Consider the following 57,671-nt stretch of genomic DNA (forward strand, 5'->3'; position numbering starts at 1 on the left):
AAATGGACAATATTTCGGATTAATACAACAGCCGGTAGTAGGAAGTAGTTCAGATTTGAGCTTGGTAGGATGGGGAGATACAAATAATGTCATAGTTTCAGTTCCGCTGATAAAAGATACCTGGTATTTCTACAGTGTGACTTATGATGGAAATGTTTCAAAAATTTATCGTAATGGCGAATTATTAAAATCTGCAGACGGAATTCAGCGCTTGTCAAAAGGTTATATTTTAAATTTAGGAAAACTAAATACCTCAACGAGTATCAATGCAGATATTGATGAATTAAGATTATATAGTGTTGCCATGACAGACGAACAGGTTTTAGAGGCTTATATTAGTTCGAAAGCAAATGGCATGACTGCTACAGAAACAGCATCTGTTTCAAACTCTGCGGCTCCAAATGTTTCAAAAAAAGCTGTTGCTCCAATTGCAAAAACTTCTGCCCCTGTAGCTGCCCCTGAAACTAGTAAAAACAACGGCAAAACTATTGAAGTTTTTTCTCAAGGGAAACAGATAATGAGTGCCAATGCCTCTAATATTGGTGATTTGCCTGAAGGCACTTATTTGATTAAGGTGATCAATACAAGTCCGAAAAAGTAAAATTTTCATGTTGTTGTGATATTAAAAAAGCCTTTTGAAATTTTCAGAAGGCTTTTGTTTTTAGTTTAGTAAATTGCTAGAACTTAAACAGACTACAATAATTTTTACTTTTTAAAGATGTGTAACTTTCATTTTGCTAAAGCGTTTTCTTTTTAAAAACCAAGTTCTTTAAGGGGAGTATTAAAATGTGGATTATTATCAGGATTTGGACTTAAGCAAATTTCTATTGCAACACTTAAATTATAAATCATTTCATCGTAGGTGTAATGTTGTATTTCATCTTCTCTATACAACTCTAAATCACAATATAATCCTGGCACTATCATCATCAAATAATACAAAATATCTTTGGGCACCTCTTTTTTATTTTTCCAATCCTTTTTTAATTCTTCCAAAATCTCATATAATTCATCTAATAGTATAAGATCTATACCTTCTTTATTGTGATATTTTATTAAAAAGCCATTGTTTTTAAAAAGAAATTGATTGATTCTTTCTGCTGTTATTTCATGCATGTTATTTAGTTTATGGTTGAGATTTGTAGTTGGAATTTCTTTAGAAATAATGCTTAATTTATTTTTTTATAAGGTCTTTAGAACTAAATAATTTAGAGATTTTTTTTCCTTTCAGGTCGTTTATTACATACTTAAAGTCTTCATCTTTACCATGCCATATTATTTCGTTTATGTGCCCTTTTCTAATAGTTTTGTTTGTAGACTCAACTAATTCGCTAAAAATAAAATCTGGACATGTACTGTAAACAGAGTTTATACCAGATATTTTGCCTGTAAGTACGCCTTTTTTAACTATAAGCTCGAGTTCTTCATCATTTAGTAATTTATTGCAATAAGCATTAAATCCAGTTGAGTTATAATCTATATTGTCTTTATTTTGAATGATATTATTAGATCCTTCATTAGAAATAGGCTGAAAGTTCAAAATTCTCCCAATCAAGTAATTGTGATGTTCAACATAATTATCTTCTTGAAAAGGAATTATTTTAATTTTTAAGTCTGATATTCTCATTTTGCTTAGTTAGTGGGGTTCTCCTGAATGCTAAGTTAAAATTATATTTATTGCAAAAGAAAAAGCCTTCCGAATTTCAGAAGGCTTTTTGGTTTTATCTCTTTTTCTGCTGACCGGGAGCGTAAGCTTTTGCACTTTTGTCTCCATTCATTTTTTTGGCTTGTCCTGGCGGTATTTTTTTACCAGAAGGCGCAGGTGCATGGCTGTGGTTATGTGTATGCGTACTGCAGCTAATTACACTTAAGACTAAGAATAAAAGAACAAGTACTATTACAGCAATTCGTGTGATTTTTGATGTTTGCATTTTTAGTTTAAATTTTATTTGAGGTGTTGCAAATATAATCGAAATGATATCTTTTAAGGCGTTCAGACTTAGTTTAAAATGAGTTAAAATAGTTGCATAGAACCTTGCTGTTTTTCGTAAACACCATAAATAAAAATGCTTTCAGGTCCATAACTACCCAGAGTGCAGTAAATGACAATTAGCTCATCATTTTCAGAAATTTCAAATTGGCTTGTGTTGTGTATTTCCGTGCAAGAATAATAAACTCCATTTTCTTCTTTGATTTGAAGATTGTATTTTGAAGATAATGATTCGAGTTCTTCTTTGCTATAGAATTTGAAAGTAGATAAAACCTTCACATTTTCCTTTATAATATAAATTCGTTTAGTGTTTACTTCTACAAAAGCATTGTTCCATATAGCATAATCTGAGGAAGGTAACCAATCAAAATATTGATCAATTACCTGATGCAATTTTAAGCCATCAAAAAAAAAATAATTGAAGAATTTTAAATTATTTTCAAATTCAATATCAATCAGTGTCATTACAATTCTATGTTTTTCGAATACCAATTTTTTGGTATCATTTTGCGATATAAAACTACTTCAAATTTTTCGCAATGAGTACATTTTATATAACGTTCGCCTCCATTAAGGATGTTCTTTTCATCAAAAGCAATATCTACGGCAAAGAAACTTCCTTTTTTGCAATTTGGGCAAGAAATCAGAGAATTGATGTCGTTTCTGAAATTTTCCTCAGCCTTTATCCAAAGCTTTCGCTCTTCCATAATTAAAGATTATTCGGTTTTTTAAAACACCAATTTTTATTGCGCATATTACTTAATTTTTAGCCAACAATACCAAATTCAATATCTTCTATTAATGATGTCCACAATCCGTTGTCGCTTTTTAAAATATTTTCATCTATTTTTAGCAATTCTGTTTCTAAAAATTTTGCATACTTCTTATGGTTTTTATCTTCTCGATAGTTGCCAAACTTTTGTTGCGGAATATCAATTTCCCATAAAGAATCATAAATGTATAGTTGCAAGAGCAAATTTTTAAGCGATTTCGAAATAAAAAGCTGGTCGTCTCTTCTTATTTCTCTCGACTTTAAGTTTAAGATCAGATTGTTATTAGAAATTGTCTTTCCAATTATAATTTCTGATTCTGATAAAGCATAAAGATCGTCAGTAAATTGGAAATCCAAAATACCATTTGGCAATCCGATTTGCGAGATAATTAAAATTTCTTCATCAGTAAGTTTTTGGCTTATTTGAGCGTCAATTCTTCTCTTAATTAGATTAGAATTGAAATGAGATGTTATTTTTTCTAATTGATCAATCATTTTTAAAATAAGTGCTAATAAAATTATCTTCTTTTTTCTGAATCAGTTCCATTTGCAATTGATTAGATTGATATTCTTGTCCCCTGTAAATCCATCTAAAGATGTCTGGATAAAGCGATTCGTCGACAATATTTCTTTTTTCAATAATCTTTTGCTCTTGTAAATCATATATAAAATAGCTGTTGGAATAAGCCTGAATAACTTGAATTTGATTCGGATTAATCAAAAAAGCCCATTCAATGCTTATATCTTCATCAAATTTTATTTTTTTGTTTTCTAAAGTTCGAAGATCGGTCCAAACCAAACTCCTTTTATTGATCAATAAGTGATTTTCTGGATAAAAGAAACTTCCAACCAAACTGTCTTGAAATGTATTTTTGTTTTCTCGAAAATATACTTTTAAGCTAGTTTTGATAAAGTCTAGAGTATTCATCAAAAGGAAATCCTTGTTAGGAATGAATGCAAAATTTTTGGTAGGATGTTTCGTTTCAATTTTTTCATTTATAACACATTGAATTGTGTTTTCTAAAAACAATTCTTTGGTTTTATCAATTCCATCAATTTTCAAACTATAATAAGCAATTTCCTGTCCTCTATTAGGTTCTTCCCAACCCATAGAAACAAATTCTATTTTTTTGTTTAGAATTTTATGAGGTTCTAATTTTTCTATTTTCTTTAGTTGAATCATGGATTTTAAAATTCATTTAAATAATTATTAGCCCCAAGGATTATCTTCAAACAATGGATTAATAGGTAAAGGATGAGGTAATTCTTTTCCAACTGGAGGCATCCATTTCATGGTGTGTTCATTTAAAATGTACATATACGCTGAGCCTACTACTATTTTGGTAAGAGCATCAAAAACAGTATTTGAAACCCAAGTAAATTGTGGTATAAAATCGATGATATAAAAATTGCCATTTTCATCCATAAGAACTGTATTATTTTCGATTAATCCTGCTATTTCATACAATTGAGTGCCAATTAATGTTGAATAATAATAATCAAGATAATCATTTTTGAAATCAATTTCATCTCCTATCTTATAAGTGTTTGGCACGTAATATTCTATTGCTTTAGGATTGTTAAAAAATTTGACATGGATCTTCATCGTTTCTAGTTTGTTTTCAGCATGAAGTGTCAGACCGCCAAATTCACAATAAAAATCTTGAACCTTTGGTGGAAGCATTTTATAAAGAGGAGTATTTTCAATTTCACTCTTTATACTTCTCCCTTCATACCATCCAGCATTGATAAGTGTAGTTTTAAATAATTCTTTTTTGTCCATAAAATTCAATATTGCTTTTCAATCTGTAAAACGCCATATACAAAAATGCTATAATAATCACGATATTCATTAATATCAAAAATTATAAGATAATCGTTATTGCATTCTTTAGAATTATAGAATTGATATCTGTATGAAAAAACTCTGCCTTGATCTTCCAAATTTTGAAATTTATCCACATTATTTTGAGCCAAATCAAGATTTGACAGCTCGCCATTTTGAATTAGCGAACTTAATAAATGGGAGTTTTCTAATGAAATAAAAACCTGATGTTTGATCTCTCCATTTCCGCAATAAAAATTAAAGCTTAATTCAGAATTAGGATTTTCAATAGGAAATGAATGTGTTCCTAATTGTATTTTTTTTATAATTGAAATTTTGGTCATAATTGGCAATAAAGAATAGAAGTGTTAGAGTCTATTACGATTATTTTATTAAAGGGTTATTTCCTTATAATATGTTCCTCTAGATGTTTTTAGTTTTGCTACTATTTCATCAGTCAACAATGGAGATTCCCAAATGCCGAGAATATAATTAACATCTTCTCCCAACATATCTTCTCCCGCTCCTCTTGGTTGGCAATCAAATTGCCAGCGAAGAAATTCAATTCTTAAATATTCTTTTCCATCTAGCTCCATTAAAGTTATATAACCATGACCGTCATAGAGTTTGTGGATTTTTAAAATGCTCCGATAATAGCCTTTAGAATTCGATTGCTCTTCAATTTCGAATCCGTATGTTCGAGATAAAAACATTAATTCGTCCAAAGTGAAATATTCATCAGAAGGAGGAGTCGAATAACCGACTAAGTCTCTTGTATAAGTTTTTTTCTCAGAATATTCTATATCTAATATTTTTATTGAAGGTCTTACCAATTCAGTTTTAATTGAACATATTCCCTCTACATCTGCCTCAAAATTTACAGATTGGATGCAGTAGAAGTTTTCTATTCGTTTCATTTGGAAGATTTGATTGTCATTAGCTATAGAAACAAATATAATTTTTTATTCGAAACTAAAACTAAAAACAAATTGAAACAGCAAAAGTTTGGAAATCCCAACTGAACAAGATTTGTGAATTTTGCTTTTTTTGCTTTGATTCAGAATGGATTTTAAAAACTTTAATTTTTATATTTTCCAATACCTACAGTTTTCAGGAATTAATTCTAAAAACTGAGTTTGGTTTTCTATAAAAATACCTTTCCAACCTTCAATAATTCTGTTTTCTAGAGCTTGATCAAAAAAGTTGCTATAAAGTTCTTTTTTGTCAAAATCAATATACAAATTCGGAAGATAATTATTATAAGTGCTTTTGTCTAAATTGGAGTTTTTAGTTTTAAATGCATTATGTAAACTTTCAAATTCAATTTTCAAAGGTTCTATTTCTTGCAAGTACTTATTGTAGCGGATTTCATTTTCCCAATCGTCTAAAAGCCACCAAGAATTTTCTCCAAAATAAATAGATAGGTTGTTATGTGATTTAAGGATTACAAATATTCCACTCTGAAATCTGTTAAAGTAAGAATCCATCATTTTTATGAATTTGTGTTATGATAAAAAAAAGCTCCAGAAAAATCCAGAGCTTTTAAAAATATATTTTATCGAAAGACTATTCTTCTTTCATTGTATGATAAACGTTCATTACGTCATCATCTTCTTCGATTTTTTCGATTAATTTTTCAACGTCAGCAATTTGAGCTTCAGTTAATTCTTTTGTGATTTGAGGAATACGCTCAAAACCAGAAGATAAAATTTCAAGACCTCTATTCTCTAATTCTTTTTGTAAAGCACCAAAGCTTCCAAAAGGAGCGTAGATTAAGATTCCGTCTTCATCTTCAAAAACCTCTTCAGCACCAAAATCAATTAATTCTAATTCTAATTCCTCAGCATCAAGACCGTTATTGGCAATTCTGAAGTTACAAGTGTGGTCAAACATAAACTCAACAGAACCTTGAGTTCCCATTGTTCCATTGCATTTGTTAAAATAACTGCGAATGTTAGCTACAGTTCTGTTGTTGTTATCAGAAGCAGTTTCAATTAAGATTGCAATTCCGTGAGGAGCGTATCCTTCAAACAAAATTTCTTTATAGTTAGCAGTATCTTTGTTACTTGCATTTTTGATTGCGCGCTCCACATTATCCTTAGGCATGTTTGCAGCTTTCGCATTTTGTATAACGGCTCTTAATCTAGAATTGGCATCTGGGTTTGGCCCACCTTCTTTAACAGCCATTACGATATCTTTACCAATTCTGGTAAATGTTTTGGCCATCGCAGACCAACGTTTCATTTTTCTTCCTTTTCTAAATTCGAACGCTCTTCCCATTTCTAATTTTTAGTTTTGTGATGCAAAAATACGGTTTTCCTAATTTTTACAAAAACAAAACAATTGTTTTTTATAGAATGTTTTTTGAGTTTTTTTAAGTTTCAAGTTTCAGGTTTCAAGTTGGTTTGCCTTGACTTTTACTGCGAAGTTCGCAAAGATTTTATTTAGCCACAGATTATATTGATTAACACAGATAAAAAAAGCTTTAAATGCAATCATTTCAGAATTTATTCAGAACATAGCCCAAGGTTTCAACCTTGGGTACACAAAGATTGAAATACGATACGTCCCCAAGGTTGAAACCTTGGGCTATGTTTTAAAACAAAGTTTGTAAAGCTAGATTTTAAATAAACTAAACTCCAAAAAGAACCAAGCGATTTTTGAAACTTCAAAATCTTTTTACATAATCCTTTCTCAATTTATTCAGAACATAGCCCAAGGTTTCAACCTTGGGTACACAAAGATTGAAATACGATACGTCCCCAAGGTTGAAACCTTGGGCTATGTTTTAAAACAAAGTTCGCAAGCTACATTTTAAATAAACCAAACTACAAAAAGAACAAAGTGATTTTTGAAAAATCTAAAATCTAAAATCACTTACTCCCTCCATTAAATTCGTTAATGATATTTACGGCTTCGTTGAGGTACGGATTTGTTTTAAGATTATCCATTTGATATTGATTAATCGTTTTGTCATTCGGATAAGCGCCTAGAAGAAACTGATTAACACTAGAGTTATAAACGTCAAGCGGATTATTTTCGTCATTAAAAGTATTGATCTCTTTCCAAAGCGCACTTAGTGTTTTTTTCTGATTGAAAACAGAATCTAATGTTAGTGGAATCTCCGCTTTCGGAGTATTTACAAGTTGATCAATTTTAAGATTGATTTTTTTAATATTGTCAAAAAAGTAATTGTCCGATAATCTAGCCGAACTGTTTTTGGCAATTTTATCAATTAAATTTCGCTTGACATAAGTTTTATATTTTAAGAAAGGCTCTATGCTGTCATTTTTCATCGCCGTCGGAAAATCACTTTCTTTTTGATAAATGTCTTCGTAAAATTCAGGAAGCACAACATCTGGTTTTACTCCAATATATTGATGGCTTTTGCCCGTTATTCTGTAAAATTTATTGATTGTAATTTTTAAGAAATCAGTGCTTTTTTCGTCTTCCAGCGGAAGAATTGTCTGCATAGTGGCTTTTCCAAGTGTATTGCTTCCCAACAAAAGTGCCCGGTTGTAATCTTGCATGATAGAAGCAAAAAACTCACTTGCAGAAGCTGTATTACTGTTTACCAATACCACAATCGGTCCTCTGTAGATAACACCTTTAAAAGGATCATTAATTACAGATTTCTCTTTTTTGTTATCAACAACAATCGAAAGCGGACCATAATCAACAAACATTCCTGCCAATTTTATAGCCTCTTCCATAGAACCGCCGCCATTGTCAATAAGATCAATTACAAGTCCTTTTATACTGTCTCTTTGCAGTTTAATAACTTCGCGGCCAACATCATCTGCACAACCTTTTCTGCTGGTGCCGTCAAGGTCTGCATAAAAACTCGGAATTTTTACGTAGCCAATTTTGCTGTCTTTGCCAATAATGAAACTGAAAACGGAATTTTCTTCATCTTTCATCATTTGCTTTTCGATATAAACATCAAAACTTTTGCCTGAATTGCGTTTTAAAGTAAGCGTAATATGCTTATTATTTTCAGATAAAATCATAGATGATATTGATTCTAACGAAGCGCAAGAAACCTGAAGCGTTTCTTTCTGATTAGAAATTGAAATAATCTGATCGCCTTTTTTTATTTGTCCAGTTTGATAAGCAGGTCCGTTTGGATCTACCTCATCAATAATAATTTCATTTTTATCATTCAAATTAACCGTCATACCAAGCGACAAGTGTTCTTTAGATAACGAAGCAACAAAACTTGTTTTAGAATCATCGCTAAAATAAGCCGTATGCGGATCAAAATACGTGCAGAAGAAATTATATAGTTTTTCCTCCTGTTTCGTATTAGAATCTATAAGCGTACTAAAACGACAGATTTCATTTGTAAGGATTCGATTTTTTGAAGCCTGTTCAAGAGACTTAAAATTGGTTTTTAAAGAATCTAAATTTTCGCTCGTTTCAGCAATATCATCTAAGATTTGGTAACGCAGTTTTTTCATCCAAACCTTTTCCATATCTTCTTTTTTTAAATAGAAGGCAAAAGATTTTTTATAAAAACGAATGGTGTCTTTCTTATTGTAATCAATCGGAATGGTCTGAATTTTTTCTAAAACTTTTTTAGTGCGTATAAGTCCATTTACGTATTTGGAATTAATGTCGGTAAGGAAACTGCAGTCTTTTTTTAGGATCAAATTATCCAAATTATAACGATATTTCTGAGCCATTTCTTCATATTCGCTTTTAAAAAAGATATTGCGAGAAGGATCTAGTTCATTTATGAGATTGTCAAAAACAAACACTGAAAGGCTGTCATCAACAGGTTTTGGCCTCAAGTGTTCTTCTTGAATAAGCGCATTTATTTTGTTTAATATTTCACAAGTTTTTGCGCTGTTCTGACCAAAAGATATAGTTGATGTCAGCAAAAAAAGGAGTAGTGAAATCTTTTTCATAAATGGAAATTCATGGTTCATGATTAAAGTTACACTAATTTTTTTACAAATTGTAGTATTTTTTTCAAAAAATCGACGACAAAAAGTATTTAACCGTTAAACGAACAAACCTCAAAAAAAATCGCCAAAAGTAGATTTCTCTAAAAACAAAAAATGCGTTACCAACGTAACGCATTTTCTAATTTATTTCTATAAAAATTATTTCTTGTAGAATGGCAGTTTTACCACTTTCGCAGGAACATCATTTTTTCTGATTCTAATAAAAACATCGCTATCAACCGCGCTGTTGGCAGTTGTAACATATCCTAAACCAATTCCTTTATTCATAGAAGGCGACATTGTTCCAGAAGTTACAATTCCGATTACCGCTCCAGAACCATCAACAATTTCGTAATCGTGTCTTGGCACTGCACGCTCTTGCATTTCAAAAGCAACTAATTTTTTTGTAACACCAGCTTCTTTTTGTTTTTTAAACGCTTCAGAATTAGTAAAATCCTTTGTAAATTTTGTAATCCATCCTAAACCAGCTTCAAGCGGAGAAGTAGTATCGTTAATATCATTTCCGTAAAGGCAGAATCCCATCTCCAAACGTAAAGTGTCACGCGCCGCAAGACCAATAGGTTTAATTCCGTAAGAAGCTCCAGCTTCAAAAACTTTATTCCAAATTGCTTCAGCATCTGCATTTTTGCAGTAAATTTCAAATCCGCCAGAACCTGTATAACCAGTAGCAGAAATAATAACATCACTGAATCCAGCAAAATCCGCAACTTCAAAATGGTAGTATGTAATTGCAGACAAATCAACAGAAGTCAAAGACTGCATAGCTTCAACCGCTTTTGGCCCTTGAATCGCTAATAAAGAATATTCGTCAGAAAGATTCTTCATATCAACTCCCAAATCATTGTGAGAAGAAATCCAGTTCCAGTCTTTTTCAATATTCGAAGCATTTACAACTAGTAAATACTCTTCTTCTTTCATTTTATAAATAATCAAATCGTCCACAATTCCGCCTTCATTATTAGGAAGACAAGAATATTGTGCTCTTCCAATTGTCAAAGTCGACGCATCATTTGAAGTCACTTTCTGAATCAAAGCCAAAGCATTTGGACCCGTAAACAAAAATTCGCCCATGTGCGAAACATCAAAAACTCCTACGCTGTTACGAACTGTTTCGTGTTCAGCATTAACCCCTTCATAAGTAATAGGCATATTATAACCCGCAAAAGGAAGCATTTTCGCTCCTAAACCTTCATGTATGTGCGTAAGCGCAGTATTTTTCATTGTGTTGTTTTATAAAATTGTTTTGCAAATCTATTCAAAAAATATCGAATTTGAATGTCTTAAATTATAAATTTCGCAATAATTAGGAGCTATTTCCTGCTATCCGCTATATCTTTTGTCCGCCGCGGCGGACAAAAAGGATGCCGCTACTATCAGGGCTAGAGAGACAGTTTCAAAAGAAAATTCAGGTTTTCAATTTTTTATGTAATTTTATTGTATAAAATCGTTCAGATGAAATCAACGTATTTAATCAATAAAGAAGAAATTCAGAAATTATACAAACCTATAAATCCTAAAACCCATAAAGGAACACAAGGTCATGCGGTGATTATTGCTGGAAGCTACGGAAAAATTGGTGCAGGAGTTCTAGCTTCAAAATCCTGTCTAAAATCAGGTTGCGGACTCGTAACGACTTTTATTCCCAAATGCGGTTATCAAATACTTCAAATCTCCATTCCAGAAGTAATGACGGTAACCGACGAAAATACCAATTTCATTACCAATATACATCTGCCCATAATTCCGCAAGCCGTCGGAATAGGACCAGGAATAGGAAAGGAGCTCGGAACACAAAAAGCCTTATTTGAATTTCTAAGAATAAATAAAGCGCCTTTAGTGATCGATGCCGATGCTTTAAATATAATTTCAGAAAACTTATCTTGGTTAGAATTAGTTCCAGAAGACACAATTTTAACACCTCATCCAAAAGAACTAGAACGCCTAATCGGAAAATGGAATTCAGAAGCTGAGAAATTCCAGAAAACAATTGCTTTTTCAGAAAAATACAAAGTTATTATCGTCATGAAAGGCGCACCGACATTCATTATAAACAGAACTTCAGTTTACGAAAATACAAGCGGAAATGCTGCACTTGCAACAGCAGGAAGCGGCGACGTCCTAACTGGAATCCTGACAAGTTTTTTAGCGCAAGGCTACGAACCAAAATATGCCTCCAAACTAGGCGTCTACCTCCACGGATTAACAGCAGATTTGGCTCTCCCAAAAACAGGCTACGAATCTTTTACAGCTTCAACTATTATTAAATATCTTGGAAAAGCTTTTCTTGAATTAGATAATTAGAAAATGTGTCAATTAGGCAATTAGAAAATTAGAAAATTTTTCAACTAACCGTTTGTCCTCTGAGCGAAGTCGAAGGATTATAAGTAGCTCGACAAAGAAATTAACTTTTGCAGAAAAACTTTGCGATCCTTCGACTTCGCTCAGGAAGACATAAAACAAGAATAAATCTGCTGAATCTGCAAAATCTGCGTGGAAAAAAATTAAGAATAAAAAATCATCTTAAATCATTTTTAATCTGCGTGAAATAATTTTGCAATTAGAAAAAAAATCTAAATCTATTCTGAAGTTTTGGGACTAAAATCTAAAATCAAAAAAACGTAAGTTTGTATTCTCAAAGATTAGAAACTTAGCAACTCAGTTCCTTAGCATCTTTGAATCTTTAAAAAATGAAAAACAACTTCGATCTCAGAACGGTAAACGTTACCCGTTATATAACCCCACTACGCGAAGGCGGTTCTTTGCCAGCCCTAGCAGAAGCCGATGATGATTTTAAATACGTTTTAAAATTTAGAGGTGCCGGACACGGCGTAAAAGCCCTAATCGCCGAACTTGTAGGTGGACAAATCGCAAAAGCTTTAAAACTACAATTGCCAGAACTAGTTTTCGCCAATCTTGACGAAGCTTTCGGAAGAACGGAAGGTGACGAAGAAATTCAGGATTTATTGCAAGGAAGTCAGGGATTAAACTTGGCGCTTCACTTTTTATCAGGTGCAATCACTTTTGATCCTGCTGTAACAACTGTAGATGCGAAACTGGCTTCACAGATTGTTTGGTTAGATGCGTATATTACTAATGTTGACCGAACTTTTAGAAATACCAACATGCTAATCTGGCATAAAGAATTATGGCTGATTGACCACGGAGCTTGTTTATACTTTCACCATTCTTGGAACAACTGGGAACAGCATGCCAAAAGTCCGTTTGCATTAATAAAGGATCATGTTTTATTGCCTCAGGCTTCACTTTTAGCAGAAGTTGATGCCGAATTTAAAACGATTTTAACGCTAGAAGTATTAGAACAAATTGTAAATACAATTCCGTTAGATTGGTTACAATGGGAAGATGCAGATGAAACTCCAGAAGGATTGCGAAACGTGTATTTGCAGTTTTTAAAGACAAGATTAGAGAATTCAGAAATTTTTGTAAACCAGGCTCAAAATGCAAGATAATCACTTATACGAATATGCTGTGATTCGTGTTGTGCCAAGGGTAGAGCGCGAAGAATTCCTGAATATCGGAATCATTTTGTTTTGTAAAAAAGCTAAATTTATAAAGGTTCTTTTTCATTTGAATAAAGAAAAAATACAAGCCCTTTCTGCCGATTTCGATATCGAACAGCTAGAATGTAATTTAACTTCACTGGTAAAAATTGCCAACGGAGCAAAAGATGGCGGTCCAATTGCAGAATTTGAGATTCCAGAACGATTTAGATGGTTAACAGCTATTAGAAGTTCTGCGATTCAAACTTCCAGACCTCATCCGGGTTTGTGTGAAGATTTAGAGAAAACCATTCAGCGTTTATTTGAAGAATTAGTTCTTTAATAAGTTTCAAAGGGATATAGGAGCAAAGGTTCAGAGGTTTATAAGCTCAAGTAACTGGCCAAAGAAACTACAACTTGAAACTTTAAACAAAACAAAAACTAAAAAACCACGAATTACATTTCTGCAATCCGTGGTTTTAAAACTAAACTAACTCATTCTTTTTCTTGCAGTTCAATTAAAATGAACCACAAACATTACCTCCTAAAGTAGGTCCTGCATTTGCAGAAATATCAGCTTTAACTGCAGTTTTAGCCAATTTTACAATAGAATAAGGAGGTGTAAAAGCCGTTCCGCTTCCTGCTTGATTTCCTGATGTGTTTGTAAAAACGTTATCTGTTGCTGTAACAGCAGTATAACCACTCATTAAATCAATTGGTGTTTTTACACCTTCAAAAACGTTGCTTTCAACAAAAATATTTGCTTCAAAACCTGCTGCAACACATTTGTTACTTACTGTACTGTTAAATAAACTATTAACAATATGCACTTTTCCAAAACGAACTCTAGGCATTCTTTCTTTACAACCTGGAGCCCACCAGCATCTTGCAAAAGTGATTCTCAATTTACCACGGTCAGCAGTTGCACCGTCGCTTGAACCAATTAAGTTAGAATATCTGTGATCGTCTGATCCTCCTGAACCTCCAGCTTTTGGTGGTTTTAAATAGTGGAATTTAGAATAGGTAACAGAAATATAATCTGATTTATTTTTGATGTCGAAGTTTCCGTCAACACCATCTCTAAATTCGCAGTGATCCACCCATACGTTTGTACATTCGTCTAGAATAGCATTATCCCATCCGTCTGTGTCGTAAGCACCTGGACCTTCAAAAATCAAGTTTCTGATGATGATGTTTTTACATCTTTTAATATTGATGATTCCAGAAGCATCTTTTGTTTGGTTAGTAGAAACCAATTTTGCTCCGTTAGCACCATAAATTGTTTTTCCAGTTTGATCTTGAAAAGACAATCTTGTAGTAACAGTGATTGTTCCAGAAACTTTAATCACTTTTACTGAAGAGCTTTCGATAGCCGATTTCAACTGAGCGTAAGTTGTAACTGTAGTTTCAGCAGCAGAACCACCACCAGTTGTACCGCCGTTTTGTGAAGCCCATCCTGGAACCTCAGCACAGTTTCCGATTTTAGCTGTCGGGTTAGTAATTGAAGCATCAATAGCAACTTCGTTTGCTGGTTGAGTGCTTGCTTCTGTGTTCGAAGCGATTTCTTCAGAATTACATGCTGTAAATCCTAAAATCAATGTTGCCGCGAACATTGAAAGTTTTGTTTTTAAGTTCATAATAAATTTGGGTTTTTATAAATGTTTAACAGCGCAAAACTCAATATTATTTGTAGGAAAAAAGTTGAACAAGTTCAAACTTTTGAAAAAAAATATACGAAATGTGTTTTTTTAACAGTTCTAAATTTACAAAAAACCACAAATAGAGTACTTTTACGTAATCGATTACATTGTTTAAGCCCCTAACAAATAATGTATTGATAACCAAACTTATGCCCAAACAAAAAACCACAAGGAATGTACAACCTACTAAGAAAAAACATTGAGCGAAAAATTCCGCTCACAGATGAAGAATGGGAAACCATTTTATCAAAAGCAGAACTTATTAAGCTGAAAAAGAATCAGTTTCTGCAAATTCAAAATTCGAATCACAGTTATGAGGGATTCATTTTGAAAGGATCATTTAAGACCTATATTTTAAATGAAAACGGTACGGAAACCGTTATATTTTTCTCATTCGAAAATGAATGGATGTGTGATCTGGAAAGTTTTTACCATCAAAAACCAACCACCTACAACATTAAAGCCATTGAAGACAGCGAAATTGTGGTTATCACTAAAATGCAGAAAGCGTATTTATTTGCTGTAATTCCGAAACTCATTAAGTTTCATGTTCTAATGATTGAGCGTGCAAATGTTGCCATCCAGCGGAGACTCCTCGATGTTCTCCAAAAAACTTCCAAACAGCGATATCTAGATTTTAAAGAACGATATCCGCAAAAAGTAAGTTCGATAAACAACAAGAATCTCTCATCGTATTTGGGCGTTTCTCATGAGTTTCTATCGAAAATAAAGAGAACAGTTTCTTAATTTCAAAGGGACAGAGAAACAAAGGAGCAAAGGTTAATAAAATCCCGCAATTCCGATAACTATCGAGATTGCGGGATTAAAAAATAGTGTCTTCGTGCCTTAGAAGCAAAAAAAACTTAAATATTTTTCTCCAAATAAATAAACTCCAAAGGAATTTCAGAAACCGTAACATGAACGCCGCTTTCTGGAAAAGCTTCACGTTTGCCTGTATCTGCATAACCGTGACGTTTGTACCAAGCTATAAGTTCTTCACGAACCGAAATAACCGTCATAATAATACTTGATAAACCTAAAAATTTAGCATGATTTTCGGCTTCAGCCAAAAGCTTTTTCCCGATTCCGCTGTTTTGAAGTTCTGGCGAAACGGTCAGCATTCCTAAATACAATTGATGCCCTTTCTCTACCAATAAAACCGAACCAATAATTTTATCATTTTCTGTAAATTTCAGAATTGTGTTTTTTGGATCAAGAAAAATTTCGGTCATTTCTTGTTCATCAGTTCTTTTTCCTTCTAGTAAATGCGCTTCGGTTGTCCAGCCTTTTTTAGACGTTTCGCCTCTGTAAGCCGAGTTGATTAAAATGGTTAATGCTGGAATATCTTCGAGTAATGCTTTTGTTATCATGTTATTTAATAAAAAAAAATGAATTGCCGACAGCTTTAGCTGTAGGGAACAAAGTTATAGTAGAAAATGGCTTTAGCCAAATTTTTTAGTTTTTGGTTAAAGCCATTTCTTATGTTTATTTCGAATGTTCTGTCAAATTGCAACCATTCGTCTTTATGTGAAAATCATTATTCGTAGGTAAAATCTAATCTTCTGATCATTTGTTTGCCACCATATGTGTTTGTGAATGTTTGAGTCATTACTGTCAAATATCCGTTACTGTCATAGTTGTAATCATAATCATATTTATAATCATATTTGGCTACGCCATCAACAGCAGTTTTAATTTTCCATTCTGTCACATGAAGCCAATCTCCGAAATTTTCTCTAAAAATAGGTTCACTGGAATAGATTCCCGCCTTACTATAATCTACAGTAATTTCGAAATTAGTTACTGTAATCCTATCTTCAATAGTCTTAACAAGTTTATTGTCGATATAGGTAATTTTGACATAGTCTTTTTCGTTATCTATTGTCTCCACAAAAATTTTATCACCAACATAATTGTATGTAGTTTTAGTTTCTTTTTTTCCTACACGATCTTCAACACTAGCGTCAGGCGAATCAGAGGTTCTCACTGATTGATTATATGGAAAACTTCCCTCTTGCTTTATTAAACGACCAATTTCGTCATAAGACAGATTTAATATTTTTCCATATTTATCCGTTATTTTAGTGATGTACCCTTTACTATCTAATTGATAAACATCAGTGGGATGAGTCTTAGCAATTAAACCGTCAGAGTCGTTGTAATTGAAATTACTTGTAATAATAAAATTATTAGTGCTACTGCTTTTACTATCTATAGAGCTTAATCTTCCTTTAGAGTTGTATGAAAACTTTATTTCTGTAATGTCACTTTTCAATTCATTCCCAGTAGCATCTTTAGTTATTGTAGCCGCATCGATCTTTAGAATACTTTTTAAGTTATCTTTATTAGGAAAAAGCTTCACAGCTGGTCTAAAGAGTTTTTGATTTGGCAATCTTGGATCGTCAATTTCTGGTGTAGTTGGTGAAGGATCTTGTGGATCGACAACTTCAGGTTTTGTCGGTGCAGGATCCTGTGGACTTGAATCTTCATCGGAAGAGCAGCTAATAAACAGTGTTGATGTAATAAATAGAAGTAGGGCGGTAATTTTTTTCATTCTTGTTTTAATCTATTTTGAGTTATTAGTTATTTAATGATGAGATTATAAAAATGTAAAAATAAGTTACATTTTCAACTTTTTTTTACGTAAACCCGTAAAATTAGATTTTTTGCAAAACCTTTTCTAAAACAATTTTTAATTCTTCTTAGGAGTTTGTTTTTAATGGGAATATACATTTGTTCTGTAAAGAGAGAAGTAAAAAAAGAAGAGATTTTAAATTTCGGTAAGTAAATATTTAAATAAAATTGTTCAAATTTGTATAAAAACCAAAAACAATAAAGCATGAGCAGAATTCATTTGTTCGAATTTGAAGATCAGCATTGGCTTCCAGAATTTATTAGAAATTATATCACTGATTTTTTGCAGTTTCTTTCGAACAAAACTGCGATGTACAAAGGCATAGTTCCCGTAATCGAAAAAGGATTAAAAGAAAGCCAAACCAATCAAATTATTGATCTTGCATCGGGTGGCGGAGGCGGATTAATCTGGCTCAATACCGAATTGCGAAAAAACAATCCCGATTTGAAAATTCTGCTCACGGATTATTTTCCTAATATTCCTGCATTCGAACATACACAAAAACAAGCCGATAATTTCGATTTTGTAAAAACACCAATCAACGCCAAAAACGTTCCCGAAAACTTAAAAGGACTTCGAACGCAATTTCTATCTTTTCATCATTTTAAACCGAAAGATGCGCAGCAGATTCTGCAAAATGCTATTGATACTAACAGTTCGATTGCCATTTTTGAAGGACAGGAGAGAAGTTTTCAGAGTATTATGGCCATGATCTTTTCGCCAATTAGTGTTTTAGCGACAACGCCTTTTATAAGACCGTTTCACATTGGCAGAATTATTTTCACTTATTTTATTCCGATTGTGCCGATTTTGATTCTCTGGGACGGCGTAGTTTCGTCTTTAAGAACGTATTCTGTTGAAGAAATGAATGCTTTGGTTTCTAACTTAAAAAATAAAGAAAACTTTAATTGGGAAATAAAGAAAGTAAAGTCCGGACCAACAAAGATTTTGTATTTGTTGGGCACAAAGAAGTAATCTGCGTTCAAATATAGAATTGAAAAGCGTATCTTACAAAAGTAGCTTTGTTTTTTACAGCAATCTCTTTTCGTTTAAGAATTTTAAATATCTTTGAATTATGAGTACAGCAATAAAACCAAAACATATCGGCAGAAACATAAGCCGTATTAGAGAGCTTAAAGATATGAAACAGGAAGCACTAGCACAGGCTTTGGGTACAAATCAACAGTCTATCTCTATTATTGAAAACAGCGAAACGGTTGACGAACAAAAACTAATTGAGATTGCAAAAGCTCTTGAGGTTTCTGTTGAAGGAATTAAAAACTTTTCGGAAGAAGCGGTTTTAAATATTATTGGTAATACTTATCACGATAATGGTATTGTGAATGCCGGTCTTAATTACGGTTGTACTTTTAATCCTTTAGATAAAGTAGTTGAACTTTACGAACGTTTGGTGCAAGCTGAAAAAGATAAAGTGGAGTATTTGGAGAAGTTATTGAATGGGAAATAATTGTTTTTTGAAGATATATTAAATTAAAAAAGAGACCTTTGGTGAGGTCTCTTTTTTTGTTTAAACACTAATATGGAAATTCACTTTCACCATTTATCCATTCGAAACAATCAAATACATTTTGGACATAATATTCTGCTCGCCTAAATGTATGTTTGCCAATTGTAATAGATTGGGTTGTTCCATCGGCTATTGTGTAAGTTAAATCATCATTAAATAGAGAAGATAGTATTAGTAAATTAGTTTGTAAATCCCTTTCATTTTGCCCTTTTCCTCTCATTCTGTCTTCTATGTGTTGCCATGAATGTCTAATATCTCTAACATTTGGAAACTCAACATCAAATTCCTCTTTAAGTAGATTTAACTTTGTTCTAAAAGATTCAGGGATTAAAGGTGTTTTATTTTCTCTAGTCATAACAAACATAGTATTTGCTATTTTAACAATAGAATCAAGAAAAGAATGAGCATAAATCATTGGCAATTTCTGAAATTGGTCAAAAGGTATATTGTCAATAGGTTTTCTATGCATTTGATCTTCAATACTTATTTCTGAAATATATTTTTTACTATTCAAGTACAAACTTAAAGCTAAAGCTAAATCGTTTAAAAAATTAAGTAAATGCGTTAAAATATCACAATTTATAATTAGGCCTTGGTTGAAATATTGATCTAAAGTATCTTTATTAGTTTCTGATTTAATTAGTTCAAATAACATCTGTTCATCTTGACGAGATATTTTTACTTCATCTGTTCCGTAATGCTTCTTTAAAATGTCTTTTATTTCATCTGTTTTAAGAATTATTGTTTGTGCTGTTAGGGCTGGGGAGATTTTTAGATTTGTATTGAGATAGATATTAAATTCCATAATTTTTTATTTAAGGTTATTTGAATTAAAAAAAACTCATATTTCTTCTGTCTATTTCTCTTTTACAACTTTGAAAAATTGCTGCACCAAGTAAACGTTTTCACGAGGGTGACGTTTGCTATCTGTCATAATGGAATGCTATTATTTCAAGTAAAACTTTTTTATTTTCCCCTTGCTAGCGCGAGCGTCCCGCTCGTGCACGTTCCAATTGGTTTTTGAATTCTTTGTGTTCTCGATCAGGATGCTCGCACTAGCGTGGGGAAGTTTATTTTTTTAAACTGCTTTTAAAATTATTTACTTTCTCCAATTCGGGAATATGTAATGACGAATTGAACGCATTTATAATAGCGTTAACCGTAGCCATATAAAAATCATTGTAAGTTGTTTCCGCGGGTTTAAATACAGCATCAGTAATTTCAAATTTAAAGTTCGCAATTTCTCCAGTCCAAAATGTGTATATAAGTGCGAATGCATCTACGACTTCAGTAATTTCAGTTTTATAAGACTCTGGAAATTCGATTGTATTTTCCAAAAATGTTACCATATGATATCGAGATTCAGAAGGACTTATTCTAATAGCAACATAGGCCCATTTTGATGGGCTAGTGTTCGTTCGTATACAAGTTCCTTGTCCGACAAATGAACTATCAAAAAGTTTTAAGTCTTCTTTAATTTTTGAAAGATACTTTATTGATATTAATAATACTGGCTTCATTTTTTATCAAATTGGGTTTTGAATTTCTGCTAACTCATTTATCTGCGAAGCAAACTTTCGCATGCGTACCTAAAATCGTGCAGTTAATCGAAAGTGCGTTTCGTTTTCTTATTTTCAAATATAAGTATTTTTCATTGCTAATTTATACGGATTTCCGTAGTCGATATACTTATTAGGCTTATGCAAATAAAAAAGCGAGTAAAAAAAATTACTCGCTTTAATCATTTATTATATTTTTTTTACCCCAAGAAACTCTTCAACTCCTCATAAGTTCCAATCTTCACACTAACTTTCTCCTCATTAATAACACTTTCAATTTGTGTTGGAATAGGAAGCGTAATTCCCAGCGCCGGTTCAACCACATCTAAGAATTTAATTGGGTGAGCGGTTTCTAAGAAAATACCAATCGCGTTCGGGTATTTTTCAAGTTCTTTTTTCAAACCTAAATAACCAACAGCGCCGTGAGGTTCTGCGATGTAACCGTCGGTGTTGTAAATTTGTTTCATGGCTTTTAGCGTTTCTTCGTCGGTGTAGCTGTACGAAGAAAAATCTTTTTCAAAAGCCTTTAAATCATTATTGTATAATTCCTGAATTCTAATAAAGTTACTTGGGTTTCCAACGTCCATTGCGTTAGAAATCGTCGCTTTAGAAGGTTTCGGGTCGTATTTTCCGTTTTCTAAGAATCTTGGTACGGTGTCGTTTACGTTTGTCGAAGCAACAAAATGCTCAATTGGCAAACCTAATTTTTTTGCCATAATTCCAGCACAGATATTTCCGAAGTTTCCGCTTGGGCAAGAGAAAACCAATGGTTTGTTTTGGCTCTTGAATGCTTTGTAAGCAAAGAAGAAATAAAACATCTGTGGCAACCAGCGCGCAATATTGATAGAATTCGCCGAAGTCAGGTTTTTGTGCGCTAAAGTTTCATCTAAAAACGCTTTTTTCACCATATCCTGACAATCGTCAAAAACACCATCAACTTCAAGCGCTTTAATATTTTGTCCTAAAGTAGTCAATTGTTTTTCCTGAATATCGCTCACTTTTCCAGACGGATATAAAATGACAACATCAACACCATCAACACCTAAAAATCCGCTTGCAACTGCGCCTCCTGTATCTCCAGAAGTCGCAACTAAAACTGTGTTTTTAGCGTCTTTTTTGTCTTTATTGAAATAACCCAAACAACGTGACATAAATCGCGCTCCAACGTCTTTAAACGCCATTGTCGGTCCGTGGAATAACTCTAGCGAATAGATTCCGTTTTCTACTTTTACAACAGGGAAATCAAAGACTAAAGTATCGGCAATAATTTCTTTTAATTTTTCTGCTTGTATTTCGTCACCAACGAATTGTTTAATCGCTTCATAAGCAATTTCTTCGTGGCTTAAACTTTCGATTTTATCAAAAAATGAAGGATCAAGAGGCGTAATGTTTTCCGGGAAATATAATCCTTTGTCACTCGCCAATCCTTGTATTACAGCTTCCTGAAAAGAAACTTTTGGGGCATTATGGTTTAAACTGTAGTATTTCATTATTTTATTGCTTTAGGCTTTAAGCTGTATGCTTTAGGCTTTTCCTAAAATGTGTTTAGCTTAATGCTTTTTCATTTTTTTGTTTACTATTTTTCCGCAAAGATTTTAAGCTTAATGCCTAAAGCCTATTGCTTACAGCGACTCATCCTAAAGGATGCGGACACCATCGGGGTTAATCTTCGAAACGTGAACTTCATACGGTAAATTCATTTTTTCGTAAACCTCACTCATGGCTTTTGCGATTTGCTCTGCGGTTTCTTTTCCTCGGCTTAAAGCAAAAATCGACGGACCAGAACCTGAAATTCCAGAACCTAAAGCGCCGTTTTCGTAAGCCGTTTGTTTGATTTGGTCGAAACCAGGAATTAAAACACTTCTTAAAGGCTCTACGATTTCGTCATGAAGCGATCTTCCGATTAACTCATAATCTTTGGTGTAAAGACCTGCTACAAGTCCGCCTACATTTCCCCATTGCATGATGGCGCTTTTTAGAGAAACGTTTTGTTTTAAAACGGAACGAGCGTCAGAAGTTTTTAATTCAATTTGAGGATGAACCACCGTTGCGTACAATTCTTCCGGACTATCAATTCTGATAATATCAAGCGGCGCGTAACTTCTTACCAAAGTAAATCCGCCTAAAAGGGCAGGAGCAACGTTGTCGGCATGCGCGTTTCCGCTCGCTAATTTTTCGCCCTGCATCGCAAACTGAACCAAATCTTTACGAGAATAAGGTCTTCCTAATAATTCATTGATTCCGAAAACCGCTCCGGCAGAACTTGCAGCACTGCTTCCGATTCCGCTTCCCGCTTTGATATGTTTATAGATTTCAATTTCAAATCCAAAATCCAATTCGTCCAAAGTTTCCAACATCACCAAAGCCGCCACACCCGAAACGTTTTTCTCTGTTTCAAGAGGCAAATCAGCACCAACGATTTTAGTAATTCGAACTCCTTTTTGATCTGATTTTCGAACAATCATTTCATCACCCGCATTGTCTAAGCAAAGTCCCAAAACGTCAAATCCGCATGAGAGGTTGGCGATAGTTGCTGGGCAAAATAGTTTTATTTCCATTTTTTTTAAGGTTCAAAGTAACAAAGTGACAAAGTGACAAAGGCTTTACTACTTATTATTTTTTAAATTTTAAAGGAACAAACTGATAAAGCAACTAAAGGAAAAACTTTGAACCTTTGTTGCTTTGTCACTTTGTTACTCACTAAACATTACCTATTCTAATAACGTCAGCAAAAATTCCTGAAGCTGTAACAGCTGCACCAGCACCGGCTCCTTTGATCAATAAAGGCTGATCTACATAACGATCGGTGTAGAAAAGCACGATATTATCTTTTCCTTCTAAATTATAGAAAGGATGATCTTTCGGAATAAATTGAAGACCTACGCTTGCTTTTCCGTTTTCGAATTGCGCTACGTATTTCAATCTTGAATCTTTTGCTAAAGCTTCTTTGTAAATGTTCTCAAAATGAGCTGCATGTTTAATTAGCGAAGCAAAGAAATCATCGTTGTTTGTTGTTGCCAGACATTCTGCAGGTAAGAACGATTCGTTTGCAATAGCGTCGATGTCCATTTCGTAACCGCTTTCGCGAATTAGAATCAGGATTTTACGAGCAACGTCGATTCCGCTTAAGTCGATTTTTGGATCTGGTTCTGTGAAACCTTGAACTCCAGCTTCTTTAACCACATCGTGGAAAGAATTATTCTCATCAAAATTGTTGAAAATAAAGTTCAAACTTCCCGATAAAACCGCTTGAATTTTATGCACTTTATCGCCCGAAGCAATCAAGTTTTTTACAGTATCGATAATTGGCAATCCCGCACCAACATTCGTTTCGAATAAAAACGGAGCGTTGTATTGACGTGATAAGTTTTTTAGTTTTTTATAGTTGTCGTAAGCAGAAGAACAGGCAATTTTGTTACAAGTTACAACGGCAATACTTTCTTTTAAGAATTTCTCGTAAGCTTCAGAAACCGTTGCATTTGCTGTAATATCAACGAAAATACTGTTTCGTAAATTCAGTTCTTTTGCTTTTTTGATGAATTCTTCAATGCTTGCTGGTTCACCTTCGCTTAAAGCGGCATCCCAACTTTTTAAAGAAATTCCGTCTTCATCAAAAATCATTTTTCTTGAATTTGATAAAGCAATTACACGAACATTAATCTTTAAAACATCTTTTAAGAATTTTCTTTGGCTGTGAATTTGTTCGATGAATTTCTCACCCACATTTCCAACTCCCATTACAAATAAATTCAGCTGTTTTGTGTTTTCTTCGAAAAAGTTTTCGTGTAAAGTATTCAACGCTTTTTTAACGTCTCTTTCGTTAATTACAGTCGAAATATTTCTTTCAGAAGCACCTTGTGCAATCGCACGAATGTTTACGTTGTTTTTTCCTAAAGTACTGAACATTCTTCCGCTCAAACCTTGGTGATTTTTCATGTTTTCACCAACCAAAGCAATAATACAAAGGTCTTTTTCTACATAACAAGGATCGATTTTGTTTTGTGAAATTTCAATTTCAAAAGCTTTATTGATGGCAGCTTCGGCATTATCAGCATCAGAATTTAAAATTCCAATACAAATTGAATGCTCAGAAGAAGCCTGAGTAATAAAAATTACGTTGATTTTTTCTTGAGACAATACTTCAAACAAACGTGTAGAAGAACCCGCAACTCCAATCATTCCTGGACCTTCAAGCGTTAAAAGTGAAATATTATCGATATGGCTAATTCCTTTTACAACAGTATCTTTTGATAAAACAACATCAGAAATTAAAGTTCCTTCTGCTTCTGGCTCAAAAGTATTTTTGATTAAAATCGGAATGTTTTTTCTTAAAACAGGTTGAATTGTTGGCGGATACAAAACTTTTGCTCCAAAGTGCGACAATTCCATTGCTTCTTGGTACGAGATATTTGCAATTGGCTGCGCTTGTTTTACAATTTTAGGATTCGCAGTAAACATTCCGTTTACGTCCGTCCAAATTTCTAGTTGTTCAGCGTCAACTGCTCCCGCGATAATTGCAGCAGTATAATCAGATCCGCCACGCCCTAAAGTAGAAGTGATTCCGTCAATAGTCTGCGCGATAAATCCAGGCACAATATTGATTTTTACTTTGTTATCGGCAAAATAATCTTTTATCAATTGATTCGAAACTTCGAAGTTAACCGCAGCTTTTCCGAAGTTATTATCAGTTTTAATCAATTCGCGACTGTCTTTATAAATAGCATCTTTGTCAATTTGCTGATACGCTTGAGCAATGATAAATGAAGAAAGTAATTCTCCAAAACTTAAAATAGTATCAGCAGTTCTTGGAGACAATTCGCCTAAAAGAAAACAGCCGTCCAATAAAGTTTCTAAATGATTGATAATTCTTTTTACATGACTTAAAAGACTGCTTTGTTCACTTACAGGAATCAGCTCTTTTAAAGTGTCAAGGTGTTTTTTCTCGATTTCCGCAACAACTTCTCTAAAGCTTTCGTCGTTTGCCGCTGCTTTTGCCGCTGCAGATTGCAATAAATCGGTTACTTTGCTAAGAGCAGAAACTACAACAACTAGTTGGTCTTGTTTTGCTTTTTGGTTAACAATTTCGAGAACGAGTTTTATATTTTGAGCATTGGCTACAGAAGTTCCGCCAAATTTTAATACTTTCATTTTGTTATTTCTTAGGTGCAAAGGTTTTGAGTAACAAAGGTTCAAAGGTTGTCAACTGTGAACTGTAACTTAAAACTGTGACTGCTGTTTTTTTTTCTTTTGATGCAATAGTTTTTATGTATCCAATGACTCTCTTCTTTCAAGAAAAAAGTATAGATAACCTGTGTTTATATGTAAAAATGTATACCCCTATGGGGTAGTAGTTGTTGTAGTAGAAATAGTGGTAGCAGCAATTGCAACTCTTGTTTGAGCTGTAATAATTGTAGATTGATATTTTATGCTGTTACTTTTCATTTTTGATTTTTCAAAAGTACGGCTTTTTATATGAGTTAAAAATTTAAAAAGCTTTTTTGCGAATATTTTAATAATTCAAATCTCTATAATTCAATATTGAGTAATTGCTAAAATTGGATATGTTAAATTGATGTTTTGATATATTTTAGAATACGTTTTTTTGGGATTTAATCTATGCAAGAGATTGAATTTTAATCTGAAAAGAGCTTAAAAACGGGTCTAAACAGGATATTCTGATTTAAAAAGATGTTTAAAGCTGGCAAACAATTTTTATTGAAACTTTAATTATTGTGATAATTTTTTGCTTTTTAATATTGATTTGTTGAATTTTGGCGTTCAAAATTTGAAATCATCATGAGAGAGATCCATTATATAAGTACGGAAACGATCACTTTAGAAACATTGCAAGAAATTTTAGGGCAGAATAAAATTCTAGAATTATCTGAAGAGGCTAAAGTAAATGTTCAAAAATGCCGCGATTATTTAGATAAGAAAATGGCATCACACACAGAGCCAATCTACGGAATCAACACAGGTTTTGGTTCATTATATAGTGTGAAAATCTCAAATGAAAATTTATCTAAACTTCAGGAGAATTTAGTAAAATCGCATTCTTGCGGAACAGGCGAGGAAGTTCCTGCTGAAATAGTGAAGATGATGCTTTTACTAAAAATCCAATCGTTGAGTTATGGGCATTCTGGGATTCAGTTGGTGACATTACAGCGATTAGTTGATTTCTTTAATAATGATATTCTTCCAATAATATATACTCAAGGTTCACTTGGAGCTTCTGGAGATTTGGCACCTCTGGCGCATATGTCTTTGCCTTTAATAGGTGAGGGAGTTGTGCTTTTTGAAGGGAAAAAAGTAGCTTCGGCAGAAGTTTTAAAACATTTTAATTGGGAACCAATTGTTTTACAGTCAAAAGAAGGTTTGGCTTTGTTAAACGGAACTCAGTTTATGAGTGCTTATGGAGCGCATATTTTAATTAAAGCTTACAAATATTCATACTTAGCCGATTTAATCGGAACAATTTCTCTAGAAGGTTTTGATGGAAGAATCGAACCTTTTAACGAATTGATACATTATATTCGTCCGCACAAAGGACAAATTGTAACGGCACAACGAATTACTGAATTCTTAGACGGAAGCGAAATTATTACTCAAGAAAAGAAACACGTTCAGGATCCTTATTCTTTCCGTTGCATGCCGCAGGTTCACGGAGCTTCAAAGGATGCGATTGATTATGTTAGAAAAGTATTCAAAACAGAAATTAATTCGGTTACAGATAATCCGAATATTTTTATTGAAGCAGATCAGATTATTTCGGGAGGAAATTTCCATGGACAGCCTTTAGCTTTAGCGCTTGATTTTATGGCAATTGCTTTAGCAGAATTAGGAAGCATTTCTGAAAGAAGAACGTATCAGTTAATTTCGGGATTAAGAAATCTTCCAGCATTTTTAGTGGACAATCCAGGATTAAATTCAGGATTTATGATTCCACAATATACCGCAGCAAGTATTGCTAGCCAGAATAAACAATTGGCAACTCCAGCAAGTATTGACAGTATTGTTTCGAGTAACGGTCAAGAAGATCACGTGAGCATGGGAGCAAATGGAGCTACAAAAGCCTTGCGAATTTTAGATAATTTGGAGCGTATTTTAGCGATCGAATTGTTAAATGCTTCACAAGCAATTGCATATATAGAGCCTTTAAAATCAAGCGATTTCATTGAAATGTTCTTAAGCAGTTACAGAGAAATAGTGCCTTTAGTAAAAGAAGACAGAATCTTGCATAATGACATAGAAAACACGGTTTTATTTCTTTCGAGTTTTCAAATTGAAAACGATTTGTTAACAATGGCTTAACACTGAAACGTGTTATTGAAGGTAATTTTGCGCTATCAAAAATAAACAAATGTCAATAAACAGTATTTTCCAATTTTTAGTGCCGAAAGACAAGAAATTCTTTCCACTTTTTGAAGAAGCTTCAAGCAATTTAATTGAATTAGCTTCTAACTTACACGAAGCTGTAAATTTACCATTAAAAGAAAGAGAGATTCTTTTTCAAAAAATTGACGAATTAGAACAAAAAGGAGAAGACATTACACGTCAGACCAATTTAGAATTGAGTAGAAATTTTATTACTCCATTTGATAGAGAAGATATTCACACCTTAATTACTTCAATTGATAACGTAGCAGATTATCTTCATGGTGCTGCAAGCCGTATGAGATTGTATCAGGTTGATAAGATTACAAAATCTATCAGAAAAATGACAGAAATCAATCTTGAAGCTTGTCAAAATATTGATAGTGCTGTAAAAGAGTTGAGAAACTTGAAGAACTTTAAGATTATTAAAGACGCTTGTTCTAGAATTAATAAATTAGAAAACAAGTCTGATAACGTATATAACAAAGCAGTTTTTGAAATTTTTGAAAACGAAACAGATGCTAAAAACATTATCAAATACAAAGAAGTGTTATCTGTTTTAGAATCAGCAACAGACAAATGTAAGAGTGTTGCGAATATACTAGAATCTATTTCTGTAAAACATTCTTAATTCAATTTTTCAATCTGAAGTTATAATTTTATGACGCTACTTATATTAATTATAGTATTAGCCTTAATTTTTGATTACATCAATGGTTTTCATGATGCGGCAAATGCTATAGCGACTGTTGTTGCTACAAAGGTTCTGACGCCTTTTCAGGCCGTTCTTTGGGCAGCATTTTTTAACTTTCTGGCGTATTGGGTTTTCGGTTTTGGTGTTGCAGATACTGTTGCAAAAACCGCCGATACAATGCAGATTGACCTAGTTGTAATTTTGGCTGGTGTTATCGCCGCAATTTGCTGGAATTTATTGACTTGGTGGTTAGGAATTCCTTCAAGTTCTTCTCATACACTTATTGGAGGTTTTGCTGGTGCAGCCATTGCGCATGCAATTGCAGTTCACGGATTTTCAGGTTATGTAGACGCAGAAGGAGTGACACATCATTGGTATGATATTGTAAGTTGGTATAAGGCTGGAAAAGATGGCGGAATGCCCTCGGGAGTTCTTATTATCATTGCATTTATTGTTTTAGCACCTCTACTAGGAGCTTTAGCATCTTATATAATTTCGATTTGGTTATTAAACGCTTCTCGTAAAAGTATTGGCCCTAAAATTTTTACTGTAGCTTTAATGCTTGCAACTATCTGGTTCGTTTATGTACAAATGATTCCTTATGAAGAAATTATAAAAGATGGGCATAAACCTCGTTTCGCTTCTTCAGTTTTTTGGAGTGTTGCATTTGAACCGCACAATATTAAATGGTTTTTAGTCGCTTTTATTGTGTTAACTGTTAGTGGGTTTTGTTTGATTTTTAGTAGTTTGAATCTTCATCAAGCGGATGCGGCTTTAAAGAAAATGCAGCTTCTATCTTCTGCGGCTTTTAGTTTAGGTCACGGAGGAAACGATTCTCAAAAAGTAATGGGTATTATTGCTGCGGCAGTTGTTGTTTATGTCAATACAAATCCAGGTGTTCATATGGATTCTTGGTTAGATGTTGCCCTTCCTTCTGAAGATGGAGCTTTTAAAATGCCAAGCTGGATTCCGTTAGCATGTTATTCTGCAATTGCTGCAGGAACTTTAAGTGGTGGATGGAAAATTGTAAAAACAATGGGTTCTAAAATCACTAAAGTAAGTTCGTTTGAAGGTGTTGCGGCAGAAACTGCAGGAGCTTTAACGCTTTACTTTACGGAGCACTTAAAAATTCCAGTAAGTACAACGCACACTATTACAGGATCTATTATTGGAGTTGGATTAACAAAACGTGTATCTGCAGTTCGCTGGGGAGTAACGGTAAGTTTAATCTGGGCTTGGATCTTAACTATTCCAATTTCAGCTATATTGGCAGGTTTAGTTTACTTTATTTTAAGCGTGTTTATTTAATCTGTAAAAGATGAATTTTGTAAAATGTGAGAAATAATCATTTTTTATTGATATACAAAACCGGTTTCAATTTGAAATCGGTTTTTTTTTGTTTTAAAGTGAAAGAATAAAGGCTTTTAATAGCTGCGATTACGTCAGATTTTATCTATTTTTATCAGCATTAATATTTTAAATATGAAGAAAATAATTCTACTGGTTGTAAAAGCTAGTTTTGCTCAATTAAATAATAAATTTTTTAAATATGGCTTTATTGATAAAGAAGGAAAAGAAATTGTAGTTCCAAAATATGAAAAAGCAGATAATTTTGTTGATGGAGCAGTAATTGTAGGGATTCCTGTGGGAAAATAAGTTGGATTAAAAAATGTTGTTAAAATGAAATGTTATAATGAATAAAGAGACTTTAAATCAAATTGAAAGAATAAAAATAAAGTTGCTTTTAGCAAAAGATGCTGATGAAAATTTTAAGGTTTTTGGAGCTAATAACCATAAATATATTTTAGGAGAAACAGCAAATGAAGAAGATATTTTAAAATTTGAAAAAGAGTATAGCGTTTCTCTGCCAGAGTCTTATAAAGCTTTTTTGACGCATCTTGGAAATGGTGGAAATTCATATCAAAATTCTGCCGCTGGACCTGATTACGGAATATTCCCTTTTGGGAAAAATCTGGAAGAATTTGTTTATGAAAATCCTGAAAATGCTCTAAAACAAGATTGCAAGATATACCCGAATATGAGTGACGAATTCTGGGAAAAATTAACAGAAAAGATTGATGAGAATATTTCTGATGAGGATTATGATGTCGAGTTAGGAAAAATATTTGGAGGAATTCTGCCTATTGCTACACAAGGTTGTACGTACTATTATGGACTTATTTTAAATGGGCAATTTAAAGGAAGAGTTGTTAATATTGATATCGACAGGAAAAAACCATTCTTTGCTTACGAATCGAATTTTTTGGAGTGGTACGAAAGATGGCTCGACGGAATTATACCAGAAAAGATAATGAAAAATGATATTCTACTGTATACATTTACGCTAAGTGGTTCTGTAAATTATATCTTGGAAGTTTATTTATCTTCAGATAAATTTGAAGATAAATATGAGTGTTTAAGAAGTTTGCTTAAGAAAGATAATCTTGATTCGGAGACTTTAGATGTTTTATTGAAACAGTTTTATTTAACATCTGGAAGAGAAAAAGAAACGCTGCTTCAAGTCCTCACTAAATTTGATTATAATTGCGCTTATGATAATCTTTTAGCATATTCGAAAGAAAATTTACTTGTTGTTTTTCAATTTGTATTTTGGTATGCAAAAGATAAAAGCGCTGATTGGCTAGAAGTAATTAAAGAAAATGTTTCAAAAATAAATGATGATGAGACTTTTCGTTTTTGTACTTATTTATTGAAAGAAATGAATATAGATTACGGTTCTATAATTATTCCGTTTACTGCTCATTTAAATAAAGAGATAAGAGTGACGGCTTATTATACTCTTGGGCAATTAGAAAATAAAGCAGATTATCTGGAAACTTTTATTGTAGGTTTGAATGATAAAACAAATAGAATTGTACACACTACTTTACAAGCTTTAGATGGCGTAAAAGAAGAAAAACTTTTAAAACATTATAAAAATATTGCAGAAAGGTTTCCGGTGGAGGAGGATTATATTTTAGTCAATTTAAATCATAGGCTTAAAGCTTTTGATCTAACCAATGAAACTATAAAAGAGATTCAATATTAAATAAAAAGACCGATTTCAATTTTGAAATCGGTCTTTTTTAAATCAAAATTTCTGAAGGTTTTTGTGATTATGTTTGCGTTTGTAATGCGTTTGTTTTAGTTTCTTTTCATCTTCAGAGATGATGCTAATTGTGCCATCAATTTCTAGCATTGCGAGTTTTACGTTTTTGAAAAATTCAATTCCGTGTTCTCTCATAGCTTCTTTTAATTCTTCGTCAGAAATATCAAGTTTGCTTAATGTTTTAAAATCTAATTTTCCATCGTGAATAAGGATTTGTGGTTTGTCTAACAATAAATCTTCAAGAACTTTAGAATGATGTATTAGCTTTTTAATGATATAATTAATTATGAATAAAACCAAAGCGGCGATTAATCCGCCAGTTAAGCTTGTGTCTGGACCAACCATTGCATTTTGAACCGAATTACTGATTAGTAAAATCAAAATTACATCGGCAGTGTTTAATTGCGAAAGTTCTTTCTTGCCGAATATTCGTAAAGCGATCGTCATAAAAAAATAAACAGCAATACTTCTTAAAACGATATCTAGATATGGAAAAGACATTTTTTTTATTTTAAAGTTAAATAAAAAAGCTTTGCCAAAGTTTTAAAATTTTGACAAAGCTTTATAAGTAATTAATGTTTTTTTTAGCCAGAGCATTTGGCCCAAGTGCTTTTTGTGTCAATGATTTTCCAAATAGTATCTTTTTTTCTAAATAGACTGATATTCCATATGGTAATTCTTTTCGATAACAGTTAATTTCCATATAGGCTTTTTTGTTGTCTTGAGAAAATATAGGTATTGATAATATCATGCATTCTTCAGCTTTATCAATTTTTGATACTGAAATTGTTTTTAGCTTTTTTGATATTTTTTCTGGTATTGTGTATTTTAAAAAACAATTGTTTTGTTCTACAAAGTTTATAGAATCCTTGCTGTTAAATATTTTTTCTCCTTTTAAGTTAGCATTCAAAAGTCCTTCAATATAAATTTCTGTGTTTTCAAATATTCGTGGTAAACGAGGAGGGAGTTTTACAATTGCTATCTTTTTTGATGGTTGAGCATATATACTCTCAGTATTAATTTTGAGTTTTTTGAAACTGCTGCAAACGGGGTAAGAATCTTTAGAATTCTCAATGTGGTTTTGTTTGATAAAAGTCTCGATGATTTTATCAGTTTCAATCTTTCTAATCTTTTCATTAGTAGAGCAATCATTTTTACTGCATCCGGTTATGATTAAAATTAGAAAGATTACTACTTTTCTCATTTATAATATTCTAAAATAATTAGAAATGTAACTGTTATAATTTGAAGTTCTTTTCAATTGCTCTAATCATTTCTCCAGCGACATCCTTATTTGTCGCACCTTCAATTCCTTCCAAACCAGGAGAAGAGTTTACCTCTAGTAATAAAGGTCCTTTAGAAGAACGAATAATATCTACGCCAGCAACTTTTAAGTCCATTGCTTTTGCGGCTTTTATAGCAATCTTTTTCTCTTCTGCGGTTACTTTGATAACAGAAGCTGTTCCGCCAAGGTGAATATTAGCTCTAAATTCGCCAGGCATAGCTTCACGCTGAATTGCCGCAACCACTTTACCGTCAATTACAAAACAGCGAATATCTTTTCCATTAGCTTCTTTAATAAATTCCTGAACTAAGATATTGGCATTTAAACTTTTGAAAGCGTTGATAACACTTTCTGCTGCTTTTTTTGTTTCGGCTAAAACAACCCCTTTTCCTTGCGTTCCTTCCAATAATTTTACAATTAGAGGTGAGCCGCCAACCATTTTAATTAAGTTGTCTGTATCAAGCGGAGAATTGGCAAATCCAGTTGTTGGAATGTCAATTCCGCTATTTAAAAGTAATTGTAATGAATATAATTTGTCTCGAGATTGTGTTATCGCTGTAGCTGAATTTAAAACAAAAACCTTCAAAGCCTCAAACTGACGTGTTAAAGCACATCCGTAAAAAGTAATGCTAGGACGAATTCTCGGAATGATAGCATCAAATTGATTTAATATTTTTCCGCCTCTATAATGGATTTCAGGTGTCTTGGCGTCCAATTTCATATAACATTCCTTGATATTCAAAAAATGCATCTCGTGGCCGCGCATTTCACCCGCTTCCATGATACGTTTATTGCTGTACAATTCCGGATTGCTTGCTAAAACACCGATTCGTAAACCTGAACTTGCTTTTTCAGAGTTTAGGTATAATTCTTTTAAGGCTTCCGCTGTTGGCTGCCCTAATAAATATTTTTCTTCAGGATCAACTAAAACGCGTCCGCTCATGGCTTCACGTCCCAGTAACATACGAAATCCCATTGAGTCACGATTCGTTAAAGTCATTTCGATTGGCCATTTTGTATCGCCAATTTTTAAACTTGTTTGAATTACATAACGGTGTTCTCTAAAACCGCTTGAACTTTTTACGATTCTTTTATCAACTAAAGGGGCTTCACAATGAATAATAGTTTTAATATTATTCTGAATCGGATTAATATCAAATTTAACCCAATTGGCATCATTTTTTATAAAAGGAGCTATGTTTATTGCATGCATTGCCGAAGTTTTGGCGCCAGAATCCACACGAGCTTTTATTGTTGGGATTCCGAGTTCTGGAAATGAGCACCATTCTTCACTGCCTAAAATGACTTTTTCTTGAAGCATATATTGTTTTTATTATGTAATTTAAATTCAAAAATAGTTATTTGCTTTTACTAAAGATAGTGATTTTTAATAAAAAAAATACCCGTTATGTTATGAAAACGTAACGGGCATATTATATGTGTTATAATTTTTGACTAATTTACTGATTTGTCGGCTCTTCTGCTTTGTGAATCTCAACTGATAATTCTTGTGAATCATCTTTTAAATCCATCATGATTTCATCACCAGAATGTATTTTTGAAGTGATGATTTCTTCAGCTAACAAATCTTCAACATATTTTTGAATTGCTCTTTTTAAAGGACGCGCTCCAAATTGTTTGTCGAAACCTTTTTCAGCGATAAATGCTTTTGCTTTATCAGTTAAGCTCAGTTTATAGCCTAACTCTGCAATGCGAGAGTAAAGTTTTTTCAATTCGATTTCGATAATCAAATCAATATCAGCTTTTTCTAATGCATTAAACACAATTACATCATCAATTCTGTTTAAGAATTCAGGAGCAAAAGTTTTCTTCAAAGCGTTCTCAATAATGCTTTTTGAGTTTTCGTCAGCTTGAGCTGTTCTTGCTGCAGTTCCGAATCCAACACCTTGTCCAAAATCTTTCAACTGACGAGCACCAACGTTAGAAGTCATGATAATGATAGTATTTTTAAAGTCAATTTTACGACCTAAACTATCTGTCAAATATCCATCATCTAATACTTGAAGCATCATATTGAATACATCTGGATGCGCTTTTTCGATCTCATCTAAAAGAACTACACAATATGGTTTTCTACGAACTTTTTCTGTCAATTGACCACCTTCTTCGTATCCAACGTATCCCGGAGGCGCTCCAACTAAACGAGAAATTGCAAATTTCTCCATGTATTCGCTCATGTCGATACGAACTAAAGCATCTTCAGAATCAAATAATTCTTTAGCTAAAACTTTAGCCAATTGTGTTTTACCAACACCAGTCTGACCTAAGAATATAAATGAACCAATTGGTTTGTTGGGATCTTTAAGTCCAGCTCTGTTACGTTGTATAGAACGTGCAATTTTAAGAACAGCTTCGTTTTGACCAATTACTTTATTCTGAATCAATTCAGGTAATTGAGCTAATTTGTTGCTTTCTGTTTGTGCAATTCTATTAACAGGAATTCCAGTCATCATAGAAACAACATCGGCTACATTATCTTCTGTAACTTCAATTCTGTTGTTTTTAGAATCTTCTTCCCATTGTTCTTGTGCTATTACAAGATCTTTTTCGATACGTTTTTCATCATCGCGAAGTTTGGCTGCTTCTTCATATTTTTGTTTTTTAACAACCATATTTTTCATTTCGCGAACTTCTTCTAACTGACGTTCTAGATCCAAAATTTGTTTCGGAACATCAATGTTGGTAATATGCACGCGTGAACCAGCTTCATCCATTGCATCAATCGCCTTGTCTGGTAGGAAACGCTCAGACATATATCTGTTCGTTAATTTAACGCAGGCTTCAATAGCTTCTGGAGTATAAGTCACATTGTGGTGATCTTCGTATTTGTCTTTTACATTGTTCAAGATTGCGATTGTTTCTTCAACAGAAGTTGGTTCTACAATTACTTTCTGGAAACGTCTTTCTAAAGCACCGTCTTTCTCAATATATTGTCTGTACTCATCAAGAGTAGTAGCTCCAATACATTGGATTTCTCCACGTGCTAAAGCAGGTTTGAACATGTTTGAAGCGTCAAGCGAACCTGTTGCTCCACCAGCTCCTACAATAGTGTGGATTTCGTCAATAAAAAGAATAATATCGTCGTTTTTCTCAAGCTCGTTCATTACAGCTTTCATTCTTTCTTCAAATTGTCCTCTGTATTTTGTTCCTGCAACTAAACTAGCAAGATCAAGAGTTACAACACGTTTGTTGAAAAGAATACGAGATACTTTCTTTTGGATTATACGTAAAGCAAGTCCTTCTGCAATAGCAGATTTACCAACTCCAGGCTCTCCAATAAGAAGCGGGTTGTTCTTTTTTCTACGGCTTAAAATTTGGGATACACGCTCAATTTCTTTTTCGCGTCCTACAACAGGGTCTAGTTTTCCTTCTTCGGCCATTTCTGTTAAATCTCTCCCAAAATTATCTAAAACTGGAGTCTTAGATTTTTTGTTTGACTTATTGGCTGGATTATTAAAACTACTTTCCTTTAGACTGTCATCTTGTCCTGAATCATCATTGTATGATTCGTTTCTTGGCAAGTTTTCTAAGAATTCTTCTTCGTTTGGAGTCATATTTAAATACTGTTCTTTAGCTACGTCATAATCTATTTTTAGTTTATTCAATAGCTTGGTTGTTGGATCGTTTTCGTTTCTCAAGATACATAACAGCAGATGGGCCGTACTAATTGATGAACTTTGAAATACCTTCGCTTCGAGAAAAGTGGTCTTCAGGGCTCTTTCGGCCTGTCGGGTAAGATGAAGGTTTTTCTTTTCTGCATTTACTTCAACGCTCAGGTTAGCAGGGCTAAGTACTTCTACTTTTCTGCGTAAATGATCTAAATCGACTGCTAGATTATTAAGTATATGAATAGCTTTTCCGTTACCATCTCTTAAAATACCTAGCATAAGATGTTCTGTACCAATAAAGTCGTGGCCCAAACGAAGAGCCTCTTCCTTACTGTACGTAATTACATCTTTTACTCTTGGTGAAAAATTATCATCCATAATATATAATTGGTATTGTAAATTTAGTGAATTACAGTTTTAAAAACAAAAACCATACCTTCAAGAACTACTGTCAGCTAATAGACGAAAAAAAAGACAATAAAAGAGTTAAAAAACGCTTAATTTATTAACTAAAAGCGAAAATAAAGTTGTTAATAAATCATTTAAATAAGTGTAAGGAAATAGCTGAAAAAATTTTTAAAAAACGTATCTTGGCACGCTTTGAAAACTAATATAATTATTTAATATAACAACTTATGTCTGAAGGAGAAAAGTTAATTCCTATTAACATAGAGGATGAAATGAAGTCAGCTTACATCGATTATTCGATGTCAGTAATTGTATCGAGAGCACTTCCTGATGTTAGAGATGGCTTGAAACCCGTGCACCGAAGAGTTCTTTACGGAATGTATGATTTAGGTGTAACATCAAGATCTGCCCACAAAAAGTCTGCGAGAATTGTAGGGGAGGTTCTAGGTAAGTATCACCCACACGGTGACACCTCTGTTTATGATGCAATGGTACGTATGGCGCAAGAATGGAGTATGCGTTATTTATTAGTTGACGGACAAGGTAACTTTGGTTCTGTCGATGGAGACAGTCCAGCGGCAATGCGTTATACTGAGGCCAGAATGCGTAAAATCTCTGAAGAGATTATGGCCGATATCGAAAAAGAAACAGTTGATTTCCAATTGAACTTTGATGATACTATTTACGAACCTAAAGTAATGCCGACAAGAGTTCCTACTTTATTAGTAAACGGAGCAACAGGTATTGCAGTTGGTATGGCGACAAACATGCCGCCACACAATTTAACTGAGGTTATCAATGGTACGTTAGCATACCTTGATAATAACGATATTGAAGTAGATGAGTTAATGACTCATATTAAAGCACCTGATTTTCCTACGGGAGGTATTATCTACGGATATGAAGGTGTTCGTGAAGCTTTTAAAACAGGTAGAGGACGTATTGTAATGCGTGCGAAAGTTGGTTTTGAAGAAGTTGACGGAAGAGAATGTATTATCGTTACTGAGATTCCATATCAAGTTAACAAAGCAGAAATGATCAAGCGTACTGCTGATTTAGTTAACGAGAAAAAAATTGAAGGTATTGCCAATATCCGTGACGAGTCGGATAGAAATGGTATGCGTATCGTTTACATCTTAAAACGTGACGCTACTCCAAACGTAGTTTTAAATACTTTATATAAATATACTTCACTGCAATCTTCTTTTAGTGTAAATAATATTGCGCTAGTAAAAGGCCGTCCTCAAATGCTGAATCTAAAAGACATGATTCATTATTTTATTGAGCACCGTCATGAGGTAGTAGTAAGAAGAACGCAGTTTGAATTACGCAAAGCAGAAGAAAGAGCTCATATTTTAGAAGGGTTAATTATTGCTTCTGACAATATTGATGAAGTAATTGCGTTAATTAGAGGATCTAAAAACACAGACGAAGCTAGGGAAAAATTAATCGAAAGATTTAAATTATCTGATATTCAAGCTCGTGCAATTGTTGAGATGCGTTTACGTCAATTAACAGGACTGGAGCAAGATAAATTAAGAGCTGAGTATGATGAATTAATGAAGTTAATTGAGCATTTGAAAGCTTTATTGGCAGATGTTAATTTAAGAACTAATGTGATTAAGGAAGAATTAGTTGAAATTCGCGATAAATATGGCGATGAGCGTCGTTCTCAAATCGAATATTCTGGTGGAGATGTAAGTATTGAAGATTTAATTGCAGATGAAAATGTAGTAATTACAATTTCGCATGCAGGATATATCAAACGTACAAATCTTACCGAATACAAAACACAAAATAGAGGTGGAGTTGGACAGAAGAGTGCAGGAACAAGAGATCAGGATTTCTTAGAGCACATGTTCGTGGCGACAAACCACCAATACATGATGTTCTTTACCCAAAAAGGAAAATGTTTCTGGATGCGTGTTTATGAAATTCCAGAAGGAAGCAAAACTGCAAAAGGTAGAGCAATTCAGAACTTGGTAAATATTGAAAGTGATGATAAAGTAAAAGCTTTCATTTGTACGCAAGACTTAAAAGACAAAGATTATATCAATACGCATAATCTTGTGATGGTAACGAAAAAAGGTCAGGTTAAGAAAACTTCTTTAGAGAAATATTCTAAACCAAGAGCTAATGGAGTTGCTGCTATTACAATTAAAGAAGGTGATGAGTTAATTGGAGCTCAATTAACAAATGGAGAAAGCCAAATTATTTTAGCAGTTAAATCTGGTAAATTAGTTCGTTTTGAAGAAACTAAAACACGTCCGATGGGAAGAACAGCTTCTGGAGTTCGTGGAATTACCTTAAAAGACGAAACGGATGAAGTAATCGGAATGGTTACTGTGGATAAAAATGATATTTCTGAATCTCAGATCTTAGTTGTAACTGAAAACGGGTATGGTAAACGTACTAAATTGGTTGATGAAGATGGAGAAGATGTTTACAGAATTACAAACCGTGGAGGTAAAGGAGTTAAAACTCTTAATATCACAGATAAAACAGGTAAATTGATATCAATTAATGCTGTTACAGATGCAGATGATTTAATGATTATTAATAAATCTGGATTGACTATCAGAATGGCAATTGAAGATTTACGTGTTATGGGACGTGCAACTCAAGGTGTTAGATTGATTAATCTTAAAGGAAAAGATTCTATCGCTGCTGTAACAACTGTAATGAAAGATGATGCAGAAGAAGTAGAGTTGGATGAAGACGGTAATGTAATTGAGTCTGCTATTGAAAGAATTAAACCAGACATGGAGGTTCTTGAAGATGATGGAACTGCAGAAGAAGATGATGACTCTGACGATGAAGCAACAGAAGATGAAGACGATGCAGATGCAGAAGACGAGGAATCTGAAGAATAGTTAAAACAAAAATTAAATACAAACAAATATCATTATGAAAAGTAAATATGTAATACTTGCATCAGCATTACTGATCTCAGTAGCTACGTTTGCTCAAAAAGATCAAATTAAAGACGCTGAAAAAGCATTAAAAAGTGGTGATGCTCAAGGAGCAATTACAATACTGAAAGATGCTGAAAACTTAGTTGTAAATGCTAAAGATACTGAGCAGGCACAATTTTATTTCGTTCAAGGAAATGCTTTTCTTGACCTTGCAAATAAAAAAGTTGAAGAGGGTAAAAACTTATTAGCAGCTGCAAACAGTTACAAAAAATTAATTGAAGTAGAAAAAGCTTCTGGAAAACAAAAATATTCTACACAAGCTGCTACATCAATTACTAACATTAAAGGTTTATTAATTAATTCTGCAATTGCTGATACGCAAGCAAATAAACATGCTGATGGTGCAAAAAAATTGTACGAAGCATATGAATTAGATAAAAAAGATACGATCAACTTGTACTATGCAGCTTCTACAGCTGTGAATTCACAAGATTTTGATGTTGCTTTGCCAATGTATGAAGAGTTGAAAAAATTAAACTTTTCTGGAAAAGGAACTTTGTACTTAGCTGTAAACAAAGCTAACGGGAATGAAGATAACTTTGCTAATGCTAAAGAAAGAGATTTAGCTATTAAATTAGGAACTCACGAAAAACCTAAAACTGAAGCTATTCCTTCAAAAAGAGGTGAAGTCTACAAAAACTTAGCATTAATCTTAGTTCAAAAAGGACGTACAGAAGATGCTAAAAAAGCAATCGCTGATGCTAGAAAAGCAAATCCAGATGATAGTTCTTTAATCTTAACTGAGGCTAATTTATACCTTGAGACTAAAGACTTCGATATGTACAAAAAATTAGTTGGTGAGGCTTTACAGAAAGATCCAAACAATGCTGATTTAGTGTTCAATTTAGGAGTAATTAGCGCTGGAGCTAAGAATAATGCTGACGCAGAGAAATATTACTTAAAAGCGATTGAAATCAATCCTGATTATACAAATGCTTACTTAAATCTTGCTGCTTTAAAATTAGAAGCTGAAAAACCAATCATTGATGAAATGAATAAATTAGGTACTTCTGCAAAAGATATGAAACGTTACGATGTTTTAAAAGCACAAAGAGAAAGTGTTTTCAAAGGTGTGATTCCTTACCTTAAAAAAGCTAATGAGTTAGATCCTAAAAATGATGATGTTGCTAAAACATTGTTAGGAGTTTACAAAGCTTTAGAGATGACTGCTGAAGCAAAAGCACTAAAAGCTACAATGAACTAATTATTTAGTACATAAAAATAAAAAAAAACCATCTGCCCCGCGGATGGTTTTTTTATGCATCAATCTGAAACTTAAAGTAATGTTGCAGATAAAGTAATAGTCGTATTTAATAATTTAGAAATCGGACAGATTTCTTTCGCTTTAGCAGCTGTTTTTTCAAATTCTTCAGCAGAAATTGAAGGAACTTTTCCTTTTAAATCTAAATGAATTAAAGTGATTGTTCCATCTTCAAAAGTTACTGTAGCTTCTGTCGTTAAATCATCTGCTGTAAAACCACCTTCGTTAAGCAAAAAGCTTAATTGCATTGTAAAACAGCCAGAATGTGCTGCAGCAACTAATTCTTCTGGATTTGTTCCGACTCCATCTGCAAATCTTGTTTTAAAAGATAGTTGTGCGTTATCTAAAGTTGTGCTTTGTGTGCTGATTGTTCCTGTACCTTCCATACCGGTTCCTTTCCAGTTAGCGTGTGCTTTTCTTGTAAATTTCATCTTTTAGTTATTAAAATTAATAATTTGGATTGTTATTGGGGTGATTATCAAATTGTAGTAATCTATCAAATATACCGAAAATTTTGCATTCCTGCTTTATCAATTTGTTAGCTGAAAGTAAATTCGTAAAAAAAAATCCAAATTCCAATTGCGTTTATTCAATTGGAATTTGGAATTTATCCCGAAGCTTCGGGATTGGAATTTTTATGTTTATTCCTGACCTAAGTTTCTTAATTGCTTCAATTTATCTTTCCACACATCAAGGCTTTCTTTGTGAATCGCAATATTTTTACGAACTTCTGTAACTATTGAATTCTCTTTTTTAGCATTTTTAGTGTTGGCAAAGAACTGAATGTTGTTTTCTAACTGGAAAATTTCATTTTGAACTTCCTCAATTTTACGCATAATAAAGATTTTTTCATTGTCTAATTTGCGCGTGTCATGGCTGTCAGTTAAAGAATCAATGCGGTTTGCAAAACGCATCATTTCAGATTCTTTTTTGCTTAAGCTTAATTTTTCAAAAAGAGCATCTAATATTTTATTGAATTTCCCTTCAATGTGTCTTCTTGAAAAAGGAACTTTTCCAAAGCCTTTCCAAGTTTCAATATGAGCTTTTATGGCATCTAAATCTGTTTTGTGATCTCCAGTAAGTTGGAAAGCTCTCAAAGTGTCCAAATAAACTTTTTTGTTGTCAAAAGCGACAACTTCTTCGCTATTTTCTTCAGATTTGTGCTCTTTTAATTTATCAAAATAATGGTTGCAGGCATCCTTAAATTCTTTCCAGATTTTATCTGAATATTTCTTAGGAACATGACCAATTTGTTTCCATTCTTCCTGGATCTGTTTCATTATAGGAGTTGTAGCCGAGAAATCAGTACTTTCCTGTAATTCTTTTGCTTTTGCAACAAGAGCCATTTTTTTATTTAGATTATCGTTTTGGTCTTTTTTGATATCCTTATAAAACGAATTTTTAAAAGCGTTGAAATTTCTAACCGCAGTTTTAAATGCTGCCCATGTTTCTTCATTTACTTCAGACGGGACTTTCCCTGCTGCGAAAAACTCATTTCTTAAATCTTCTACCTTTTGAATCTGAACGAGCCACTGCGAATGAGAATTTACTTTTTCGCTTCCAAGCACGTCGATTTTAGCAATAATCTCTTTTTTAATTTCAAGATTTTTTTGCTCATTTGCTCTTTGACTTTCAAATAAAAGTTCTCTCTTGTCGTGTATTTTTTTAGTTAGTTCACTAAATTGATTCCAGATGGCATCGCGATGTTCTTTAGAAACTGGTCCGATTTCTTCTTTCCAGATTCGGTGTAAATCCTGTAATTCACGAAAAGATTTGCTTACATCAGCATCGTTTGTCAATTCTTCAACGCGCGCTATAATTTTTTGTTTTAATTCTAAATTGTGTTTAAAATCTAAATCTCTAGCTTCACGGTCTAAATGAAGATAATCGTAGAAGTTTTCTACATGAAAATGATAATTATTCCAAACGTGATTGTATTTGTCTTTCGGAATTGCTCCAGCGTTTTTCCATCTTTCTCTCAATTCATTAAAATGCTTAAGAGTGTCTTTGATGTTTTCTTGCGGATTAATCAATTCCTTTAATTCTTCGACAATAGCCAGCCGAGTATCTAAATTGGTTTTTAGATTGGTCTGTAAATGTTTAAAATGATCATTTCTTTTCTCTCTAAAAACGTTATAGTATTCGTCAAATTTTGATTTTAAAGGAAGATGATATTCAAATTCTTCATTCGGGTCTGGATTAGAAGCTAAAAATTCTTCTTTTTTCTCCTCTATAAGATGATGATATTGTAGTAAAAAAGCCTTTTTGATTTCTTCAATATGATCTTTTACAGACATTACTTTGTCTATATTAGCCAATTTTTTAAGTTCATCTACAAGAGCATCAAGAGAAAACGTATTGTAATCTTGCATAGGAATGTCGTGGCGTTCCTTTAAAGTTTCGTCTTCGCTTTCAGCAGCATTTGAATTTGTAATGACATCTAATGCCTCTTGATGAGCACTTTCTTGATTTTCGAATTCATTTTCAGTTTCTGAGACTAATTCTTCAGTCAAAGTTTCAGAATCTGATACTTCAATTGCATCATTTGTTACAGAATCATTTATCTCGATTCCAGATTTTCCGTCTGCTTCCTGCAGGTTATCATTCTTTTCTTCTAACATCTTTAAAATGTATAAGGTTTCTATTCTAAACAGAGCGAAAGATAGTAAAGGTGTTCCTAAATACAAAATAAATCGCTTGTTTATACGGTATTTCACGATAAAATTCCTATTCTTTCAGAAAGTTTTCTAGTATGTTGAATATATTTTTGCTGAATTGTTGAAGTATATATAAATTCGAAATCAGTATTGTATTTGAAAAAGACTCTCAATAATCTACTTTTTTGAGGCTTATATTGCTATTCTTTTAAATTAAAAAAGAATAAGCACTCCAACTTCCATACCCCAATTATAAGTTCTATTGGGACCAAAACCAGCGCTAGGATGTATGTAAACAAGATTTGATGGAGTTATTTTTCGTCCGAATTCGACAAAAGCATTATTTTGAAAGCCTTCCAAAACAGCGTTATAACGAAAAGCAACGTCTCCAGAAACCCAGTTTTTTCCAAAAAAATGCATTAAAAGATTTTCAATGAGAAAGATACTAATGTCAGAACGATCGCTGTTTCCAGCAAAACTCTGCTGATATTCTGCTGTTGTTAAGGATAAAAACTTTTTTTTATTGAAATATCTTCCGTAAACCATAGCAGGCATGACAACCCATTTTCCTGTTCCGAAATTGGGATCTGCGGCTGTGTTAGAATAAACGCGGGTTCTTAGTGCAATACCATTATTGTTTCTTAGATAAGGAATAAAACTTATTCCGCCCCCAACATCGCCAATGGCTGTTTTGTTGGTAGAATCCGTGTTGGTTGAAACTAGCGGAAGATCAAAACGTAAATTCCATGCTTTATTTCCAATTGGCACCAAAAAACGAACTTGCGTAGTGTTAAACGAGCCTTTGTCAGTATCTAGATATTCATTATAAAACAAAATTGTCTTTAGAAAATAATGGTATCTAGGCTCAGATAACGGACTCTGTATAGTGTCTGTATTTTGAGCTGAAAGTAGATTGTTAAATAAAAAAAATAAAATGCTAAGTAATTGTATTTTTTCCATAACCACCTGTTATTTAGTGGATTAAAAATACAAAAAATACGTTAACATTTTATTTTTTGATATTTATTTTATTTGTTCCAGATTTTCCAAGCTTTCTCAGCCTGAAAAATAAGCATATCGTGTCCGTTTTTTATCACAGCTCCCATTTCTTTTGCTTTTCGTAAGAAAGTAGTTTCTGCCGGATTGTAGATTAGGTCATAAGCAATATGTTTTTCTGTAAAAAACTCGTACGGCAAATTTGGACAAGCTTCAATATTCGGACTTGTTCCAACTGGTGTACAGTTAATTATAATTTGAAAATTGTCAAAAGTAGTGGCATTGATCAAATCATAATCAATGATATTTTCTTTTGCTTCTCTAGAAACAAAAGTGTACGGAATATTCAATTCATCCAAGGCAAAAGCAACACCTTTAGAAGCTCCGCCTGTTCCTAGAATAAGAGCTTTTTTGTGATGTGGCTCTAATAAAGGCTTAAGCGACTTTTTGAATCCGTAATAATCGGTATTGTAGCCTTTTAATTTACCGCTTTTAGTAAATTTAATAGTATTGACAGCGCCAATTAAAGTTGCTTTTCGTGATATTTTATCTAAGAAAGGAATAACTTGTTCTTTGTACGGAATTGTAACATTTAAACCCTTTAAATCAGGATTGTTTTTAATTAATTCTATGAAGTAATTAATCTCAGAAATGTCAAAATTCTCGTAGCTGTTGCCAGCAAAAACTTCATTATTAAATTTTTCTGTAAAATAACCTTTTGAAAAAGAGTAGCTTATGTTGCGTCCTAATAATCCAAAACGTCTTCTTAATAAAATATCAACCATTCTTATTTACGATGTTTTTCTATGTAATTTTTCACTGTTTTTTTTGCCCAAACAACAGGGAATAAATCTTCAATTAAAATATAATTATCAAAGTTTAAACGTAAACCATTGCTTAAGTGAAACTTAGCTTTTGTGTTGTCTTGAATCATGAAATACAATCCAGCCAAACGATATTCAATTTCATTTTCTTCAGGGAAATATTCTGAAGCTTGCAATAAAGTTTGAACTGCCGTTTCAAATTCTCCTAAAAATTGAAGAATATCAACCCAATATAACCAAGTGTCTAATGCATAATCTCCAAACTCAACTGCTTTTCTAAAACCAAATTCGGCTTCTTCAAAGAAATTCATTTGTTTGTTGATAGTCGCATATCTTTTCCAATACAAACGATTTTGATTGTCGATTGCTAAAGCTTTATTCACAAAAAATAATGCTTTTTGATAGTTTTTTTGGCGAAGGTGAAAATCTGTAATAGCAATCCAACCTTTGTCTAAAAGCGGATCTTCATGTACAGTTTGGTTATAATATTGAATTGCTTTCGCTAAATTTCCAAGTTTTTCATAACATTTTCCAATTCGAAGAAGAGCGTACGAAGTCGCATCGTCCAATTCGATTGTTCTGTTATAACTTTCAATTGCTTCAGTGTATTTTTTCAGACGCTCGTAAGCTTTTGCTTTTTCCATAAAAGCGCCCAAAAATTCATCATCAATCAGTGTTGCATAATCAAATGCACGTATTGCTGCTTCGTATTCTTTTACGCCATAATGAAGACGTCCAAGTTGATGCCAAGCAATTTCACTATAAGGATTTCTGTTGATGTATTCGTTTAAATAAACAATAGCTTCTTGATTTTGGTCTAAAAACTCAAAACAATATACTACATTGTACAGAGCAGATTGATCTTCTAAATCTTCTTCAAGGCATTTGATGAAATTCTCTTTTGCGAGTTCGAGATTATCCATAAAAAGATATTCCATTCCGATCAAATTGTATACATCAGCATAATCGTCAGTGTATTGAAGCGCGATTTTTAACAGTTCCACTGCTTTTTCGTGCTGGTCTCTTTTTGAGCAGATATTGGCTTTCTGGATATAAATTTCCTCGTTGTTAGGTTCAATTGCGTACAACTCATTCAAAAGCTTTTCAGCGATGTCGAGTTTGTCATCATAAACCAGCATTTCTACTTGTACTAATTTTAAGCCTGTAGATTTTGGATGCTGATCTAATGCAAGTTTTAAGGCTTTTTTTGCTAAATTAGCCTTACCTATATCTAAATAATGAAGAATTATTTCTTCGAATTCCTCAGAATCAAAAAAGAGTACTTTGTTAGTTTTTAACATCGACTCAAATTTGGATAGGGATAGGTTATAATCTTCTTCTTCGTTGCTTAATTGCATACTTCGTATAATTTGAAATTAGCCTGTTATAAATTTAGGCAACCATATAATTGTTGTAAGGATAAGAAATTAATTGTTTTGAACAATTTAATTAACAATATATGGCTTTTTTTACTCTATTTTGGGAAGAAATCTCCTTTGTTATTGGAGGATTAGCTTCGTATTGTCGTTTTTTAATTAGTTTTGGAAGACTTTGTCGAAATAGAAATTGACTGATATTTCTGTCGTTTTATTAAAATAACGCTCAAACAATTTATTATTTTAGTTGTTGTTCTTTTTGATTATTTCGTCCATAACATCTAAAATAATTGCGCATCCTTCTCTAATTTCGTCTTCAGAAATGGTTAAAGGCGGTGTAATTCGTATTGCGCATCCTTCAAATAAAAGCCAGAATAAAATAAGTCCTCTGTCTTGACAGCTTAAAATGACTTCGTTTGTAATATCTGCTGATTCTGTCATTGCAGCAAGCATTAATCCTTTTCCTCTAACTTCTTTAATCAAAGGATGTACCAAAAGTGATCTAAACAGTTTTTCCTTCTCAAGTGTTTCTGCCATTAAATTTGTTTCAGTTAATTCTTGCAAAGTTGCTAAGCAAGCTGACGCAATGACAGGATGACCTCCAAAAGTCGTAATATGTCCTAATTTTGGATTTTCTGTTAAAAGATCCATTTTTTCTGCAGAAGCAGTAAATGCGCCAACTGGCATACCGCCACCCATTCCTTTACCCATAACAACGATATCTGGAACAACATCATAATTTTGAAAACCAAAAAGTTTTCCTGTTCTTCCAAAACCTGGCTGGATTTCATCAACAATCATCAAGGCTCCAACCTCATCGCAACGTTTACGAACTTTCTCAAGGAAATTGTTTTCTGGCTGAATAAAACCTGCTCCACCTTGAATTGTTTCTAAAAGAATTGCTGCAGTTCGAGTAGTTATTTTTTGTAAATCTTCTTCGTTGTTGAAAGTAATAAAATCAACATCTGGAAGCAAAGGTCTGAAAGCTTGTTTGCGCTCCTCAAAGCCCATAACACTCATAGAACCCATTGTGTTTCCGTGGTAAGCATTGTGGCAAGAAATAAGCTGACTGCGCCCTGTAACTCGTTTCGCAAGCTTTAAAGAGCCTTCGATAGCTTCTGTACCCGAATTTACCAGATAAGTTTTGTTTAAAGATTCTGGAAGGAGAGAAGCCATTAATTTGCAATATTGAACAGCTGGGCTTTGCGAATATTCTCCGTAAACCATTACATGCGAATATTTATCCAACTGGTCTTTTATCGCCTGATTTACTCTTGGATGCTGATGTCCCAAAGTACAAGCCGAAACTCCGGCAACAAAATCTAAATATTTTTTATCGTTTGTGTCGTATATGTAAGAACCAATGGCATGTGAAACTTCCATTCCCAATGGGTAAGGAGAAGTCTGTGCTTGGTATTTTATAAAATCTGGATTCATTTCTTTTTAAGGTTCAAAGTAGCAAAGGTACTGAGGTTTTAAAGCCTTTAACTTTATGATTAAGTTAACTTTTATGGTTCAAAGTTGCAAAGGCTCTAAGATTTCTAAGTTTTCGCAAATTAATTCAGAGAATTTAATATTCTCCAAAGACTGTAAACTGAGACCGCGACTGCGACAAAAAAACTATTTGCTTTTAGCTTTTGTTTCTGTCTTAATAGCAGGTTTTGGGTTTTTCTTATCGTAATTCAAAGTTTCTTTCCTGACTTTCATCGGAAGGTTTTTGCCTTTTTCTTCTTGATCTTTTCCTTCTTTAATCAGTTTTTCATTGAGTTCATTATCTTCAGCAGTAAAAATATCATCTTTCGATTTTATCCTTTCATCGCCTCGCCAATTCATTCCTCGCAGTTTACGGGCATTTTCAGGAAGTTCGTCTTCAGGATAAATATCTCCATCCACTTTATTGAAGAAAGTAATGGTTTCAATAGCATTATTTTCCAATATCATATTGATTTTACTGCTGACATTTTTGTTAATTCCAATCAATTCATTAGCATCATTGCGCATATAAAAAATTACTTCTGTATTTTTAATGACATCAACATCATGAAGTTTTCCATCTCGAAATTTACCAAATAAATTGAGTCCCTTGACTTGGTTATAACCAGTTCCGAGTGTGTCCTTGGAGAGGACGAAAGTATTATTGAGAACTTTTAAAGAGTCAATTTTTCTTGTCTTATTATCGCCAATCAAGTGCATTACATCTCCTGTAATCTGGTTTTCACCATTCCAAAGAATCGGATTTCCGATAAGTTTTGTTAAAGCTGTCTTAGAATTCGAATGTATCGAATCACATTTACCGCTCATGTCTATTTTGTAAAAACGAACATTATTAAAAGCGCGCAAAATTCGTTCGCCTTCTTTTCCTGTCACCAATAATTTTTTTCCGTGAATGTAAACTGAGTCGTTTTCAACCAAATTTATGGCAACAGCTCTTTTGGTAACAAACATCGAATCTTTAAGCTTATAAAGCTCCGCATAATGTCCTTTTACAATTCCTTTGTTAATCGAATCAGTAATTTTTACATTCCGAGTTGCTGATGCAAATTCAATATTTCGATTATAAAATAAGCTATCGCCTTCTATGAGTCTGTCGTCATATTTGATATACGATCTTCGAAGAAAATGCGCTAAATTTTTCTTCGTATCATAAAAACCTTTTTCAGTATAAATATAATTGGCTTTACTTGTAATAGTTGAAGGGCCAAGAAGGTACGTATGTCCAGAATTACTGTAATAATCCAAATGGTTTGATTTGATCACGTATTTTGGGTTCGTAATCGTAACTTCAGTCAAGAATTGAAATTTCTTTTCTTTAGCATAATATCTTCCAGATTTACTCACCAAAGTGTTGTCTTTGTTTACGATTGTACCTTTTGTATTGTAAAACGCTTCTTGAACATTTCTGTCAAAATTAATCGTATCGGTCTGCAAAGTAGCATCTGGAGAAGTTAAAACTGCGTTTCCTGTAGCAAAAGCTTTTTTTTCGTTACCGCTGTATTCAGCGTATTTACTATTTAGAAATAAAGTATCTCCTTGCACTAATTGTACATTTCCGAATGCTTTCAGATAATTTTCTTTTTGAAAAAAATAAGCTCTGTTGCAAGTTAATACCACACCATCATGATTCACTTTTACATTTCCTGTCAGTAAAAGTGCGTCTGGCACGTTAACCTGATCCACGTCGGAAAAGTCAGCATTCTCGATGACGATAGTTTTAGGAGTTTGTGTAGTTTTTTTGGCCTGCGCAGAAATAAATTGTACGCTAAGAAACAGACAACAAAATATAAAAAAGAGTGATTTATTCAACGGATTAAATTTTTGTCAAATTTATAAAAAAGGATAGAACCTATGGCCGATATTAGGATTAATTTATCATAACTCGCCAACACGTCAAATAAGAAGTTAAGCATTATTTATTTTTTCAACAAAAGACTCAACTCTCACGTTGTAGTTGTGGTATTTTGGATTTAAAAGAGAGCATTATAAAAAGATGACGTTCTGAGTTTTAAAAAATGAATTACATTTAGAAATTAGTTTTAATGCTCTCAGAGGATTAAAATTAAAAAATAAGGAAGAATAGCTCAAAAATATATGATAAATAAAAAAATAATTGCAGCCGGAATTACGTTAACTGTACTATTTTCAGCCTGTAAAACAAAAGATTTAAAAATGAGTACAGCAAAAGAACCAATTTCAACAGAAAAGAAAATTGTGGTTTATCAAGTTTTTACGCGCCTTTTTGGAAATAGAAATACAACCAACAAGCCATGGGGAACTATTGAAGAAAATGGCGTTGGAAAATTTAATGATTTTTCAGATAAAGCGCTTCATGAAATAAAGGATTTAGGCGTTACTTATATTTGGTATACTGGCGTTCCGCATCATGCTTTGGTACATGATTATACTGCGTACGGAATCTCAAATGATGATCCAGAAGTGGTAAAAGGCCGAGCAGGTTCTCCTTATGCTGTAAAAGATTATTACAATGTTAATCCAGATTTGGCTGTAAATCCTGCAAAGCGTTTAGAAGAATTTGAAGATTTGATAAAACGTACTCATAATGCGGGCTTAAAAGTTATTATTGATATTGTTCCAAATCATATTGCAAGAAAATACGAAGGGAAATCGAATCCTGCAGGCGTAAGAGATTTTGGTGCAGATGATGATACATCAGTTGAATACAAACGAGATAATAATTTCTATTATATTCCGAAAGTACATTTTGAAATTCCAGATGGTGATATTCCTTTGAATGGAGAGGAAAATTTATTAATTGATGGAAGATTTGACGAAAATCCTGCAAAATGGACAGGAAATGGTTCTAGAAAATTCAAACCAGATCAAAACGATTGGTACGAAACAGTAAAAGTAAATTACGGAGTGCGACCAGATGGAACTAAAGATTTTCCTGAACTTCCTGCTGGTTTTGATCAGAAAACATATCAAGAACATTTTGCTTTTTGGCAAGATAAAGACGTTCCAGATTCTTGGAAAAAGTTTAGAGATATTGCGTTGTATTGGACTGCAAAAGGAGTAGACGGATTTCGTTATGATATGGCAGAAATGGTTCCTTATGAATTTTGGAGCTATATGAACTCTTCAATAAAAATGAAAAATCCTAACGCTTTTTTGCTGGCAGAAGTTTATAATCCGAATGAATATCGCAATTATATTCGTTTAGGGAAAATGGATTATTTGTATGATAAAGTTGAAACGTATGATAAGCTGAAAGATGTTATTCGAGGAAAATCTTCGCCTGATGAATTAACAAAAATTCAAAACGGAATGGCAGATATTGAACACCATATGCTTCATTTTCTAGATAATCATGACGAACAGCGTTTAGCAAGTCCAGAATTTGCAGGAACGCCAGAAAGAGGAAAACCTTTAATGGTGGTTTCGGCTACAATCAGCACTTCGCCAACCATGATTTATTTCGGACAAGAAGTAGGAGAGGCTGGAAATGAAGATGCAGGTTTTGGAAAACCCTCAAGAACATCGATTTTTGATTACATCGGAGTTCCAAATCATCAGCGTTGGATGAACGATGGTAAATTTGACGGCGGACAGCTTTCTAAATCAGAAAAAGAACTTCGTGATTTTTACAAACGTTTATTAAACTTTACAATCAATAGCAGTGCTTTGATGGGAAGTTTTGAAGAAATTCAATCGGTAAATCGACAAAATAACGGAAGTTACGATGCATTATTGTATTCGTATGCTCGTTGGTCAGAAAACCAAAAACTGATTATAATTGCTAATTTTTCTTCTGAGAAAGGAAATGAATTTAATTTGAAAGTTCCTTCATCACTTATTTCAAAATGGAATTTAAAAGATGGAGAATATCAATTAAAAGAACAATTATATCAAAATAAAACCGTTGTTTTAAAAGTTCAGAATGGAGAAGGAGAGGCGAAAGTTTCGATTCTGCCTTCAGAATCTTTGATCTTAGAGTTGAAATAAAAGTAATCGTGATTATAAAAGAAAGACTTGTTTAGAAATACCTAAACAAGTTTTTTTTGTTTTAAAGCTTTTTAAGCAACGAAAGAATCTCTCTAATCGAAAATTGAGCACCACAAACAAATTCATCTGAAGCTCCATAATAAACTGTTAGTGTGTCACCATCAGGTTCGATGAAGTGACCGTTTGTGAATACGACATTTCCGAAGAAACCGCTTAATTCATAGTTGGTTTTAGGAAACATAATTGGAGTTTCGGTTCTCGAAATCACTTTTGTTGGATCTTCCAAATCCAATAAAAAAGCACCTAAGCAGTATTGGTGAAATTCGTTGGCTCCATGATAAATTTCAAGCCAGCCTAATTCTGTTTTTATCGGAGCGGCTCCAGCGCCAACTCTTTTGCTATCCCAGCTTTCTTTTCTGGTTTTGATAATACATTTGTGATTTCCCCAATGAATTCCGTCTGGAGAAGAAGAGATCCAAATGTAATTTCCGCCAATATCTACACTACTCGGACGATGTAAGGCATAAAATAAACCGTTTATTTTCTCATCAAAAATGGCACAGTCTTTATTGTGCGGAGGAAATATCAATCCATGTTTTTCAAAAGTCTTCCAATCGGTTGTGGTTCTTAATCCAACGCCAACGCCACTGGGAGAAACAGAAGTAAAAGTGAGATAATATCTTCCTTCTATTAAAGAAACCCGGCAATCCTCAATTCCGAAAGTTTCAAGTATTCCTTCGCCAACCAAATGCGGATAATCTTCAGGTTCATAAAATCGTTTTCCGTCTTCACTGCACAATAAACGAATGTGCGATAAAGTGGTTAAATAATCAATTCCTTGATAATTAATTACGCGTGCATCTGTCGCGATAAGTTCGGGATGATCTTTTAAAATTTCAATAATTTGAATTGTGCCTGCTTCAGTTAAGATTGGAAACGAAATAATATTCTCAATTTGTTTTGGTCTTTCGGCAACACGTACAGCCAGCCAGATTTTGTTTTGAAATTGAAATACGCCAGGATTCAACAGACAGGTAATTTCAAGGCCTTCTCTGCTTGGCGGTAAATCTGATGGCGATATTAAAGGGTTTTCTATGAAACGATTAGCAATGTCTTTCATAATCTTAGTTTAAAGTACCTAAAAGGTATAAAAAAAAGCTGATACTTAATTGCATCAGCTTTTTTATCTATACTTTTTTAACCTTTTTGAGGGCTTCAATGTAATATTCGTTTACTTTTTCCCAATTGATATGATTGTAAAAAGCATCAATATAACTGCCCTTTCGGTTTTGATAATCTAAATAATAAGCATGTTCCCAAAGATCGATTCCCATAATTGGAGTCCCCGGAATCAAAGCATTTTTCATCAATGGATTATCTTGATTGTCAGTTATAGTAATTTGTAATTTACCATATCTGTCAACAACCAGCCAAACCCATCCAGAGCCAAACTGCTTTTCAGATTGTGCTTTAAATTGATTAGTCAAGTTATTAAAAGAACCAAACTCTTTATTAATAGAACCTGCAAGCGTATCTTTTGGAGTCTGCTCTTTTGGAGTTAAAATATTAAAATAAAGTGTATGATTATAATAACCCCCAGCATTTTGACGAAGCTTTGCATTATTTAAATCTAACTTTTTCAGAATATCCTCAATCGGCATATTTTCGTATTCAGTAGAAACAATCTCTTTGTTAAAACCGTTTGTATACGATAAATAATGCTTAGAATAATGCGTTTCTAAAGTCAAAGTTCTAATGTCAGGAGCAAGATCGTCATAGTCAAATGACAGTTTTGTCATTTCAAAAGAGCCGGGATCGGCTTTAACATCATTTGGCGAACCAATAGTAATTTTCTCTTCCTTTGTTGGAAGAGGAACCTCAACGACTTCAACCAGCTTATCCTCTTTACAGGAAAATAATAGTAAAAATGAAGTTAAAGTGCTGAAAAGAACAACGTTTTTCTTCATAATGTTTTTATTTTGATGTTAATGAATTGATGATCTCGATATAATTTTCTTTGGCTTCATCGATTGACATATGGCTAATTTGCATCCAAGCATTGGTTTTAAATGCATCTCTTAAATCAAAATTTTCAGATTGATTGTAATAGACTGCTGTTCCAAAAGTTGCTTGTTTGTAATAAGCATAAAGCCTTAACTGCACGTCTTGCGGCAGCGAAGCCTGAGTCATTGTCATTGCAACTTCTACGGCTTTAGTAAATCGAATATCTAAATCTGTATCAGCCATTTATGCTTTTGTAGCAATAATTGTTTTTCCACCAATTGCTTTTTGATTCAATTCTACATTGATTGGTGTACCTAAAGGTAAAAATAAATCTACTCTTGATCCAAATTTAATGAAACCAGCGTCAGTTCCTTGAACAACCTGCATTCCTTCTTTTGCGTAATTTACAATTCTACGAGCCAATGCACCCGCGATTTGTCTGTATAAAATAGCGCCGAAAGTTTCATTTTCAATTACTACAGTAGTTCTTTCGTTTTCTTCACTTGCTTTTGGATGCCAAGCAACAAGGAATTTTCCAGGGTGATATTTGCTAAATTTAATGATTCCATCCATCGCGTAACGAGTTACGTGCACATTGATTGGCGACATAAAAATAGAAACCTGTAAACGTTTGTCTTTAAAATATTCTCCTTCATAAACTTCTTCAATAACCACCACTTTTCCATCAACTGGAGCTAGGATGTGATCACTGTTTCTAACTGCAATTCTCTTCGGATTTCTGAAGAATTGTAAAATAATGATCAAAATTACAAGCGCTGCAATTTGAACAAGCATTCTAAGCCAATTGATATCAATAAATCTTTCAGCAATTAAAAGTACAGCTACAGTAAATACAGTACCTAATAAAATGGACGGGCCTCCCTCTTTATGAAACATAATATAAAATTTGATAAAATAAAAATATAATTGGTGCTACAAATATAACACTATCTAATCGATCTAGAATACCTCCGTGACCAGGCATTATCGAACCGCTGTCTTTTATGCCTGCAATTCGTTTAAATTTGGATTCTATTAAATCTCCAATAGTTCCAAAAACACTCACGATTAATGCAATAATAGTCCAGATTAAAATTGATTTGCTGCTAAATTCAGGTTTAGGCTGAATATAGAATTTAGAAATCAAGAAGCCAGCAAATGCTGCAAAGACGACACCGCCAATAAAACCTTCAATTGTTTTTTTAGGAGAAACACGTTCAAATAACTTGTGTTTTCCCATTGATTTTCCAACTAAATAAGCAAAAGTATCATTCGTCCAAATCAATACAAACAATCCAATTATAATTTTCGGATTGTAATCGTTAGTTCCAAAAGAAATTTTTACAATAAATATAAATGGAAGTGTAACATATCCAAGTAGATATAAATACTTTGATGAAGTACTTATTTTTTGAACTGAGTCATAAAATAAGAATATAATGCATTTTATTGAAACCACAATTGTAATGGCTAGAAGAATCAAATCCAGCTGTTTAATATTGGTTTCTAAACTAATATTAGCGCTAAAAGTTTCGTTTAAAAATTGGGTCGTTTGCTTATTGTAATGACTTACAAGAATAATTGCAGAATAAACTAAAGTCCCAAAGAGAATAGAAAATACTTTGTTTAGGTTTACGATATTAGAAAACTCATATATCGTTATAATTAGAAAGACGCCAAAAAGAGTAATGAAGCTTTCTGTCGAAAACAATATAGAAGTTAGTAATAAAGCGATATAAACAGCACCAGAAATGGCCCTCTTCAGTGTTTCGTTCATCTTAAAGATCTTCTAAAAGCAATAAATAAAGATTCTTTGCAACACTTCCGTATTGTGTAAAATCTTCGTCCTTGGCTTTTTCGAAATATTTTATTGTAGTGATATTAGTAGGATAGTCTCTTTCGTACTTACGTTTTATAGCGCTCAATCCGTCGCTTTTCATCGGAAGGATTTGGCTTGTGGTTGCTATAATAACAATGTTAGCAGGTAATTCGTTTGGCTTATTTTGTCTGATTTGTTTTGAAGAAAATAAAATAGAACCTTCATCAGCAATAAGGTTTTCGCAGCTTGCTAATAAGAATTTGGGTTTTGTTGGAGCAATATAAAATAATTTATTTTCCTCCAATAAGGCAAATAACGCTGGTTCGTAACATAAAACTTCATTTTCGAACCAATCGTTTTCTTCTAAAATGTTTTCAAACTGTTCAGTAACTTCTCCTGTGTTTTCGCAATACAAAAACTTACCTCCATTTTTTTTGAAGTTGAAAATAAATTGCTCATCTAAAGATAAATGACTGTTCTGCGAAGAAGTACCAGCATATTCGCTTTCGTTCTCCTCGTCAGAAGCGGCTTCACTAGAGCCAAATATTTTTTTGAAAAAATTCATTTTTTATATGAAATGCTTTACATGTTAGTTGAAAACGTTCAAAGATAAAAAAATCTTAATTCAAAAGGGACTTTTGAATTAAGATTTTGAAAATTTATTACGTTTTTCGTAATTATTTATGAAACGACTTCTTCTAAATTTTTGTCAAAAGTTCGTTTTCCGAATATAGTTTCTAAATCATCTTTAAAGATAACTTCTTTTTCAATCAGAATATCAGCAAGTTGGTTTAATTTGTCTTTGTTTTCTTCTAAAATCTGAATTGCTCTCTGGTATTGACCTTCGATTAACTCTGAAATTTCAGCATCAATGATTTTTGCTGTTTCGTCAGAATATGGCTTAGAGAAATTGTATTCGCTTTGTCCAGTTGAGTCGTAATAAGTAACGTTACCGATTTTATCATTCAATCCGTAGATCGTTACCATAGCACGAGCTTGACGCGTTACTTTTTCTAAATCGCTTAATGCTCCTGTAGAGATTCTGTCAAAAGTTACTTTTTCAGCAGCTCTACCTCCCATAGTAGCACACATTTCGTCTAACATTTGATCTGTTCTTACGATTTGTCTTTCTTCTGGCAAGTACCATGCAGCACCTAAACTTTGTCCACGAGGAACAATTGTAACCTTAATAAGTGGAGCAGCGTGCTCTAGCATCCAGCTAACCGTTGCGTGACCAGCTTCATGAATAGCGATTGCTCTTTTCTCTTCTGGAGTAATAATTTTGTTTTTCTTTTCAAGACCTCCGATGATTCTATCTACA

55 protein-coding genes (2 of these 55 cut by a window edge) are annotated in these 57,671 nt (G+C 33.1%); 15 read left to right on the plus strand and 40 right to left on the minus strand.

Features of this window, described 5'->3' with window-relative positions:
- Window positions 1-601 carry the 3' portion of a LamG domain-containing protein gene (locus tag QLQ96_RS12955; RefSeq protein ID WP_482491046.1) on the plus strand. The gene continues 308 nt to the left of window position 1, outside the view, so the window shows 601 of its 909 coding nt (coding positions 309-909); its start codon lies off the left edge, out of view; its stop codon occupies window positions 599-601.
- Between the two features lie 152 nt (window positions 602-753).
- Here the strand turns inward: QLQ96_RS12955 and QLQ96_RS12960 are convergent, their stop codons facing one another.
- The 14 genes from QLQ96_RS12960 to gcvT all read right to left on the minus strand — a co-directional run bounded on the left by QLQ96_RS12960 (window position 754) and on the right by gcvT (window position 10,778).
- Window positions 754-1,116, minus strand: a complete 363-nt coding sequence (locus tag QLQ96_RS12960) for a hypothetical protein (protein WP_482491047.1) — start codon at window positions 1,114-1,116, stop codon at window positions 754-756.
- A gap of 58 nt (window positions 1,117-1,174) precedes the next feature.
- Window positions 1,175-1,627 (minus strand): hypothetical protein, encoded by a 453-nt coding sequence (locus QLQ96_RS12965; RefSeq protein ID WP_482491048.1) that lies wholly within the window; start codon window positions 1,625-1,627, stop codon window positions 1,175-1,177.
- Window positions 1,628-1,721: 94 nt separating this feature from the next.
- Window positions 1,722-1,931 carry a hypothetical protein gene (locus tag QLQ96_RS12970; protein WP_482491049.1) on the minus strand — a complete coding sequence of 70 codons (210 nt, stop codon included), beginning with the start codon at window positions 1,929-1,931 and terminating at the stop codon, window positions 1,722-1,724.
- 83 nt (window positions 1,932-2,014) lie between these two features.
- Window positions 2,015-2,455 carry a hypothetical protein gene (locus QLQ96_RS12975; RefSeq protein ID WP_482491050.1) on the minus strand — a complete coding sequence of 147 codons (441 nt, stop codon included), beginning with the start codon at window positions 2,453-2,455 and terminating at the stop codon, window positions 2,015-2,017.
- A complete protein-coding gene (locus QLQ96_RS12980; RefSeq protein ID WP_482491051.1) occupies window positions 2,455-2,697 on the minus strand; it encodes a hypothetical protein in 243 nt (80 codons plus the stop codon). The genes QLQ96_RS12975 and QLQ96_RS12980 overlap by 1 nt, the downstream gene beginning before the upstream one ends.
- Before the next feature lie 59 nt (window positions 2,698-2,756).
- Window positions 2,757-3,257, minus strand: coding sequence for a hypothetical protein (locus QLQ96_RS12985; protein ID WP_482491052.1), 501 nt, complete (start codon window positions 3,255-3,257; stop codon window positions 2,757-2,759).
- On the minus strand, window positions 3,250-3,945 hold the full coding sequence (locus QLQ96_RS12990) for a hypothetical protein (protein WP_482491053.1): 696 nt from the start codon (window positions 3,943-3,945) through the stop codon (window positions 3,250-3,252). The genes QLQ96_RS12985 and QLQ96_RS12990 overlap by 8 nt, the downstream gene beginning before the upstream one ends.
- 27 nt (window positions 3,946-3,972) lie before the next feature.
- A complete protein-coding gene (locus QLQ96_RS12995) occupies window positions 3,973-4,545 on the minus strand; it encodes an SUKH-3 domain-containing protein (RefSeq protein WP_482491054.1) in 573 nt (190 codons plus the stop codon).
- Window positions 4,546-4,550: 5 nt separating this feature from the next.
- Window positions 4,551-4,931 (minus strand): hypothetical protein, encoded by a 381-nt coding sequence (locus QLQ96_RS13000; RefSeq protein WP_482491055.1) that lies wholly within the window; start codon window positions 4,929-4,931, stop codon window positions 4,551-4,553.
- Window positions 4,932-4,979: 48 nt separating this feature from the next.
- Window positions 4,980-5,504, minus strand: coding sequence for a hypothetical protein (locus QLQ96_RS13005; RefSeq protein WP_482491056.1), 525 nt, complete (start codon window positions 5,502-5,504; stop codon window positions 4,980-4,982).
- A gap of 168 nt (window positions 5,505-5,672) precedes the next feature.
- Window positions 5,673-6,077, minus strand: a complete 405-nt coding sequence (locus tag QLQ96_RS13010; RefSeq protein WP_482491057.1) for a hypothetical protein — start codon at window positions 6,075-6,077, stop codon at window positions 5,673-5,675.
- Window positions 6,078-6,153: 76 nt separating this feature from the next.
- On the minus strand, window positions 6,154-6,867 hold the full coding sequence (locus QLQ96_RS13015) for a YebC/PmpR family DNA-binding transcriptional regulator (protein WP_026729302.1): 714 nt from the start codon (window positions 6,865-6,867) through the stop codon (window positions 6,154-6,156).
- Window positions 6,868-7,460: 593 nt separating this feature from the next.
- Window positions 7,461-9,497 carry a S41 family peptidase gene (locus QLQ96_RS13020; RefSeq protein WP_482491058.1) on the minus strand — a complete coding sequence of 679 codons (2,037 nt, stop codon included), beginning with the start codon at window positions 9,495-9,497 and terminating at the stop codon, window positions 7,461-7,463.
- 198 nt (window positions 9,498-9,695) lie between these two features.
- A complete protein-coding gene (gene gcvT, locus QLQ96_RS13025; protein WP_482491059.1) occupies window positions 9,696-10,778 on the minus strand; it encodes a glycine cleavage system aminomethyltransferase GcvT in 1,083 nt (360 codons plus the stop codon).
- A gap of 231 nt (window positions 10,779-11,009) precedes the next feature.
- On the opposite strand from gcvT, the gene QLQ96_RS13030 reads away from it, so the two are divergent.
- The 3 genes from QLQ96_RS13030 (at window position 11,010) to QLQ96_RS13040 (ending at window position 13,400) form a co-directional block, all read left to right on the plus strand.
- Complete coding sequence (locus QLQ96_RS13030) at window positions 11,010-11,858, plus strand: NAD(P)H-hydrate dehydratase (protein WP_482491060.1); 849 nt, start codon at window positions 11,010-11,012, stop codon at window positions 11,856-11,858.
- Between the two features lie 386 nt (window positions 11,859-12,244).
- On the plus strand, window positions 12,245-13,027 hold the full coding sequence (locus QLQ96_RS13035) for a HipA family kinase (protein ID WP_482491061.1): 783 nt from the start codon (window positions 12,245-12,247) through the stop codon (window positions 13,025-13,027).
- The gene (locus QLQ96_RS13040; protein WP_379694095.1) at window positions 13,017-13,400 is read left to right on the plus strand and encodes a DUF3037 domain-containing protein; all 384 of its coding nucleotides are present in this window, start codon (window positions 13,017-13,019) and stop codon (window positions 13,398-13,400) included. Before QLQ96_RS13035 ends, QLQ96_RS13040 begins: the two co-directional genes overlap by 11 nt.
- 175 nt (window positions 13,401-13,575) lie before the next feature.
- Here QLQ96_RS13040 and QLQ96_RS13045 read toward each other — a convergent pair whose 3' ends face one another.
- Window positions 13,576-14,694 carry a pectate lyase family protein gene (locus QLQ96_RS13045; protein WP_482491062.1) on the minus strand — a complete coding sequence of 373 codons (1,119 nt, stop codon included), beginning with the start codon at window positions 14,692-14,694 and terminating at the stop codon, window positions 13,576-13,578.
- 237 nt (window positions 14,695-14,931) lie between these two features.
- Here QLQ96_RS13045 and QLQ96_RS13050 point away from each other — a divergent pair, with 237 nt between their 5' ends.
- A complete protein-coding gene (locus QLQ96_RS13050) occupies window positions 14,932-15,504 on the plus strand; it encodes a Crp/Fnr family transcriptional regulator (RefSeq protein ID WP_482491063.1) in 573 nt (190 codons plus the stop codon).
- A 116-nt stretch (window positions 15,505-15,620) separates the two neighbouring features.
- On the opposite strand, the gene QLQ96_RS13055 is transcribed toward QLQ96_RS13050, so the two are convergent.
- Together QLQ96_RS13055 and QLQ96_RS13060 are read right to left on the minus strand one after the other, a co-directional pair.
- Window positions 15,621-16,127 carry a GNAT family N-acetyltransferase gene (locus QLQ96_RS13055; RefSeq protein WP_482491064.1) on the minus strand — a complete coding sequence of 169 codons (507 nt, stop codon included), beginning with the start codon at window positions 16,125-16,127 and terminating at the stop codon, window positions 15,621-15,623.
- Window positions 16,128-16,294: 167 nt separating this feature from the next.
- A complete protein-coding gene (locus QLQ96_RS13060; RefSeq protein WP_482491065.1) occupies window positions 16,295-17,311 on the minus strand; it encodes a hypothetical protein in 1,017 nt (338 codons plus the stop codon).
- Window positions 17,312-17,596: 285 nt separating this feature from the next.
- On the opposite strand from QLQ96_RS13060, the gene QLQ96_RS13065 reads away from it, so the two are divergent.
- Entirely contained in the window at window positions 17,597-18,367 is a 771-nt protein-coding gene (locus tag QLQ96_RS13065; RefSeq protein WP_482491066.1) for a hypothetical protein, read from the plus strand.
- 100 nt (window positions 18,368-18,467) lie between these two features.
- The gene (locus tag QLQ96_RS13070; protein WP_482491067.1) at window positions 18,468-18,860 is read left to right on the plus strand and encodes a helix-turn-helix domain-containing protein; all 393 of its coding nucleotides are present in this window, start codon (window positions 18,468-18,470) and stop codon (window positions 18,858-18,860) included.
- 67 nt (window positions 18,861-18,927) lie between these two features.
- Here the strand turns inward: QLQ96_RS13070 and QLQ96_RS13075 are convergent, their stop codons facing one another.
- From QLQ96_RS13075 to thrA, 5 genes are all read right to left on the minus strand, one after another.
- Entirely contained in the window at window positions 18,928-19,725 is a 798-nt protein-coding gene (locus QLQ96_RS13075) for a hypothetical protein (RefSeq protein WP_482491068.1), read from the minus strand.
- A 265-nt stretch (window positions 19,726-19,990) separates the two neighbouring features.
- The gene (locus QLQ96_RS13080; protein ID WP_482491069.1) at window positions 19,991-20,440 is read right to left on the minus strand and encodes a hypothetical protein; all 450 of its coding nucleotides are present in this window, start codon (window positions 20,438-20,440) and stop codon (window positions 19,991-19,993) included.
- A 239-nt stretch (window positions 20,441-20,679) separates the two neighbouring features.
- Window positions 20,680-21,969 (minus strand): threonine synthase, encoded by a 1,290-nt coding sequence (thrC, locus tag QLQ96_RS13085; protein WP_482491070.1) that lies wholly within the window; start codon window positions 21,967-21,969, stop codon window positions 20,680-20,682.
- A gap of 147 nt (window positions 21,970-22,116) precedes the next feature.
- Window positions 22,117-23,037, minus strand: a complete 921-nt coding sequence (locus QLQ96_RS13090; RefSeq protein ID WP_482491071.1) for a homoserine kinase — start codon at window positions 23,035-23,037, stop codon at window positions 22,117-22,119.
- Between the two features lie 142 nt (window positions 23,038-23,179).
- Window positions 23,180-25,627 carry a bifunctional aspartate kinase/homoserine dehydrogenase I gene (thrA, locus tag QLQ96_RS13095; RefSeq protein ID WP_482491072.1) on the minus strand — a complete coding sequence of 816 codons (2,448 nt, stop codon included), beginning with the start codon at window positions 25,625-25,627 and terminating at the stop codon, window positions 23,180-23,182.
- A gap of 648 nt (window positions 25,628-26,275) precedes the next feature.
- On the opposite strand from thrA, the gene hutH reads away from it, so the two are divergent.
- The 5 genes from hutH (at window position 26,276) to QLQ96_RS13120 (ending at window position 31,596) form a co-directional block, all read left to right on the plus strand.
- On the plus strand, window positions 26,276-27,790 hold the full coding sequence (hutH, locus tag QLQ96_RS13100) for a histidine ammonia-lyase (protein ID WP_482491073.1): 1,515 nt from the start codon (window positions 26,276-26,278) through the stop codon (window positions 27,788-27,790).
- A 49-nt stretch (window positions 27,791-27,839) separates the two neighbouring features.
- A complete protein-coding gene (locus QLQ96_RS13105) occupies window positions 27,840-28,484 on the plus strand; it encodes a DUF47 domain-containing protein (protein WP_482491074.1) in 645 nt (214 codons plus the stop codon).
- 30 nt (window positions 28,485-28,514) lie between these two features.
- On the plus strand, window positions 28,515-29,855 hold the full coding sequence (locus QLQ96_RS13110) for an inorganic phosphate transporter (protein ID WP_482491075.1): 1,341 nt from the start codon (window positions 28,515-28,517) through the stop codon (window positions 29,853-29,855).
- A 174-nt stretch (window positions 29,856-30,029) separates the two neighbouring features.
- Window positions 30,030-30,203: a WG repeat-containing protein gene (locus QLQ96_RS13115; RefSeq protein WP_482491076.1), complete on the plus strand. Its 174-nt coding sequence runs from the start codon at window positions 30,030-30,032 to the stop codon at window positions 30,201-30,203.
- Between the two features lie 37 nt (window positions 30,204-30,240).
- Window positions 30,241-31,596 (plus strand): SMI1/KNR4 family protein, encoded by a 1,356-nt coding sequence (locus QLQ96_RS13120; protein WP_482491077.1) that lies wholly within the window; start codon window positions 30,241-30,243, stop codon window positions 31,594-31,596.
- A gap of 42 nt (window positions 31,597-31,638) precedes the next feature.
- Here QLQ96_RS13120 and QLQ96_RS13125 read toward each other — a convergent pair whose 3' ends face one another.
- From QLQ96_RS13125 to QLQ96_RS13140, 4 genes are all read right to left on the minus strand, one after another.
- On the minus strand, window positions 31,639-32,157 hold the full coding sequence (locus tag QLQ96_RS13125) for a DUF421 domain-containing protein (RefSeq protein WP_482491078.1): 519 nt from the start codon (window positions 32,155-32,157) through the stop codon (window positions 31,639-31,641).
- A 61-nt stretch (window positions 32,158-32,218) separates the two neighbouring features.
- Entirely contained in the window at window positions 32,219-32,860 is a 642-nt protein-coding gene (locus QLQ96_RS13130) for a hypothetical protein (protein ID WP_482491079.1), read from the minus strand.
- 34 nt (window positions 32,861-32,894) lie between these two features.
- Window positions 32,895-34,262, minus strand: a complete 1,368-nt coding sequence (gene rimK, locus QLQ96_RS13135) for a 30S ribosomal protein S6--L-glutamate ligase (RefSeq protein ID WP_482491080.1) — start codon at window positions 34,260-34,262, stop codon at window positions 32,895-32,897.
- Between the two features lie 139 nt (window positions 34,263-34,401).
- Entirely contained in the window at window positions 34,402-36,948 is a 2,547-nt protein-coding gene (locus QLQ96_RS13140) for an ATP-dependent Clp protease ATP-binding subunit (RefSeq protein ID WP_482491081.1), read from the minus strand.
- 257 nt (window positions 36,949-37,205) lie between these two features.
- On the opposite strand from QLQ96_RS13140, the gene gyrA reads away from it, so the two are divergent.
- Entirely contained in the window at window positions 37,206-39,851 is a 2,646-nt protein-coding gene (gene gyrA, locus QLQ96_RS13145; protein ID WP_482491082.1) for a DNA gyrase subunit A, read from the plus strand.
- Between the two features lie 34 nt (window positions 39,852-39,885).
- Window positions 39,886-41,157, plus strand: a complete 1,272-nt coding sequence (locus QLQ96_RS13150; RefSeq protein ID WP_482491083.1) for a tetratricopeptide repeat protein — start codon at window positions 39,886-39,888, stop codon at window positions 41,155-41,157.
- 71 nt (window positions 41,158-41,228) lie between these two features.
- On the opposite strand, the gene QLQ96_RS13155 is transcribed toward QLQ96_RS13150, so the two are convergent.
- From QLQ96_RS13155 to QLQ96_RS13185, 7 genes are all read right to left on the minus strand, one after another.
- The gene (locus tag QLQ96_RS13155) at window positions 41,229-41,645 is read right to left on the minus strand and encodes an OsmC family protein (protein WP_184164718.1); all 417 of its coding nucleotides are present in this window, start codon (window positions 41,643-41,645) and stop codon (window positions 41,229-41,231) included.
- Between the two features lie 210 nt (window positions 41,646-41,855).
- A complete protein-coding gene (locus QLQ96_RS13160; protein WP_482491084.1) occupies window positions 41,856-43,835 on the minus strand; it encodes a DUF349 domain-containing protein in 1,980 nt (659 codons plus the stop codon).
- A gap of 249 nt (window positions 43,836-44,084) precedes the next feature.
- Entirely contained in the window at window positions 44,085-44,831 is a 747-nt protein-coding gene (locus QLQ96_RS13165) for a lipid A phosphoethanolamine transferase (RefSeq protein WP_482491085.1), read from the minus strand.
- Between the two features lie 68 nt (window positions 44,832-44,899).
- The gene (locus QLQ96_RS13170) at window positions 44,900-45,652 is read right to left on the minus strand and encodes a shikimate dehydrogenase family protein (protein WP_482491086.1); all 753 of its coding nucleotides are present in this window, start codon (window positions 45,650-45,652) and stop codon (window positions 44,900-44,902) included.
- A gap of 2 nt (window positions 45,653-45,654) precedes the next feature.
- Window positions 45,655-47,049: a tetratricopeptide repeat protein gene (locus QLQ96_RS13175; protein ID WP_482491087.1), complete on the minus strand. Its 1,395-nt coding sequence runs from the start codon at window positions 47,047-47,049 to the stop codon at window positions 45,655-45,657.
- 261 nt (window positions 47,050-47,310) lie between these two features.
- Window positions 47,311-48,504 carry an aspartate aminotransferase family protein gene (locus QLQ96_RS13180; RefSeq protein WP_482491088.1) on the minus strand — a complete coding sequence of 398 codons (1,194 nt, stop codon included), beginning with the start codon at window positions 48,502-48,504 and terminating at the stop codon, window positions 47,311-47,313.
- Window positions 48,505-48,687: 183 nt separating this feature from the next.
- The gene (locus QLQ96_RS13185) at window positions 48,688-50,370 is read right to left on the minus strand and encodes an OstA-like protein (RefSeq protein WP_482491089.1); all 1,683 of its coding nucleotides are present in this window, start codon (window positions 50,368-50,370) and stop codon (window positions 48,688-48,690) included.
- A gap of 285 nt (window positions 50,371-50,655) precedes the next feature.
- On the opposite strand from QLQ96_RS13185, the gene QLQ96_RS13190 reads away from it, so the two are divergent.
- Window positions 50,656-52,527 carry an alpha-amylase family protein gene (locus tag QLQ96_RS13190; protein WP_482491090.1) on the plus strand — a complete coding sequence of 624 codons (1,872 nt, stop codon included), beginning with the start codon at window positions 50,656-50,658 and terminating at the stop codon, window positions 52,525-52,527.
- 61 nt (window positions 52,528-52,588) lie between these two features.
- Here the strand turns inward: QLQ96_RS13190 and QLQ96_RS13195 are convergent, their stop codons facing one another.
- The 7 genes from QLQ96_RS13195 to ftsH all read right to left on the minus strand — a co-directional run.
- Window positions 52,589-53,647, minus strand: a complete 1,059-nt coding sequence (locus tag QLQ96_RS13195) for a glycoside hydrolase family 130 protein (RefSeq protein ID WP_482491091.1) — start codon at window positions 53,645-53,647, stop codon at window positions 52,589-52,591.
- Window positions 53,648-53,714: 67 nt separating this feature from the next.
- Window positions 53,715-54,494 carry a superoxide dismutase gene (locus tag QLQ96_RS13200; RefSeq protein ID WP_482491092.1) on the minus strand — a complete coding sequence of 260 codons (780 nt, stop codon included), beginning with the start codon at window positions 54,492-54,494 and terminating at the stop codon, window positions 53,715-53,717.
- Window positions 54,495-54,501: 7 nt separating this feature from the next.
- Window positions 54,502-54,774: an acyl-CoA-binding protein gene (locus QLQ96_RS13205; RefSeq protein WP_482491093.1), complete on the minus strand. Its 273-nt coding sequence runs from the start codon at window positions 54,772-54,774 to the stop codon at window positions 54,502-54,504.
- Window positions 54,775-55,428, minus strand: coding sequence for a phosphatidylserine decarboxylase family protein (locus QLQ96_RS13210; protein ID WP_198857211.1), 654 nt, complete (start codon window positions 55,426-55,428; stop codon window positions 54,775-54,777). It lies immediately after the preceding gene.
- The gene (locus QLQ96_RS13215) at window positions 55,418-56,308 is read right to left on the minus strand and encodes a phosphatidate cytidylyltransferase (RefSeq protein WP_482491094.1); all 891 of its coding nucleotides are present in this window, start codon (window positions 56,306-56,308) and stop codon (window positions 55,418-55,420) included. The genes QLQ96_RS13210 and QLQ96_RS13215 overlap by 11 nt, the downstream gene beginning before the upstream one ends.
- Window position 56,309: 1 nt before the next feature.
- A complete protein-coding gene (locus QLQ96_RS13220) occupies window positions 56,310-56,915 on the minus strand; it encodes a lactate utilization protein B/C (RefSeq protein ID WP_482491095.1) in 606 nt (201 codons plus the stop codon).
- Window positions 56,916-57,031: 116 nt separating this feature from the next.
- Window positions 57,032-57,671 carry the final stretch of an ATP-dependent zinc metalloprotease FtsH gene (gene ftsH, locus QLQ96_RS13225; protein WP_482491096.1) on the minus strand. Its footprint extends 1,286 nt past the window's final position, so 640 of the gene's 1,926 nt are visible here — the last part of the coding sequence; the start codon falls outside the window, past its right edge — the gene reads right to left on this strand; it ends in the stop codon at window positions 57,032-57,034.

This window comes from Flavobacterium sp. B167r, assembly GCF_056824315.1.

What these genes read in the sequence shown, in the direction of transcription:
- QLQ96_RS12960 (WP_482491047.1), bottom strand. Translation starts at nt 1,116, where the DNA reads ATGCATGAAATAACAGCAGAAAGAATCAATCAATTTCTTTTTAAAAAC.
- QLQ96_RS12965 (WP_482491048.1), bottom strand. Translation starts at nt 1,627, where the DNA reads ATGAGAATATCAGACTTAAAAATTAAAATAATTCCTTTTCAAGAAGAT.
- QLQ96_RS12970 (WP_482491049.1), bottom strand. Translation starts at nt 1,931, where the DNA reads ATGCAAACATCAAAAATCACACGAATTGCTGTAATAGTACTTGTTCTT.
- QLQ96_RS12975 (WP_482491050.1), bottom strand. Translation starts at nt 2,455, where the DNA reads ATGACACTGATTGATATTGAATTTGAAAATAATTTAAAATTCTTCAAT.
- QLQ96_RS12980 (WP_482491051.1), bottom strand. Translation starts at nt 2,697, where the DNA reads ATGGAAGAGCGAAAGCTTTGGATAAAGGCTGAGGAAAATTTCAGAAAC.
- QLQ96_RS12985 (WP_482491052.1), bottom strand. Translation starts at nt 3,257, where the DNA reads ATGATTGATCAATTAGAAAAAATAACATCTCATTTCAATTCTAATCTA.
- QLQ96_RS12990 (WP_482491053.1), bottom strand. Translation starts at nt 3,945, where the DNA reads ATGATTCAACTAAAGAAAATAGAAAAATTAGAACCTCATAAAATTCTA.
- QLQ96_RS12995 (WP_482491054.1), bottom strand. Translation starts at nt 4,545, where the DNA reads ATGGACAAAAAAGAATTATTTAAAACTACACTTATCAATGCTGGATGG.
- QLQ96_RS13000 (WP_482491055.1), bottom strand. Translation starts at nt 4,931, where the DNA reads ATGACCAAAATTTCAATTATAAAAAAAATACAATTAGGAACACATTCA.
- QLQ96_RS13005 (WP_482491056.1), bottom strand. Translation starts at nt 5,504, where the DNA reads ATGAAACGAATAGAAAACTTCTACTGCATCCAATCTGTAAATTTTGAG.
- QLQ96_RS13010 (WP_482491057.1), bottom strand. Translation starts at nt 6,077, where the DNA reads ATGATGGATTCTTACTTTAACAGATTTCAGAGTGGAATATTTGTAATC.
- QLQ96_RS13015 (WP_026729302.1), bottom strand. Translation starts at nt 6,867, where the DNA reads ATGGGAAGAGCGTTCGAATTTAGAAAAGGAAGAAAAATGAAACGTTGG.
- QLQ96_RS13020 (WP_482491058.1), bottom strand. Translation starts at nt 9,497, where the DNA reads ATGAAAAAGATTTCACTACTCCTTTTTTTGCTGACATCAACTATATCT.
- gcvT (WP_482491059.1), bottom strand. Translation starts at nt 10,778, where the DNA reads ATGAAAAATACTGCGCTTACGCACATACATGAAGGTTTAGGAGCGAAA.
- QLQ96_RS13030 (WP_482491060.1), top strand. Translation starts at nt 11,010, where the DNA reads ATGAAATCAACGTATTTAATCAATAAAGAAGAAATTCAGAAATTATAC.
- QLQ96_RS13035 (WP_482491061.1), top strand. Translation starts at nt 12,245, where the DNA reads ATGAAAAACAACTTCGATCTCAGAACGGTAAACGTTACCCGTTATATA.
- QLQ96_RS13040 (WP_379694095.1), top strand. Translation starts at nt 13,017, where the DNA reads ATGCAAGATAATCACTTATACGAATATGCTGTGATTCGTGTTGTGCCA.
- QLQ96_RS13045 (WP_482491062.1), bottom strand. Translation starts at nt 14,694, where the DNA reads ATGAACTTAAAAACAAAACTTTCAATGTTCGCGGCAACATTGATTTTA.
- QLQ96_RS13050 (WP_482491063.1), top strand. Translation starts at nt 14,932, where the DNA reads ATGTACAACCTACTAAGAAAAAACATTGAGCGAAAAATTCCGCTCACA.
- QLQ96_RS13055 (WP_482491064.1), bottom strand. Translation starts at nt 16,127, where the DNA reads ATGATAACAAAAGCATTACTCGAAGATATTCCAGCATTAACCATTTTA.
- QLQ96_RS13060 (WP_482491065.1), bottom strand. Translation starts at nt 17,311, where the DNA reads ATGAAAAAAATTACCGCCCTACTTCTATTTATTACATCAACACTGTTT.
- QLQ96_RS13065 (WP_482491066.1), top strand. Translation starts at nt 17,597, where the DNA reads ATGAGCAGAATTCATTTGTTCGAATTTGAAGATCAGCATTGGCTTCCA.
- QLQ96_RS13070 (WP_482491067.1), top strand. Translation starts at nt 18,468, where the DNA reads ATGAGTACAGCAATAAAACCAAAACATATCGGCAGAAACATAAGCCGT.
- QLQ96_RS13075 (WP_482491068.1), bottom strand. Translation starts at nt 19,725, where the DNA reads ATGGAATTTAATATCTATCTCAATACAAATCTAAAAATCTCCCCAGCC.
- QLQ96_RS13080 (WP_482491069.1), bottom strand. Translation starts at nt 20,440, where the DNA reads ATGAAGCCAGTATTATTAATATCAATAAAGTATCTTTCAAAAATTAAA.
- thrC (WP_482491070.1), bottom strand. Translation starts at nt 21,969, where the DNA reads ATGAAATACTACAGTTTAAACCATAATGCCCCAAAAGTTTCTTTTCAG.
- QLQ96_RS13090 (WP_482491071.1), bottom strand. Translation starts at nt 23,037, where the DNA reads ATGGAAATAAAACTATTTTGCCCAGCAACTATCGCCAACCTCTCATGC.
- thrA (WP_482491072.1), bottom strand. Translation starts at nt 25,627, where the DNA reads ATGAAAGTATTAAAATTTGGCGGAACTTCTGTAGCCAATGCTCAAAAT.
- hutH (WP_482491073.1), top strand. Translation starts at nt 26,276, where the DNA reads ATGAGAGAGATCCATTATATAAGTACGGAAACGATCACTTTAGAAACA.
- QLQ96_RS13105 (WP_482491074.1), top strand. Translation starts at nt 27,840, where the DNA reads ATGTCAATAAACAGTATTTTCCAATTTTTAGTGCCGAAAGACAAGAAA.
- QLQ96_RS13110 (WP_482491075.1), top strand. Translation starts at nt 28,515, where the DNA reads ATGACGCTACTTATATTAATTATAGTATTAGCCTTAATTTTTGATTAC.
- QLQ96_RS13115 (WP_482491076.1), top strand. Translation starts at nt 30,030, where the DNA reads ATGAAGAAAATAATTCTACTGGTTGTAAAAGCTAGTTTTGCTCAATTA.
- QLQ96_RS13120 (WP_482491077.1), top strand. Translation starts at nt 30,241, where the DNA reads ATGAATAAAGAGACTTTAAATCAAATTGAAAGAATAAAAATAAAGTTG.
- QLQ96_RS13125 (WP_482491078.1), bottom strand. Translation starts at nt 32,157, where the DNA reads ATGTCTTTTCCATATCTAGATATCGTTTTAAGAAGTATTGCTGTTTAT.
- QLQ96_RS13130 (WP_482491079.1), bottom strand. Translation starts at nt 32,860, where the DNA reads ATGAGAAAAGTAGTAATCTTTCTAATTTTAATCATAACCGGATGCAGT.
- rimK (WP_482491080.1), bottom strand. Translation starts at nt 34,262, where the DNA reads ATGCTTCAAGAAAAAGTCATTTTAGGCAGTGAAGAATGGTGCTCATTT.
- QLQ96_RS13140 (WP_482491081.1), bottom strand. Translation starts at nt 36,948, where the DNA reads ATGGATGATAATTTTTCACCAAGAGTAAAAGATGTAATTACGTACAGT.
- gyrA (WP_482491082.1), top strand. Translation starts at nt 37,206, where the DNA reads ATGTCTGAAGGAGAAAAGTTAATTCCTATTAACATAGAGGATGAAATG.
- QLQ96_RS13150 (WP_482491083.1), top strand. Translation starts at nt 39,886, where the DNA reads ATGAAAAGTAAATATGTAATACTTGCATCAGCATTACTGATCTCAGTA.
- QLQ96_RS13155 (WP_184164718.1), bottom strand. Translation starts at nt 41,645, where the DNA reads ATGAAATTTACAAGAAAAGCACACGCTAACTGGAAAGGAACCGGTATG.
- QLQ96_RS13160 (WP_482491084.1), bottom strand. Translation starts at nt 43,835, where the DNA reads ATGTTAGAAGAAAAGAATGATAACCTGCAGGAAGCAGACGGAAAATCT.
- QLQ96_RS13165 (WP_482491085.1), bottom strand. Translation starts at nt 44,831, where the DNA reads ATGGAAAAAATACAATTACTTAGCATTTTATTTTTTTTATTTAACAAT.
- QLQ96_RS13170 (WP_482491086.1), bottom strand. Translation starts at nt 45,652, where the DNA reads ATGGTTGATATTTTATTAAGAAGACGTTTTGGATTATTAGGACGCAAC.
- QLQ96_RS13175 (WP_482491087.1), bottom strand. Translation starts at nt 47,049, where the DNA reads ATGCAATTAAGCAACGAAGAAGAAGATTATAACCTATCCCTATCCAAA.
- QLQ96_RS13180 (WP_482491088.1), bottom strand. Translation starts at nt 48,504, where the DNA reads ATGAATCCAGATTTTATAAAATACCAAGCACAGACTTCTCCTTACCCA.
- QLQ96_RS13190 (WP_482491090.1), top strand. Translation starts at nt 50,656, where the DNA reads ATGATAAATAAAAAAATAATTGCAGCCGGAATTACGTTAACTGTACTA.
- QLQ96_RS13195 (WP_482491091.1), bottom strand. Translation starts at nt 53,647, where the DNA reads ATGAAAGACATTGCTAATCGTTTCATAGAAAACCCTTTAATATCGCCA.
- QLQ96_RS13200 (WP_482491092.1), bottom strand. Translation starts at nt 54,494, where the DNA reads ATGAAGAAAAACGTTGTTCTTTTCAGCACTTTAACTTCATTTTTACTA.
- QLQ96_RS13205 (WP_482491093.1), bottom strand. Translation starts at nt 54,774, where the DNA reads ATGGCTGATACAGATTTAGATATTCGATTTACTAAAGCCGTAGAAGTT.
- QLQ96_RS13210 (WP_198857211.1), bottom strand. Translation starts at nt 55,428, where the DNA reads ATGTTTCATAAAGAGGGAGGCCCGTCCATTTTATTAGGTACTGTATTT.
- QLQ96_RS13215 (WP_482491094.1), bottom strand. Translation starts at nt 56,308, where the DNA reads ATGAACGAAACACTGAAGAGGGCCATTTCTGGTGCTGTTTATATCGCT.
- QLQ96_RS13220 (WP_482491095.1), bottom strand. Translation starts at nt 56,915, where the DNA reads ATGAATTTTTTCAAAAAAATATTTGGCTCTAGTGAAGCCGCTTCTGAC.